50 protein-coding genes and 4 tRNA genes (1 of these 54 running past the window's edge) are annotated in these 57,671 nt (G+C 42.6%); 35 read left to right on the top strand and 19 right to left on the bottom strand.

What is annotated here, in order from left to right:
• From C5470_RS15425 to C5470_RS15405, 5 genes are all read right to left on the bottom strand, one after another.
• Window positions 1–583: the 5' portion of an IS5 family transposase gene (locus C5470_RS15425; protein ID WP_166290495.1), read on the bottom strand. It extends 179 nt beyond the left edge of the window; 583 of the gene's 762 nt are visible here — the first part of the coding sequence; its start codon is at window positions 581–583; its stop codon lies beyond the left edge, outside the window.
• A gap of 78 nt (window positions 584–661) precedes the next feature.
• A complete protein-coding gene (locus C5470_RS15420; RefSeq protein ID WP_242688035.1) occupies window positions 662–991 on the bottom strand; it encodes a MaoC/PaaZ C-terminal domain-containing protein in 330 nt (109 codons plus the stop codon).
• Window positions 972–1,145, bottom strand: a complete 174-nt coding sequence (locus C5470_RS15415; protein WP_166290411.1) for a hypothetical protein — start codon at window positions 1,143–1,145, stop codon at window positions 972–974. Before C5470_RS15415 ends, C5470_RS15420 begins: the two co-directional genes overlap by 20 nt.
• A gap of 118 nt (window positions 1,146–1,263) precedes the next feature.
• Window positions 1,264–1,503 carry a hypothetical protein gene (locus C5470_RS15410; protein WP_242688032.1) on the bottom strand — a complete coding sequence of 80 codons (240 nt, stop codon included), beginning with the start codon at window positions 1,501–1,503 and terminating at the stop codon, window positions 1,264–1,266.
• A gap of 8 nt (window positions 1,504–1,511) precedes the next feature.
• Window positions 1,512–2,438 carry a LuxE/PaaK family acyltransferase gene (locus tag C5470_RS15405; RefSeq protein WP_339916753.1) on the bottom strand — a complete coding sequence of 309 codons (927 nt, stop codon included), beginning with the start codon at window positions 2,436–2,438 and terminating at the stop codon, window positions 1,512–1,514.
• Between the two features lie 642 nt (window positions 2,439–3,080).
• Between C5470_RS15405 and C5470_RS15400 the strand changes: the two genes are divergently transcribed.
• On the top strand, window positions 3,081–4,166 hold the full coding sequence (locus C5470_RS15400) for a flavin-containing monooxygenase (protein ID WP_166290493.1): 1,086 nt from the start codon (window positions 3,081–3,083) through the stop codon (window positions 4,164–4,166).
• A 1,020-nt stretch (window positions 4,167–5,186) separates the two neighbouring features.
• On the opposite strand, the gene ilvY is transcribed toward C5470_RS15400, so the two are convergent.
• The gene (gene ilvY / locus C5470_RS15395; RefSeq protein WP_166290491.1) at window positions 5,187–6,068 is read right to left on the bottom strand and encodes an HTH-type transcriptional activator IlvY; all 882 of its coding nucleotides are present in this window, start codon (window positions 6,066–6,068) and stop codon (window positions 5,187–5,189) included.
• 190 nt (window positions 6,069–6,258) lie between these two features.
• Here ilvY and ilvC point away from each other — a divergent pair, with 190 nt between their 5' ends.
• The gene (gene ilvC, locus C5470_RS15390; protein WP_166290489.1) at window positions 6,259–7,737 is read left to right on the top strand and encodes a ketol-acid reductoisomerase; all 1,479 of its coding nucleotides are present in this window, start codon (window positions 6,259–6,261) and stop codon (window positions 7,735–7,737) included.
• A 221-nt stretch (window positions 7,738–7,958) separates the two neighbouring features.
• Entirely contained in the window at window positions 7,959–9,986 is a 2,028-nt protein-coding gene (gene rep / locus C5470_RS15385; protein WP_166290487.1) for a DNA helicase Rep, read from the top strand.
• Window positions 9,987–10,043: 57 nt separating this feature from the next.
• Here rep and gppA read toward each other — a convergent pair whose 3' ends face one another.
• On the bottom strand, window positions 10,044–11,540 hold the full coding sequence (gene gppA, locus C5470_RS15380; RefSeq protein WP_166290513.1) for a guanosine-5'-triphosphate,3'-diphosphate diphosphatase: 1,497 nt from the start codon (window positions 11,538–11,540) through the stop codon (window positions 10,044–10,046).
• Between the two features lie 8 nt (window positions 11,541–11,548).
• Window positions 11,549–12,835 carry an ATP-dependent RNA helicase RhlB gene (gene rhlB / locus C5470_RS15375; protein ID WP_166290485.1) on the bottom strand — a complete coding sequence of 429 codons (1,287 nt, stop codon included), beginning with the start codon at window positions 12,833–12,835 and terminating at the stop codon, window positions 11,549–11,551.
• A 118-nt stretch (window positions 12,836–12,953) separates the two neighbouring features.
• Between rhlB and trxA the strand changes: the two genes are divergently transcribed.
• From trxA to C5470_RS15275, 20 genes are all read left to right on the top strand, one after another.
• The gene (gene trxA / locus C5470_RS15370; RefSeq protein ID WP_166290483.1) at window positions 12,954–13,280 is read left to right on the top strand and encodes a thioredoxin TrxA; all 327 of its coding nucleotides are present in this window, start codon (window positions 12,954–12,956) and stop codon (window positions 13,278–13,280) included.
• A gap of 471 nt (window positions 13,281–13,751) precedes the next feature.
• Window positions 13,752–15,011 (top strand): transcription termination factor Rho, encoded by a 1,260-nt coding sequence (gene rho / locus C5470_RS15365; RefSeq protein WP_166290481.1) that lies wholly within the window; start codon window positions 13,752–13,754, stop codon window positions 15,009–15,011.
• Window positions 15,012–15,304: 293 nt separating this feature from the next.
• Window positions 15,305–16,390, top strand: a complete 1,086-nt coding sequence (wecA, locus tag C5470_RS15360; protein WP_166290479.1) for a UDP-N-acetylglucosamine--undecaprenyl-phosphate N-acetylglucosaminephosphotransferase — start codon at window positions 15,305–15,307, stop codon at window positions 16,388–16,390.
• Window positions 16,391–16,417: 27 nt separating this feature from the next.
• Complete coding sequence (gene wzzE, locus C5470_RS15355; protein WP_166290477.1) at window positions 16,418–17,473, top strand: ECA polysaccharide chain length modulation protein; 1,056 nt, start codon at window positions 16,418–16,420, stop codon at window positions 17,471–17,473.
• Between the two features lie 83 nt (window positions 17,474–17,556).
• Window positions 17,557–18,678, top strand: coding sequence for a non-hydrolyzing UDP-N-acetylglucosamine 2-epimerase (gene wecB, locus C5470_RS15350; RefSeq protein ID WP_166290475.1), 1,122 nt, complete (start codon window positions 17,557–17,559; stop codon window positions 18,676–18,678).
• Window positions 18,679–18,682: 4 nt separating this feature from the next.
• Window positions 18,683–19,945, top strand: a complete 1,263-nt coding sequence (wecC, locus tag C5470_RS15345) for a UDP-N-acetyl-D-mannosamine dehydrogenase (protein ID WP_166290473.1) — start codon at window positions 18,683–18,685, stop codon at window positions 19,943–19,945.
• Window positions 19,942–21,012 (top strand): dTDP-glucose 4,6-dehydratase, encoded by a 1,071-nt coding sequence (rffG, locus tag C5470_RS15340; protein WP_036844184.1) that lies wholly within the window; start codon window positions 19,942–19,944, stop codon window positions 21,010–21,012. The genes wecC and rffG overlap by 4 nt, the downstream gene beginning before the upstream one ends.
• A 17-nt stretch (window positions 21,013–21,029) precedes the next feature.
• A complete protein-coding gene (gene rfbA / locus C5470_RS15335; protein WP_036844183.1) occupies window positions 21,030–21,911 on the top strand; it encodes a glucose-1-phosphate thymidylyltransferase RfbA in 882 nt (293 codons plus the stop codon).
• Window positions 21,889–22,629, top strand: a complete 741-nt coding sequence (gene rffC, locus C5470_RS15330; RefSeq protein ID WP_166290471.1) for a dTDP-4-amino-4,6-dideoxy-D-galactose acyltransferase — start codon at window positions 21,889–21,891, stop codon at window positions 22,627–22,629. The genes rfbA and rffC overlap by 23 nt, the downstream gene beginning before the upstream one ends.
• Window positions 22,616–23,746, top strand: coding sequence for a dTDP-4-amino-4,6-dideoxygalactose transaminase (rffA, locus tag C5470_RS15325; protein WP_166290469.1), 1,131 nt, complete (start codon window positions 22,616–22,618; stop codon window positions 23,744–23,746). The genes rffC and rffA overlap by 14 nt, the downstream gene beginning before the upstream one ends.
• Window position 23,747: 1 nt before the next feature.
• The gene (wzxE, locus tag C5470_RS15320) at window positions 23,748–25,001 is read left to right on the top strand and encodes a lipid III flippase WzxE (protein WP_166290467.1); all 1,254 of its coding nucleotides are present in this window, start codon (window positions 23,748–23,750) and stop codon (window positions 24,999–25,001) included.
• Window positions 24,998–26,083 (top strand): TDP-N-acetylfucosamine:lipid II N-acetylfucosaminyltransferase, encoded by a 1,086-nt coding sequence (locus C5470_RS15315; protein ID WP_166290465.1) that lies wholly within the window; start codon window positions 24,998–25,000, stop codon window positions 26,081–26,083. Before wzxE ends, C5470_RS15315 begins: the two co-directional genes overlap by 4 nt.
• Window positions 26,080–27,459 carry an ECA oligosaccharide polymerase gene (gene wzyE / locus C5470_RS15310; RefSeq protein WP_166290463.1) on the top strand — a complete coding sequence of 460 codons (1,380 nt, stop codon included), beginning with the start codon at window positions 26,080–26,082 and terminating at the stop codon, window positions 27,457–27,459. Before C5470_RS15315 ends, wzyE begins: the two co-directional genes overlap by 4 nt.
• Window positions 27,450–28,187, top strand: coding sequence for a lipopolysaccharide N-acetylmannosaminouronosyltransferase (gene wecG / locus C5470_RS15305; protein ID WP_166290461.1), 738 nt, complete (start codon window positions 27,450–27,452; stop codon window positions 28,185–28,187). Before wzyE ends, wecG begins: the two co-directional genes overlap by 10 nt.
• A 243-nt stretch (window positions 28,188–28,430) precedes the next feature.
• The gene (thrP, locus tag C5470_RS15300) at window positions 28,431–29,807 is read left to right on the top strand and encodes a bifunctional threonine/serine APC transporter ThrP (RefSeq protein ID WP_166290459.1); all 1,377 of its coding nucleotides are present in this window, start codon (window positions 28,431–28,433) and stop codon (window positions 29,805–29,807) included.
• Window positions 29,808–29,954: 147 nt separating this feature from the next.
• A tRNA-Arg gene (locus C5470_RS15295) sits at window positions 29,955–30,031 on the top strand.
• Window positions 30,032–30,105: 74 nt separating this feature from the next.
• Window positions 30,106–30,181, top strand: a tRNA-His gene (locus tag C5470_RS15290).
• Between the two features lie 15 nt (window positions 30,182–30,196).
• Window positions 30,197–30,283: transfer RNA gene (locus C5470_RS15285), tRNA-Leu, on the top strand.
• A 17-nt stretch (window positions 30,284–30,300) separates the two neighbouring features.
• A tRNA-Pro gene (locus tag C5470_RS15280) sits at window positions 30,301–30,377 on the top strand.
• 762 nt (window positions 30,378–31,139) lie between these two features.
• A complete protein-coding gene (locus C5470_RS15275) occupies window positions 31,140–31,442 on the top strand; it encodes an NINE protein (protein ID WP_166290457.1) in 303 nt (100 codons plus the stop codon).
• 106 nt (window positions 31,443–31,548) lie between these two features.
• Here the strand turns inward: C5470_RS15275 and hemY are convergent, their stop codons facing one another.
• Genes hemY through hemC form a run of 4 tightly spaced genes read right to left on the bottom strand, consistent with a single transcriptional unit; the run spans window position 31,549 to window position 35,593 of the window.
• Window positions 31,549–32,757, bottom strand: a complete 1,209-nt coding sequence (gene hemY / locus C5470_RS15270; protein WP_166290455.1) for a protoheme IX biogenesis protein HemY — start codon at window positions 32,755–32,757, stop codon at window positions 31,549–31,551.
• A 3-nt stretch (window positions 32,758–32,760) separates the two neighbouring features.
• The gene (gene hemX / locus C5470_RS15265) at window positions 32,761–33,894 is read right to left on the bottom strand and encodes a uroporphyrinogen-III C-methyltransferase (protein ID WP_166290453.1); all 1,134 of its coding nucleotides are present in this window, start codon (window positions 33,892–33,894) and stop codon (window positions 32,761–32,763) included.
• 20 nt (window positions 33,895–33,914) lie between these two features.
• Entirely contained in the window at window positions 33,915–34,655 is a 741-nt protein-coding gene (hemD, locus tag C5470_RS15260; RefSeq protein ID WP_166290451.1) for a uroporphyrinogen-III synthase, read from the bottom strand.
• Window positions 34,652–35,593 carry a hydroxymethylbilane synthase gene (gene hemC / locus C5470_RS15255; protein ID WP_166290449.1) on the bottom strand — a complete coding sequence of 314 codons (942 nt, stop codon included), beginning with the start codon at window positions 35,591–35,593 and terminating at the stop codon, window positions 34,652–34,654. Before hemC ends, hemD begins: the two co-directional genes overlap by 4 nt.
• A gap of 594 nt (window positions 35,594–36,187) precedes the next feature.
• On the opposite strand from hemC, the gene C5470_RS15250 reads away from it, so the two are divergent.
• Window positions 36,188–38,764, top strand: coding sequence for a class I adenylate cyclase (locus tag C5470_RS15250; RefSeq protein ID WP_166290447.1), 2,577 nt, complete (start codon window positions 36,188–36,190; stop codon window positions 38,762–38,764).
• Between the two features lie 27 nt (window positions 38,765–38,791).
• Here the strand turns inward: C5470_RS15250 and cyaY are convergent, their stop codons facing one another.
• Window positions 38,792–39,112: an iron donor protein CyaY gene (cyaY, locus tag C5470_RS15245; RefSeq protein WP_166290445.1), complete on the bottom strand. Its 321-nt coding sequence runs from the start codon at window positions 39,110–39,112 to the stop codon at window positions 38,792–38,794.
• Window positions 39,113–39,190: 78 nt separating this feature from the next.
• Here cyaY and lptM point away from each other — a divergent pair, with 78 nt between their 5' ends.
• The 7 genes from lptM (at window position 39,191) to corA (ending at window position 45,885) form a co-directional block, all read left to right on the top strand.
• Window positions 39,191–39,376: an LPS translocon maturation chaperone LptM gene (gene lptM, locus C5470_RS15240; RefSeq protein ID WP_166290443.1), complete on the top strand. Its 186-nt coding sequence runs from the start codon at window positions 39,191–39,193 to the stop codon at window positions 39,374–39,376.
• 47 nt (window positions 39,377–39,423) lie between these two features.
• A complete protein-coding gene (gene dapF / locus C5470_RS15235) occupies window positions 39,424–40,248 on the top strand; it encodes a diaminopimelate epimerase (RefSeq protein ID WP_166290441.1) in 825 nt (274 codons plus the stop codon).
• A gap of 33 nt (window positions 40,249–40,281) precedes the next feature.
• Window positions 40,282–40,986, top strand: coding sequence for a DUF484 domain-containing protein (locus tag C5470_RS15230; RefSeq protein WP_166290439.1), 705 nt, complete (start codon window positions 40,282–40,284; stop codon window positions 40,984–40,986).
• Entirely contained in the window at window positions 40,983–41,894 is a 912-nt protein-coding gene (gene xerC / locus C5470_RS15225; RefSeq protein WP_166290437.1) for a tyrosine recombinase XerC, read from the top strand. Before C5470_RS15230 ends, xerC begins: the two co-directional genes overlap by 4 nt.
• Complete coding sequence (gene yigB, locus C5470_RS15220) at window positions 41,894–42,610, top strand: 5-amino-6-(5-phospho-D-ribitylamino)uracil phosphatase YigB (protein WP_166290435.1); 717 nt, start codon at window positions 41,894–41,896, stop codon at window positions 42,608–42,610. Before xerC ends, yigB begins: the two co-directional genes overlap by 1 nt.
• Window positions 42,611–42,676: 66 nt before the next feature.
• Window positions 42,677–44,839, top strand: a complete 2,163-nt coding sequence (uvrD, locus tag C5470_RS15215) for a DNA helicase II (protein WP_166290433.1) — start codon at window positions 42,677–42,679, stop codon at window positions 44,837–44,839.
• A 95-nt stretch (window positions 44,840–44,934) separates the two neighbouring features.
• The gene (corA, locus tag C5470_RS15210) at window positions 44,935–45,885 is read left to right on the top strand and encodes a magnesium/cobalt transporter CorA (protein WP_166290431.1); all 951 of its coding nucleotides are present in this window, start codon (window positions 44,935–44,937) and stop codon (window positions 45,883–45,885) included.
• Between the two features lie 276 nt (window positions 45,886–46,161).
• Here the strand turns inward: corA and C5470_RS15205 are convergent, their stop codons facing one another.
• The 3 genes from C5470_RS15205 to C5470_RS15195 all read right to left on the bottom strand — a co-directional run bounded on the left by C5470_RS15205 (window position 46,162) and on the right by C5470_RS15195 (window position 48,118).
• On the bottom strand, window positions 46,162–46,620 hold the full coding sequence (locus C5470_RS15205) for a GNAT family N-acetyltransferase (protein ID WP_036844161.1): 459 nt from the start codon (window positions 46,618–46,620) through the stop codon (window positions 46,162–46,164).
• A 17-nt stretch (window positions 46,621–46,637) separates the two neighbouring features.
• The gene (gene rarD, locus C5470_RS15200; RefSeq protein ID WP_166290429.1) at window positions 46,638–47,528 is read right to left on the bottom strand and encodes an EamA family transporter RarD; all 891 of its coding nucleotides are present in this window, start codon (window positions 47,526–47,528) and stop codon (window positions 46,638–46,640) included.
• A 119-nt stretch (window positions 47,529–47,647) separates the two neighbouring features.
• Window positions 47,648–48,118: a thioesterase family protein gene (locus C5470_RS15195; RefSeq protein WP_166290427.1), complete on the bottom strand. Its 471-nt coding sequence runs from the start codon at window positions 48,116–48,118 to the stop codon at window positions 47,648–47,650.
• A 296-nt stretch (window positions 48,119–48,414) separates the two neighbouring features.
• On the opposite strand from C5470_RS15195, the gene recQ reads away from it, so the two are divergent.
• The 4 genes from recQ (at window position 48,415) to C5470_RS15175 (ending at window position 52,971) form a co-directional block, all read left to right on the top strand.
• Window positions 48,415–50,241, top strand: a complete 1,827-nt coding sequence (gene recQ, locus C5470_RS15190) for an ATP-dependent DNA helicase RecQ (protein WP_166290425.1) — start codon at window positions 48,415–48,417, stop codon at window positions 50,239–50,241.
• A 14-nt stretch (window positions 50,242–50,255) separates the two neighbouring features.
• A complete protein-coding gene (gene pldB / locus C5470_RS15185; RefSeq protein ID WP_166290423.1) occupies window positions 50,256–51,254 on the top strand; it encodes a lysophospholipase L2 in 999 nt (332 codons plus the stop codon).
• 23 nt (window positions 51,255–51,277) lie between these two features.
• Window positions 51,278–52,078, top strand: coding sequence for a sugar/pyridoxal phosphate phosphatase YigL (gene yigL, locus C5470_RS15180; RefSeq protein WP_166290421.1), 801 nt, complete (start codon window positions 51,278–51,280; stop codon window positions 52,076–52,078).
• A gap of 446 nt (window positions 52,079–52,524) precedes the next feature.
• Window positions 52,525–52,971 (top strand): H-NS histone family protein, encoded by a 447-nt coding sequence (locus C5470_RS15175; RefSeq protein ID WP_166290419.1) that lies wholly within the window; start codon window positions 52,525–52,527, stop codon window positions 52,969–52,971.
• Between the two features lie 1,557 nt (window positions 52,972–54,528).
• Here C5470_RS15175 and C5470_RS15170 read toward each other — a convergent pair.
• From C5470_RS15170 to C5470_RS15160, 3 genes are all read right to left on the bottom strand, one after another.
• On the bottom strand, window positions 54,529–55,497 hold the full coding sequence (locus C5470_RS15170) for a hypothetical protein (RefSeq protein WP_166290417.1): 969 nt from the start codon (window positions 55,495–55,497) through the stop codon (window positions 54,529–54,531).
• Window positions 55,494–56,462 (bottom strand): hypothetical protein, encoded by a 969-nt coding sequence (locus tag C5470_RS15165; RefSeq protein ID WP_166290415.1) that lies wholly within the window; start codon window positions 56,460–56,462, stop codon window positions 55,494–55,496. The genes C5470_RS15170 and C5470_RS15165 overlap by 4 nt, the downstream gene beginning before the upstream one ends.
• Window positions 56,459–57,671, bottom strand: a 1,213-nt coding sequence (locus tag C5470_RS15160; protein ID WP_166290413.1) for a hypothetical protein, incomplete at its 5' end; no start/stop codon positions are given. The genes C5470_RS15165 and C5470_RS15160, both read right to left, overlap by 4 nt.

The raw sequence follows: 57,671 nt of genomic DNA, 5'->3' as shown, positions 1-57,671 counted from the left end.
TTCGATTATTTTTTCGGTAGGGAATAACCGCTATTGCCCCTTGTTGTTCGATATCATTTCTGAATGCCTGACTATCGTACCCCTTGTCAGCTATCACAAAATCCGAAGGCGGTGACTGCACCACCAAACTTTCCGCATGAACAATATCGTGAGCTTGCCCCCCGGACAATTCAAAATCAACCGGCAGTCCATAACTGTCTACGGCCAAATGGATTTTAGTTGAGCGTCCTCCCCGGCTTTTCCCAATTGCTTCATCTTTCTTTGATGCTGCGCCTGAACTGTGTTGATGAGCGCGGACAATACTGCTATCAATGAACAGCCATTCCGTATCAGAGTCTTTAGATAATCCATTGAATAATAAATCAAAAATACCTTTCTTTGACCATTCATTAAAACGCTTAAAGACCGTATTCCATTTCCCGTACTCAGAAGGCAGTTCGCGCCAAGGGCTCCCGGTTCTCATTCGAAAAAGGATACCTTCAAGAGCCAGGCTATGTTCTGGTTTATGATAGACGAGCCTACTTTGTAGCATGAATAGGGATAGCTTATCCCACACAGGATCTGATAACATTCGTCGTGGCATGATAGTTCTGGTTAAGGTTTTTTTGGCGAAAACAAGGATACCAAATTATCATGCCGTTCAAATTCCCTTCATCAAACGTCAACACGCCCTAAATAAACAGAAGAAAGATTGGTGGAAATCACGTTGTGCCATTCTTCTTCTTTCATGTTTATTAGTTTTGACGCAATAGCAGGCATCCAAAGGCACTGGATTTCGCAAATTAACGTGCCATTGTCTGCCCATTCCCTCGTTTGGTTGTGGCAAGTAATCGTATCCGCTTTTGAGAGGGAGCATTGCCAGCATACCGTGTACGGCAATACCGCCTAATCCCACTTCTTTTGCGATTTTTTCATCGAAATGGATAGAGTTATAATCTCCAGAGAATTTAGCCCATTGACTGAGATCTTTTTTACTGAATTGAACGTTCATCTGTCGGCTTTCCTGAAAATAAGTGCACAGTTTGTGCCACCGAATCCAGACTTACCAGGTGAATATCATCAAGCAGGGTGTCAAGGGTGATACCCCCTGGTTCGATATCAGTTAATTCAGTAATTTGAGATTGCAGTAATTCAAACAGTTTCATATTAATATCCCCTTAAAATCTAAAGAAATGTTGGCGGATCTTAAGTGCAGTAATATAGTATTAATGGTTAAGAAATAAGTTATTCCTGCTACACCGTCTTTTAAATACAGTTTTGTTGTTATTCCTGAGTGTTTAAAGGTTTCCTCGAAATTTTCAGCAAGTTATAAGTTTCTTGTTTAATCGCGCTGACCAGCATTTCAATATCATTTTGGCTTGTGGTATATCCAAAGCTGATACGTACTGCATTATCGATACGATCATTAGGTAGCCCCATCGCCGCCAGAACATGAGAACGTTGTGTTGATTTGTTATTGCTACAGGCTGATCCTAAAGATGATGTTGTTAAACATAATTCCACCTTGCTATTTATACTGCGGATGTAGCTGGGGCAGTTTCATCATCTGACATTTTTCTCTCAAGGTTGACTGCACAACAACCAAACTCTTTAGCGGCAGCAGTACGCATAACAAACTGAATCCGCTGAGAATTACGCCAGGATTTGTTAGAGTCGGTACGCAAGTAGACCAAATCTTCTGTCAGTAACATACCTGGGGTGGAAACAGAAAGTGGATCCAGGATCACTAATTGCCCTGTTTCACCATCAGGCAGTTCACGTGATAAATCATTAGGATCACGGACGGAGAAGTGAATATAAGGAGGAACATGCTTATGGTTATATTCATCTTCTATGGCGAGAACGTTTGCTTCAACCAGACCATACATATCACGTGTTCGGGATACTGGAATTCCCATCCATTCTTCGATATCTGCATTTAATTCGCCGCGGGAGATCATATCCCCGGAAAAACGTTTCCAGCCGCCCATCGTAATCACCATACTATCGCGATCTAAAGTGAGTTTGGTGTTATTCTCTTTTAAGAAAGTAATAAAACGATGGATCATGAATGGCGGGCCAATTAAATGCCGGGTGAATTTACCTTTCCACTGGATTAATTGATTCAGTGTGTCTTTTGGGGAAAAACGATCCTGATTAATCATATAGCGTCGGGTATCTAACAAACCTGTCAGGAAATTAAATATCTTAACCAGTGCCATTTCTGGAATATCTTCTGTTGAAGGACATAAGCATAGGCCTGCACCACCAGATAATTTGAACATGCTGCGATAATTAGAATAAACAGCCAATACTGTGTGATCCATCGTATCGTGGCAGCGACGATAAACGCTGGGAATTCCGTTCGTACCGATTGAACGCATTTCATGTTCGATTTCAGAGAGTGGTTTGCTTAATAAGCGATGACTTTCGGCTGATTTATAAGTTGCAACAGGTATCAGTGGGATGCGAACTAAATCATTATAACCCTGGATATCTTCTGGCTTAATACTTTTTTTTCACAAATATCTCTATAGTAAGGATTATTGTGATAATGAAAATGAAACGCATCCTTAAGCAGACAGGTTTTTAACTCTTGTTACTCTTCTTTGGACAGCTTATAGAGAAAGTCGACATCTGCCATTAACCATTTCAGCGGATTGCCTCCACGGGATTTTATACCATCATATATATTTTTGATATTTTCCATTTTTTCATCTCCGGTAGGGTAAAGAGTAGATAAACTCATCTTTGTTTATTATAAGTTATAGCAATAAAGCATAAGTTATGTAGGAAAAAAGGATAGTGATTAATAATTTCATTTTATTGAATAAATTCGCTATATTATTGCTCTGATTATTATATGAATTTGTAAATATTGTTAAAATTATGATAAAAATAGCTGATTTATTCAAAATGCTAACTTTAATGTGAATGTGACCAGTTAATTCAAGTAATTTTTTTCATTGTGTTTTATATTTTTGTGAAGTTCGTTGATTTTTGATCTATCGAATGTTTTTTTATAAATTTTTTCATTGTCCTAAGATTAATATAATGATAAAAATAAAATATAGATAATGCCGAATTAAAAACGAGTACGCATGATGAAAATGGATTGTTTAATTGTGGGTGCCGGTCAAGCCGGATTAAGTTTAGCTGCTATCCTCACTGCTAAGAATATAAATGTCTGCATATTAGAGCGAGAAACGCGTATTGGCGATGTGTGGCGCAGGCGTCCTGATAATATGCTGTTATTCACTTCACGTGGTATGACTCAGCTTCATGGCCTGCCATTTCCTGGAATTGAAGATGGCTATCCGGATAAGAATGAAGTTGCTGATTACCTTGAGCGTTATGCTTCACACCATAACCTGACGATACATACTCAAACTGAAGTGGTTGAAGTGAAGCATGATAAAAATGGCTATAGCGTTAAAACAAAAGACGGGAAAGTATTTAATGCACTTTGTCTGGTTAATGCAACAGGTGCTAATCAATTAGCTGATATTCCGGTACTTTCTGGGCAACTTTCTGCTGATATACAACAAATTGGTGCGGATAAGTATCAGGAACCTAAACAAATTAAAGCAGGCAGCAGAGTTGCTGTTGTTGGTGATGGTGCCAGTGGTCGCCAGATTGCCAAAGATTTAGCGGCGACTGCGAAGGTGACGTTATTTTGTGGTTCTTCCCGTCCTCTCTTACATAATAGAATAATGGGCAAAGATATCTTTTGGTGGTTAAGTAAAAGCGGTCTGTTGTTTGCCAATTATTACAGTTTGGTAGGGAAAATCATGCGGCGGCGTAATCCCATTCCTTGTGGAGAGCTAAAAAACCATCGGTTAGCCGCTTTTGGTATAAAAATAGCGAATAGATTAGTTGATATAAAAGATAATAATTTATGTGATTTGTCTGGCAATCAATATGAGGTCGATACTGTTATCTGGTGTTTGGGGTATAAAGATAATACGGTGTGGTTAACTCTTCCTGGTGCTGCAGATGCCAACGGATTCGTTTGTAAAAATGGGCATGAAGAAGGCGGGAAAACACCTTATCCTGGGTTATTTATTGTCGGGCGGAAATGGTTGAGTAGCCGTGGTTCTGAACTTATGTTGGGTGCTTATAAAGATACAAGCCGAGTAGCTAAATGGGTAGAAAATTATCTAAAAGACCATGTATCATTAAAGTGAATAATTAATACAGGATAGTGATATTCCACTCTGTATATTCTATTTGTTGTGGATTCATGAATTATTGGGTGGTATTGCTATGGTGTTATCCTGAATTCTGTATCATTACTAAAATCACATAATATTAGGGATAGAATGATACAGAATCGCTAACGTACTGGCTTTGATAATGACAACTATAAATAGGATTTATTTATTTTAGATGATTTATCAAAAATACTATTTATTCATGATTCAGATATTCTATTTTGCGAAATTTAAACCTGCTAACGCTAAGTCAATCCTCATGAGTGAATTATGTGGTGATACACTTAATTGTATACAAGGATGGTGGTGCCACTCTGTTTTCATATTATAAGAGAAAACGAGATCTTGTCGATGGAATTTATAGAATTTAATAAAATATGGCGCTTTGTCTATTTTATGTAACATAATATTGTCCTTTATTAAATCGTTTTGTGTGTTTGAATTAATTGTTTTATATAATTATGATAAATTAATAATATTATTTTTCAATTAAATTAAATCTTAAGTGATTATTATTGGTGACTATATCTTGGAAATATTATTAAATGCTTTCTATGAAATTTAGAATACCACCTGTAATATCCAGTAAGAAACTATTTCATTATTATAAGATATTGTTATGACATGGAAAAAGAATCACTTTCCACTGTGTTTTTAGACGATGGAATATTCAATGTTGTTGTTTTTACTAGTCAATTTTAACAATATCTGAATTTCTCAGAGTTAAATGGCTGTTATTCAATTGATATAATTAAAAGTATTTTCTTTAGTAACATAATTAATGACCAAAAATTTAATGAGGGATTAATCTTTTCATATAATTATTATTGATTACTTATAACTTATATTAAACATATTATCATGAAAACAATATGGTTATTTTTTTATGTTCTTTGTGAATTATGTCACATGAATCATAAGTATATTGGCATAACGCCAAAAGTGGGGGATATCAGACTTGTAATGGACAAAAACACCTGTTAATGCATTTCCTTATAACAACTCCCAAAATGCTTTAATCAAGGGTTCATTAAGTCGTTTTCTTTGTACACATATACCCAACTCGAACGGCTCTACTAGAGAAATATTGTCCAGTAACGATATGCGATTGCGTACAGGTTCGGGGCTGTTTTCAACAACTACGTTGGGAATTAATGCAACGCCACAACCTAATGCAACCATAGAAACAATGGCTTCGTGACCAGACACTGTAGCGTAAATCAATGGGTTGTTAATTTTATGGTGGCGAAACCAGAACTCAATGCGCTTACGTGAAGGGCCGTGCTCCGGCAAAATAAAGGGAATGTTATTCCAGTCGGGGCACTCTTGTGTGACGAGAGTCCGTACAGTACAGGGCAGGGAAGGCGCGATCAGTACCAACGGTACTTCACCGATTTTGGTGAAACTGACATTATCTGGCAGTTTTTCCGGCTTACCGGCGATTCCTAAATCGGCATCATTAGACTGTACTTTATTGACCGCATTTGCGGCATCACCGGTAGTGAGTTTGATTTCAACCAGAGGATGCTCTGCGCGGAAACGATCAAGGATCTGTGGTAAGTGACTGTAAGCCGCGGTCACTGAACAAAACAGACGTAATTCGCCACTTAGAGAAGGGCTTTGCTGATTCAATGAGTGCTGTAGTTGCTGATATTGCAATAGTGTCTGTTGGGAGAACTGCTTAAATTGCTCGCCGGCAAATGTCAGCTTTACGGTGCGATTATCCCGTAAGAATAATGGATGCCCCAATATATCTTCAATACGCTGGATTTGGCGGGATAGTGTAGATGGACTGACGTGCATTGCTTTTGCTGTGCGGCCAAAATGACAGCTTTCAGCCAGATGCAGAAACAGTTTGAGATCACGTATATCCATAGTCGATTCTCCTTTTCCTGTCCTATAATCAGTATTGCATAAAATGCAATGTAGTATTGTTAATATATCAATTTAAGCAATGCTTTTCATGTCATATATTGAAAATATGCAAACACCTCACAAGGTGGGGAAATCCAAAAAATAGTCGCAGCATTTGATTGCTGAACACAACATGATAACGGAGTCACTAATGGCTAATTATTTTAATACGCTGAATTTGCGTCAGCAGTTGGCACAGTTAGGTAAATGTCGTTTTATGGCGCGGGAAGAGTTTGTTGATGAGGCTGGATATTTAAAAGGCAAAAAAGTGGTCATCGTCGGTTGCGGTGCGCAGGGGCTGAATCAGGGCCTGAATATGCGTGATTCCGGTCTGGATATCGCTTATGCCCTGCGTAAAGAGGCAATTGAAGAAAAACGAGCTTCATGGCGTAAAGCAACTGAAAATGGTTTTCAAGTCGGTACTTATGAAGAGTTGATCCCGCAGGCTGATTTGGTTATCAACCTGACGCCAGATAAACAGCACTCTTCTGTTGTTCATGCAGTGCAACCTTTGATGAAAGCAGGTGCTGCACTGGGTTACTCTCATGGTTTTAATATTGTTGAAGTTGGTGAGCAAATCCGTAAAGACATCACTGTTGTGATGGCAGCGCCTAAGTGCCCTGGTACTGAAGTTCGTGAAGAATATAAACGTGGTTTTGGTGTTCCTACCTTGATCGCGGTTCACCCGGAAAACGATCCGAAAGGTGAAGGTATGGCGATCGCTAAGGCATGGGCAGCGGCAACAGGTGGTCATCGTGCAGGTGTTCTGGAGTCTTCTTTCGTTGCTGAGGTGAAATCTGACTTGATGGGTGAACAAACCATTCTGTGCGGTATGTTACAGGCTGGCTCATTGCTGTGTTATGACCAACTGGTGGCGGAAGGTGCTGAACCGGGTTATGCAGGAAAACTTATCCAGTTTGGTTGGGAAACCATCACAGAAGCACTGAAGCAAGGTGGTATTACTCTGATGATGGATCGTTTGTCTAATCCGGCAAAATTGCGTGCATATGCGCTGTCTGAGCAGTTGAAAAAGATCATGACGCCACTGTTCCAGAAACATATGGACGATATCATTTCTGGTGGATTCTCTTCTGGTATGATGGCTGACTGGGCTAATAATGATAAAAACTTGTTAGATTGGCGTGAGGAAACGGGTAATACTCAGTTTGAGAATTCACCTGAATATGATGGCAAAATCAGTGAACAGGAATACTTTGATCATGGCGTTTTGATGGTTGCTATGGTGAAAGCCGGGGTTGAACTGGCATTCGAAATTATGGTGAATACCGGCATTATTGCTGAATCTGCGTATTATGAATCTCTGCATGAATTGCCGCTGATTGCTAATACAATCTCTCGTAAGCGTCTGTATGAAATGAACGTGGTTATTTCTGATACCGCCGAATATGGTAACTATTTGTTCTCCCATGTTGCTGTTCCACTGTTGAAAGAGAAGTTTATAGGTTCACTACAGGCAGGTGATTTAGGTAAGTCTGTTGCGGACAGTGGTATTGATAACGCCCAGTTGCGTGATGTTAACGAGGCTATCCGTAACCATCCAATTGAAGTCGTTGGCCGTGTGTTACGTGGCTACATGACAGATATGAAACGTATTTCTGTTGGTGGTTAATATCAGATGGAGTTAAAGATAAAGGGGGAGAAATTTTCCCCTTTAAATTTAATGGGAAATAGTTGCTGAGATGCAATTTGTACCAAATGCTGAGTAACAAGTCTCTATTATCAACCTGTAGGGTTTCTTCTCCTTAATTGAAGAAAACGGCGTTCCGTATCCTTCTTTCTGTTACAATTCCATTCCCTGAAGCACTGTCCTGATATCATTCATTAAATACCATGCGATTAAATTCCAGCCAACAACAAGCAGTTGAATTTGTTACTGGTCCTTGTCTGGTCCTGGCGGGGGCGGGTTCCGGCAAAACCAGAGTGATCACCAATAAAATTGCTCACCTTATCCGTGTTTGTGGTTATCAGCCTCGTCATATCGCCGCGGTTACTTTTACTAATAAAGCCGCCCGGGAAATGAAAGAACGTGTAGCACAAACTCTGGGGCGCAAAGAGGCTAAGGGGTTGATGATTTCTACTTTCCATACGCTGGGATTGGAAATTATTAAGCGCGAGTACAAGGCGTTGGGAATGAAAAGCAATTTCTCATTGTTTGATGATCAGGACCAGATGGCTCTGCTGAAAGATTTGACGGCTGATTTACTGGAAGAAGATAAAGATTTACTGCAAAAATTGATCTCTTCCATTTCAAACTGGAAAAATGATCTGCTTTCTCCTCAACAAGCTACGGCATTGGCTCGTTCTGCTCAAGAGCATCAGTTTGCTGAATGTTATCGCCGTTATGATTTGCACCTAGCGAGCTGTAATGTACTGGATTTTGACGATCTGATTACCAAACCGACATTGCTGATGCAGCGTGATGAAGAGGTAAGGGAACGTTGGCAAAACCGTATCCGTTATTTGTTGGTAGATGAATATCAGGACACCAATACCAGTCAATATCAACTGGTTAAATTGCTGGTGGGACAAAGGGCCCGTTTTACGGTGGTGGGTGATGATGACCAGTCGATCTATTCGTGGCGCGGTGCAAGACCACAAAATCTGGTATTACTGAAAGAGGATTTCCCGAAGCTTAATGTGATCAAACTAGAGCAAAACTACCGTTCTTCCGGTTGCATTCTAAAAGCGGCTAATATTTTGATTACTAATAATCCTCATGTGTTTGAAAAGCGGCTTTTTTCTGAACTGGGTTATGGTAATCCGCTGAAAGTCATTATGGCTAATAATGAAGAACATGAAGCGGAAAAGGTGGTCGGAGAACTGATTGCACATCACTTTATCAATAAAACCCAATATCAAGACTACGCTATTCTTTATCGGGGCAATCATCAATCCCGAGTGTTTGAAAAAATGTTGATGCAAAACCGCATTCCTTACCGGATTTCTGGCGGTACTTCTTTCTTTGCCCGCCCTGAAATTAAGGATCTGCTGGCTTATCTGCGGGTGTTGACTAATCCTGAGGATGACAGTGCATTTCTGCGGATTGTTAATACGCCAAGACGTGAAATCGGTGCGGCTACAATTCAAAAACTGGGTGAGTGGGCGAATCAGCGTAATAAAAGCCTCTATCAGGCCAGTTTTGATCTTGGCTTGGAACAAAGCCTGACTGGTCGTGGGTTGGCGGCACTACAGCGTTTTACCCATTGGATGGATGAGATAGCCCGTCAGGTTGAGCAGGAACCTTTGCTGGCGGTGCGTGATTTGTTGCATGGTATGGATTATGAAAGCTGGCTGTACGAAACATCACCGAGCCCGAAAGCCGCTGAAATGCGGATGAAAAATATTAATCAGCTATTTACTTGGATGAGTGAAATGCTGGAGGGTGATGAATTGAACGAACCAATGACTTTATCTCAGGTAGTTACGCGTTTCACATTGCGGGATATGCTGGAGCGGGGAGAAGAGGGTGAAGAGTTTGATCAAGTACAATTGATGACTCTGCATGCCTCTAAAGGATTAGAGTTTCCCTATGTATTTTTGGTCGGTATGGAAGAAGGGCTATTACCTCATCAGAGCAGTATTGATGAAGAAAATATTGATGAAGAACGGCGACTGGCTTATGTGGGAATTACTCGCGCTCAACGGGAGTTATTTTTTACTTTATGTAAAGAGCGTCGCCAATATGGTGAATTAATCCGGCCTGAACCAAGCCGCTTTTTACATGAGCTGCCACAGGATGATTTACATTGGCCGCAAGATAAAAAAATAGTTACTGCTGAAGAGAGAATGCAAAAAGGGCAGTCGCGCATTGCGGATATCAAATCGCGTTTAGGCCTTGGGCAAAAAAATAAGCAGTAAATAGATTAAAGACTCCCTGTATCGGAGAGATACAGGGAAAATGGTTGAGTTTCGGTTTTAGCTAATCTGTTCTTCCAAAACAAGTGGCCATTGAACATGACTTTGCCACTGAATTTCCTGCTGTAAAGATTCCGCCCGCAGAGGGTGGTGCATTAGCCAGCCATGAGGCAGCGTTACCATCAGCGTTTCACCACTCACTTTTAAACCCAGAGCTGGGAGTGTGTTATCTCGGCGACGGCTGGTGAATATGATAGCTAACCGCAACAGGCGGCATAAACGTTGAACTTGTATCAAAGGCAAAGCGTTTTGTTGACTGAGGGAAATCAAATCAATCGTGCCACTTTGGTTCTTCAGCAGTGTGGCTAATAGTTTTTTCTGTGCGGGAGTATAGCCAGGGAGATCGAGGTAATTGATAAGATAAGCTGCGTGTGATGGGGCTTGATGGAAATCAACACTCAGCCCAATCTCATGTATTAGGCAAGCACTCTGTAATAATTCATGACATCGGCTATCCAGCTCCCAAGGTTTAGCAATTTGTTGTAAGAAGAGCTCAGCCAATTGTTTGACCCGTTGAGATTGTTCAGCATCCAACTGAAAACGTCGTTGTATATTACGTAGGGTTCTGGTGCGAATATCTTGTTCTATCGGCAAATCTAGCATGCCGTAGACAAGACCTTCTCGTAGAGCGCCGCCCGCAAGGATCATACTTTCAATATTTAATGCCTGAAAAATAGCTATCAAGATAGCAAGACCACTTGGGAAAACCAGAGCCCGCTCCAGTGTCAATCCTTCTATTTCCAGCTCTTCCAGCTTACCGCATTCAATTGCTTTATGTTTGAGTTCCTGGAGTTTCGGCAAAGTGATCAATTCATCCATGCCCTGAGCAATCATGATTTCTTGCAGAGCTTGAACTGTGCCGGAAGCTCCGACACAAATTTGCCAGCCTTGTTCGATAAGCTTTGGCGTAATAGCTTTCAGAGTTTCATGTGCGGCTGCTTCGGCTTTGGCAAAATTTTCTTCCATTATGCTACGGTCATGAAAATAGCATTCAAGCCAGGTAACACAGCCCATACTCAGGCTGGATAACTGGGTGGCTTTTGCTCCATTCCCAGTGACAAGTTCTGTACTTGCCCCGCCAATATCCACGACTAAACGTTTTTCAGGGCCACCAGTCGTGTGGGCAACACCTTGATAAATAAGCCGAGCTTCATCTTCGCCGCTGATTACTGTAACTGGACAACCAAGGATTTCTGATGCTTTTTTCACAAATTCACCTGAATTTTCGGCGATACGCAAAGTTGCTGTAGCAACAACGCGGATTTGTGATGGCGGTATATCCTGTAAGCGTTCAGAGAAAACCCTGAGACATTGCCAGCCTCTCTCCATTGCCTGCAGAGAGAGGCGGTTATTTTTATCCAGTCCCGTGGCCAGTCTTACTTTACGTTTGATTCGTGCCAGTATCTGGATACTGCCGGATATTTCACGTACAACCAGCATATGGAAACTGTTTGAACCCAAGTCGATAGCCGCATAAAGCGAAGAAGAACTCAGCATCATTTAATTCAGCCTGAACGTTTACGGTTATTACGCGGTGTATTATTGCGATGTGATAAATTATTACGGCGCTGGTGGTTCCCTGAACGCGAACGGTGGCGGCGTTTAGGAACTGGTAAGTCTTTCAGCAATGCATGACTGTTATATTTGCTGACAGGAATATGATGCTGAATATAATCTTCAATCGCTGGCAGGTTCAGAGCATATTCTTCACAGGCCAGGCTGATTGAGTGACCACTTTCACCTGCACGACCAGTACGGCCAATGCGGTGAACATAATCTTCGCAGTCATCTGGTAAGTCATAGTTAAAAACATGAGTTACGGAAGGAATATGTAATCCGCGGGCTGCGACATCAGTTGCAACTAAAATATCAATGTTGCCGTTGCTGAATTCTTCCAGAATGCGTAATCGTTTTTTCTGTGCCACATCACCGGTTAGCAGACCAACTCGATGCCCGTCAGCAGCCAGATGAGCCCAAATATCTTCACAACGATGTTTTGTGTTGGCGAAAATAATGCAGCGATCAGGCCACTCTTCTTCTAATAACGTTTGAAGCAGACGCATCTTCTCTTCATTAGAGGGATAAAACAGCTCTTCGCGGATGCGGTGCCCTGTTTTTTGTAACGGTTCCACCTCTACATATTCTGCATGATTCATTTGTTCAAATGCCAGTTCCCGAACCCGGTAAGAGAGCGTGGCAGAAAACAGCAGGTTCATGCGCTCATTTACAGGAGGCATCCGGCGGAATAACCAGCGAATATCTTTGATAAAACCCAGATCGTACATACGATCAGCTTCATCAAGAACGACAACTTGAATTGCATTCAGGTTGATATGCTCTTGTTTGGCATAGTCAATCAAACGTCCGGTTGTGCCGATAAGAATGTCAACGCCGGATTCCAGCACTTTCAGCTGCTTGTCGTAACCATCACCGCCATAGGCAAGGCCCATCTTTAATCCCGTTGCTTGTGCCAGATCTTCTGCATCAGAGTAAATCTGTACAGCCAATTCGCGAGTAGGAGCCATAATCAGCGCTCTTGGCTGATTGGTCTGACGCTCCTTCGCCGCGGGATGAGTCAGTAAATAATGAAAAGCAGACGCCAAAAATGCTAACGTCTTCCCAGTACCGGTTTGCGCTTGCCCCGCGACATCACGACCTTCGACAGTGAAAGGCAATGTCAGTGCCTGTATCGGCGTACAATTAGAAAAACCCTTGTTATCAAGAGCTTCGATGACCTTGGGGTGCAAGGCGAAGTCGGAAAACTTCTTTTCTGTCAAGTGTGTTTTACTCATAGTGTGGTAGAATATCAGTTAACCATTGTTTTACGAAAGTGTATCCACTGAAATAAAGGCAAGCTTATGCCAGTAATGTTACACTAGCATGGTAAAAAATTATTCTTTGGAGTAAAAAATGAGCGATAAAATTATTCATTTGAGTGATGCCAGCTTTGATACTGATGTGCTTAAAGCAGCTGGTCCGGTTCTTGTCGATTTTTGGGCTGCATGGTGTGGACCATGTAAAATGATTGCACCTATCTTAGATGAAATCGCCCCAGAATATTCAGGTAAACTGACGATTGCTAAACTGAACATTGATGACAATCCGGCAACTGCTCCTAAGTTTGGTATTCGTGGTATTCCTACGCTGTTACTGTTTAAAGATGGTCAGGTTGCTGCTACCAAAGTGGGAGCACTGTCAAAAACTCAATTGAAAGAATTTTTGGATGCCAATCTCTGATTGAAGTGTGATCACATTAATACCGGACGTTTAGCGTATATTACTATTTATTTCATTGACCGCTAGACGTCCGTAAAGAAGCGTGATAAGTTAGCGCCACTGCTTGTATCACATACATCTGTTAGAAGTATGTTGCATACTGAACAATCTGTAGTGTCTGATAAGTCTGTTATCTCTGGATAGTCTAAAGTATCCAATGGGTTATACGGGAATAATCTGGCGTATAGCTCGTTACGTTGAGATAGTTTTTATAGAAATCAGTAATGTTTCAACATTATCTCAACAGCGTTTTTGACAGCCTGTCAGTCTTATTTGAGCTCAATCTTAGTACTTCAAATTACTGCCTTTTATATGAATAATGTATTAAAGGTCTTATTTGTTTTTTGTACAAAATAAACAGGCACCGATGACGCTGCCATATTATTCACGTTCATAGTTCGAGATATACCCCGAGTTTAAGAACCCACCATTATGAATCTTACCGAATTAAAGAATACGCCGGTATCTGAACTGATTACACTCGGCGAAAAGATGGGGCTGGAAAATCTGGCCCGTATGCGTAAACAAGATATTATCTTCTCTATCCTTAAGCAGCATGCTAAAAGTGGAGAAGATATCTTCGGTGACGGTGTGCTGGAGATATTGCAGGATGGATTTGGATTTCTCCGTTCAGCAGACAGCTCCTACCTTGCCGGCCCCGATGATATCTACGTTTCTCCCAGCCAAATCCGCCGTTTTAACCTCCGTACCGGTGACACAATTTCAGGTAAAATCCGCCCGCCTAAAGAAGGTGAACGCTATTTTGCACTGTTGAAAGTTAACGAAGTTAACTTTGATAAACCAGAAAATGCCCGCAGCAAAATTCTTTTTGAAAACTTAACTCCTTTGCATGCTAATAATCGCCTGCGTATGGAGCGTGGTAATGGTTCCACTGAGGATCTGACTGCCCGTGTTCTGGATCTGGCTGCACCGATTGGCCGTGGACAACGTGGTCTTATCGTCGCTCCACCAAAAGCGGGTAAGACCATGTTGCTGCAAAATATTGCTGCTAACATTGCTCACAATCATCCAGATTGTGTATTGATGGTACTTTTGATTGATGAACGTCCAGAAGAAGTAACCGAAATGCAACGTCTGGTGAAAGGTGAAGTTATTGCTTCTACTTTTGATGAACCCGCTTCCCGTCACGTTCAGGTGGCAGAAATGGTCATTGAGAAAGCAAAACGCCTGGTTGAACATAAAAAAGACGTTATTATCCTGCTTGATTCTATTACCCGCTTGGCTCGTGCTTATAACACTGTTGTCCCTGCATCTGGTAAGGTACTGACCGGTGGTGTAGATGCTAATGCGTTACATCGTCCAAAACGTTTCTTCGGTGCTGCACGTAATGTGGAAGAGGGTGGAAGCCTGACCATTATTGCGACTGCGTTGGTGGATACGGGCTCTAAGATGGATGAAGTGATTTACGAAGAGTTCAAAGGCACTGGTAACATGGAACTGCTCCTCTCCCGTAAAATTGCTGAAAAACGTGTCTTCCCAGCTATCGATTACAACCGTTCCGGTACACGTAAAGAAAATCTACTCACTACGACTGAAGAGCTACAGAAGATGTGGATTCTTCGCAAAATTATTCACCCGATGGGAGAAATTGATGCGATGGAATTCCTTATCAATAAGTTGGCTATGAGCAAAACAAACGACGATTTCTTTGACATGATGAAACGTTCGTAGTTTCTAACTCACTTTACGATGATTTTAATAAGCGCCACGATTTCGTGGCGTTTTTTGCATCCATGATTATGGTGTTGTAAATATGGTATGTATTTTGCATGAGTTTCATATGCTGCTATTTTTCAATAAGTGTTACAGATATGATGTAAAGGTTATTAATTTTTCTACAGTAAAAAGAAGAATATCCTCACGAAATGGAGAATTCATGAGGTTGGTTCCTGGCCAGAAAAACCATGTGCTTGTGGACAATAAATAACCAGGATATATTTGTTTTTCACGGAGAGTTTTTTATCGTGAATATTCACAGTATGAGTATCGAAATTTTTTTCGTCTTTTTATTTTCTTTCGCGTCTTTGTTTATGGCGCGTATCGTAGGAAAGAAAATTGGCCTTGTTGATAAACCTAACTATCGTAAACATCATCAGGGATTAGTGCCTCTGGTTGGTGGGATTACCATATTTGTTGGGATCTGTTTTGCTTTTGTTACAACAAACGAGTTCATACCTCATAAATGGCCATATTTAATTTGTGCTACTTTACTGGTATTTATTGGTGCATTGGATGACCGTTTTGACATCAGCGTTAAGATCCGGGCAACTATCCAAGCTCTGGTTGGTATTGCGATGATGTATTTTGCCGGCTTGAAATTAAATAGTCTTGGTTATGCTTTTGGCCCTTGGGACATGACACTCGGGCCGTTCAGTTATGTTGTGACCTTATTTGCTGTCTGGGCTGCCATCAATGCATTCAATATGGTTGATGGAATAGATGGATTGTTGGGTGGGTTATCCTGCGTCTCTTTCGGTGCCTTGGGGATCTTACTATATCAAAGTGGTAATACCGCACTGGCATTATGGTGTTTTGCGTTTATTGCTGCCATTCTCCCTTATATCATTTTTAATCTTGGTTTATTAAGCCAACGTTTCAAAGTGTTTATGGGGGATGCAGGCAGTACGTTGATTGGTTTTACAATTATCTGGTTGCTTATTGAATCTACTCAGGGGAATGAGCATCCGGTTAATCCAGTGACTGCGTTATGGATTATTGCCATTCCATTAATGGATATGGTTGCCATTATGTACCGTCGGTTACGTAAAGGGATGAGTCCATTTTCTCCTGACAGACAACATATCCATCATCTGATTATGCGGGCTGGATTCTCATCACGTCAGGCATTTATTTTGATTACCGTTGCCGCAGCTTTATTCGCTGCTATTGGAATTACTGGGGAATGGTTGGAGTTTGTGCCTGAATGGGTAATGTTGGCACTTTTTTTGCTTGCATTTATGTTGTATGGCTATTGCATCAAGCACGCATGGCGGGTGGCTCGTTTCATCAAAAGACAAAAACGTCGTATGCGCCGTTCAGTTAACCATTAAACATCTATCTAACAGAGGTTTTGTGCAGTGATAAAATCAGAAACGAAATCTATTCAGGGTGAACAAGTTCTGGAGCATGAGCTGGATATCAGAGCCTTATGCAGTGCTCTATGGCGCGGGAAGATATGGATTATCGTACTGGCAGTTATTTTCGCTGCTATAGCTCTTGGTGTGACATATCTGATGCAACAAAAATGGAGTGCAATGGCAACCACTGACTTGCCTACCACTAGTCATTTGGGTAGCTATTATTCTCAGCAGCAGTTTTTGCGTAATCTGGATACTCACATTAACATTTCACCGGAAACCCAGTTACCGTCCATTCCTGAAGAAGCTTATAAGGAATTCGTTACTCAGGTCGTGGCATATGATACTCGCCGTGAATTCTGGTTAAAGTCTGATTATTACAAGCAGCATCAGGAAGGCAATGCCAGAGTTGATGCGGCCTTATTAGATGAATTAGTCAACAATATCCAGTTCATTCCTCATGATGATAAGAAAGTGTTGAATGACAGTATTAAACTGACAGCAGAGTCTTCTGCACAAGCAAATCAACTCCTGCGCCAGTACATTGTTTTTGCTAACAGTCGCGCCAGTACTCATTTGAATGATGAAGTAAAAGGTGCGTGGGCTACCCGTACCCAGTCTATGACAGCATTGGTTAAGCGCCAGGAAATGGTTGCTAAAGCGGTTTATAACCGCGAAATGAATGTGTTACAGCAATCGCTGAAGGTTGCAGAAAAACAAGGAATTCGGCGTAATCAAACTGATACTCCGATGGATCAATTGCCTGACTCAAAAATGTTTATGTTAGGTGCGCCGTTGTTACAGGCTCAGCTTGAAACTCTGGAAGCGACAGGTCCCGACTATGATGTGGATTATGACCAGAATATTGCAATGTTAGCGACGTTAAATGTTGGTCCGACATTACAGGATCAATTTCAGACTTACCGCTATTTGAGAACACCAGAGGAACCCGTTACCAGAGACAGTCCTCGCAGAGTGTTTTTGATAATCATGTGGGGCGCAGTTGGTGCCTTGGTTGGTGCTGGCGTGGCATTAATACGACGTTCACGTAAATAATCAAATAATTATATGAATAACTGCTTCTCAGAGATATTTTTTGCAGGAAAGTCTGCAAGTTACTGACTAATAAGAGAGTCATTGTGAAAGTGTTGACTGTGTTTGGTACCCGGCCGGAAGCTATCAAGATGGCTCCGCTGGTACATGCATTGGCAAGGGATGAAGCCTTTGAAGCAAAAGTATGTGTCACCGCCCAACATCGGGAAATGTTGGATCAGGTGTTACATCTTTTTGAGATCACTCCCGATTTTGATCTCAATATTATGAAATCAGGGCAAGATTTAACGGATATTACATGCCGTATTCTGGAAGGATTGAAGCCCGTTTTGACAGAATTTAAGCCTGATGTTGTATTAGTTCACGGAGATACCACAACAACTATGGCGACCAGTTTGGCTGCGTTCTACCAGCGTATCCCTGTTGGTCATATTGAAGCCGGACTAAGAACCGGTGATCTCTATTCCCCTTGGCCGGAAGAGGCAAACCGTAAGATTGCCGGGCATCTGGCAATGTATCATTTTGCTCCGACGGAAAACTCCCGCAAGAATTTACAGAAAGAATCAATTGCAGATAATCGGGTTTTTGTCACGGGTAATACGGTGATCGATGCGTTGTTGTGGGTACGTGATCGAATAATGAATGATGAAGCTATGCGGAATAAGCTGGAGAAACATTACCCGTTTATTGATACTAATAAAAAAATGATCTTGGTAACGGGTCATCGTCGTGAAAGTTTTGGTGGCGGATTTGTGCGAATTTGTGAAGCATTGGCACAAATAGCCCGCGTCCATCCAGAAGTGCAGGTAGTTTATCCGGTTCATCTGAACCCGAATGTCAGTGAGCCGGTAAAGCGTATCTTGCATGATATTGATAACATCATTCTCATCGAACCACAGGACTATTTACCATTCGTCTATTTGATGAACCATGCCTATATGATCCTGACGGATTCCGGTGGTATTCAAGAAGAAGCACCTTCTTTAGGAAAACCTGTACTGGTGATGCGTAATACTACTGAACGGCCAGAAGCGGTGGATGCGGGAACGGTACGTCTGGTAGGGACAGAAACAAGAACAATTGTGGAGGAGGTGACTCGATTGTTGACAGACGATACTGCCTATCAGCAAATGAGCCGCGCTCATAATCCTTACGGGGATGGCGATGCCTGTCAACGTATTCTCGACGTTTTGAAGAAAATCAGGTGACACTATGAGTTTTGAAACTATATCAGTTATCGGTCTTGGTTATATTGGTTTGCCAACTGCGGCAGCGTTTGCATTGCACAATAAGAAAGTCATTGGGGTAGATGTTAACCAGCATGCGGTAGAAACGATTAACCGTGGCGCAATTCATATTGTAGAACCGGATCTGGATAAAGTGGTGAAAATTGCTGTGGAAGGTGGCTACCTGAAAGCAGTGGTTTCTCCGTTACCCGCAGATGCTTTTCTGATAGCTGTTCCAACTCCTTTTAAAGGTGATCATGAGCCGGATATGACATATGTCCGTTCTGCCGCTGAATCCGTGGCGCGGGTTCTGAAAAAAGGCGATCTGGTTATTCTGGAATCTACCTCGCCAGTGGGTGCGACAGAGCAGATGGCAGAATGGTTAGCGGCAGAGCGCCCTGATCTGACTTTCCCACAACAGGTGGGAGATGAATCTGATATTGATATTGCTTACTGTCCTGAACGTGTATTACCGGGACAGGTTATGGTCGAGCTGATTAAGAATGACCGCGTTATTGGCGGTATGACGTCAAAATCTTCGGCCAGAGCCAGTGAACTGTATAGAATCTTCCTTGAAGGTGAATGTGTTATCACTAACTCAAGAACAGCAGAAATGTGTAAGCTGACAGAAAACAGTTTCCGGGATGTGAACATTGCATTCGCCAACGAACTTTCTCTGATTTGTGCTGAACAAGGCATCAATGTGTGGGAACTTATCAGTCTGGCAAACCGTCATCCCCGTGTAAATATTCTTCAGCCCGGTCCTGGAGTGGGGGGGCATTGTATTGCTGTTGACCCGTGGTTCATTGTTTCCCAAAACCCGGAACAATCACGTCTTATCCATACAGCACGTCTGGTGAATGATGGCAAGCCACTGTGGGTTGTGGATCAAGTAAAAGCAGCTGTTGCGGATTGTCTGGCTGAAAGTGGAAGGCGTGCAAGCGAAGTGAAAATCGCCTGTTTTGGCCTGGCATTTAAGCCAAATATTGATGACTTACGTGAGAGTCCAGCGGTATATATCACTCGTATGATTGCTCAATGGCATGCAGGTGAGACATTGGCTGTAGAGCCTAATGTCCATGAATTACCTGCTTCCTTGAAAGGAATGACTCAATTGATTAACCTGGAAAAAGCGTTGGAAGAAGCTGATATCTTGTTGATGCTGGTGGATCATAATCAGTTTAAAGCTGTAAATGGTTGTGAAATTAAACAGAAATGGATTGTGGATACAAAAGGAGTCTGGCGTTGAGACGTATTCTAATCACAGGTGGAGCAGGTTTTATTGGCTCCGCTGTTGTGCGGCATATTATTGATAATACAGAAGACAGCGTGGTTGTAGTTGATAGCCTGACTTATGCTGGTAATCTGGAGTCTCTTGACTCTGTTACGGATAGCACACGTTATGCGTTTGAACAGATTGATATCTGTCAGCGTGAAGCACTGGATCGGGTTTTGGAGCAGTATCAGCCGGATTGTGTGATGCATCTTGCGGCAGAAAGCCATGTAGATCGCTCTATTGATGGCCCTGCGGCATTTGTCGAAACTAACATTGTTGGTACCTATACTTTGTTGGAAGCTGCTCGGGCTTTTTGGCAGAAACTGAGTAAAGAGAAACAAGCTGCCTTTCGTTTCCATCATATTTCAACGGATGAAGTGTATGGAGATTTGCATGGTGAGGATGGTTTCTTTACTGAAACAACACCTTATGCGCCAAGCAGTCCATATTCAGCGTCCAAGGCATCCAGTGACCATTTGGTAAGAGCATGGCACCGTACTTATGGTTTACCGACAATTATCACCAATTGTTCAAATAACTATGGCCCTTACCATTTCCCGGAAAAATTGATCCCATTAATAATTTTGAATGCATTAGCAGGCAAATCTTTGCCGGTATACGGCGAAGGGAAGCAAATCCGTGATTGGTTGTACGTGGAAGATCACGCCAGAGCGCTTTATTTGGTTGTAACAGAAGCTGAACCGGGTAAAACCTATAATATTGGCGGTCATAACGAACGCAAAAATATTGATGTGGTTTGTGCCATTTGTGAGCTTCTGGAAGAATTTCGTCCTGAGAAGCCAGCAGGTACTGCTTATTATCGTGACTTGATTACTCATGTCGCAGATCGTCCTGGCCATGATATGCGTTATGCCATTGATGCTGCGAAAATTGAGCATGAGCTGGGTTGGAAACCACAGGAAACCTTCGAATCCGGGATTCGCAAAACAGTTCAATGGTATTTGGAAAATGAAAATTGGTGGCGTAGGGTTCAGGATGGCTCTTATGCTGGTGAGCGTCTTGGGTTAGGTGAAAACTGAGCTATTCTGGAGGTAACATGAAAGGCATTATTCTGGCAGGGGGCTCGGGTACCCGGTTGCATCCGATAACACGAGGTGTTTCCAAACAACTACTGCCAATTTATGATAAGCCGATGATTTACTATCCTTTGTCAGTACTGATGCTGGCAGGGATACGTGATGTTCTGATTATCTCCACACCAGAAGATTTACCTTCTTTCCGCCGGCTGTTTGGCAATGGTGACGAATTTGGTATTCGCTTGAGTTATAAAGAACAGCCATCACCAGATGGTTTAGCTCAGGCTTTTTTGATTGGTGAAGAGTTCATTAACGGGGAGCCCAGTTGCTTGGTATTGGGAGATAATATCTACTTCGGGCAAGCGTTTAGCCCAAAACTGAAAAAAGTTGTTTCCCGTGGAAAAGGGGCGACTATTTTTGGTTATCAGGTGATGGATCCTGAACGATTTGGTGTGGTGGAGTTTGATGACGAGTTCCACGTTCTTTCCATAGAGGAAAAGCCAGAAAATCCAAAATCAAACTGGGCGGTAACGGGTCTCTATTTCTATGATAATCAGGTCGTGGATTTTGCCAGGCAGGTAAAACCTTCTGCACGGGGTGAGTTGGAAATTACCAGCATTAACCAGATGTATTTGGAACGTGGTGAGTTGAATGTTGAACTGTTAGGGCGTGGTTTTGCCTGGCTGGATACGGGTACTCATGACAGCTTGATTGAAGCTAGCACTTTTGTGCAGACTGTTGAGAAACGTCAGGGTTTTAAAATTGCTTGTCTTGAAGAAATTGCTTGGCGTAATGGCTGGTTGGATGATGAGCAGTTAAGAAAGACAGCAAAATCCTTATCAAAAACTGGCTACGGTCAATATCTGCTGGATCTACTTCATGTCCGTTCGCGCCAGTATTGAACCATTAGAGTGGGATAGTCATTACTTCGGGTTGTCCACTGCTCGTCTTGATTTCACACCTGATGCCAGGTTGTTAACTTTACCTCAATTAGAACAGTACGCTTTGGTGCAGGCCAAAGTGCCCGCACAACGATTAGATCTCATTGATGGGTTATCCGCGTTGGGTTTTTCGCTGGTGGAGGGGGAAGTCGATCTTTCCTTAAGGATTGGCATAGAAAATGCTTATATTACTTGCAGTAACAACTCTTCTGAGAATGTGCTGATCCCGGCGAAACAGCGGGATATCCCTATGCTGAAAGAGGTAGCTGCCAAAATATTTTCTTTAAGCCGTTTCCGTGTCCCGTGGTATCAGCCGCAGGATAGTGGCCGTTTCTATGCTACCTGGGTTGAGAAAGCGGTATTAGGGACATTTGATCATCAATGTTTACTGATAAACGGAGATAACGGGCAACCCGCAGGGTTTGTTACTTTGCGGGATTTAGGGAATAGTGAGGCTCGTATGGGGTTGCTGGCCGTATTTCCAGGAAATACCGGCCGTGGGATTGGTGCAAAATTAATGTCGGTGGCGCAACAGTGGTGTCAACACCATCAAATACAGCAATTAAGAATTGCGACACAAACCAGCAACATCGCTGCTTTGCGCCTTTATACACGCAGTGGTGCACTTGTTGAAAGCACTGCTTATTGGTTATATAGGGGACGAAATGATTCCATTTAACAGACCACCAGTAGTCGGCACTGAATTAGATTACATGAAACAGGCAATGGAGAGCGGTAAGCTTTGTGGGGACGGTGGTTTTACCAAACGTTGTGAAGAGTGGATGGAACAACATTTCGGCTGCCCGAAAGTTTTGCTGACGCCATCTTGCACAGCTTCTCTGGAAATGGCGGCTATTTTGCTGAATATCCAGCCCGGTGATGAAGTAATCATGCCGAGCTTCACTTTCGTTTCCAGTTCTAACGCGTTTGTACTGCGTGGGGCAACCGTTGTTTTCGTGGATATCCGTCCAGATACCATGAATATTGATGAAACCAAAATCGAAGCGGCGATTACAGATAAAACACGAGTGATTGTTCCGGTTCATTACGCAGGTGTGGCTTGTGAAATGGATACCATCATGGCGCTGGCAGAGAAATATAATCTGTTTGTCGTGGAAGATGCAGCCCAGGGGGTAATGTCTGCTTATAAGGGGCGCGCATTGGGAACTATCGGGCACATTGGTTGCTACAGTTTCCATGAAACCAAAAACTACTCTTCTGGTGGTGAAGGCGGTGCAGCACTTATCAATGATGAATCCCTGATCTCGCGTGCTGAAATCGTCCGTGAAAAAGGAACGAATCGTAGCCAGTTTTTCCGTGGTCAAGTTGATAAATACACTTGGCGCGATATTGGTTCCAGTTATTTGATGTCAGATCTTCAAGCTGCTTATTTGTGGGCACAACTCGAAGAAGCTAAGAAAATCAATGAACGTCGTCTTGCTTTGTGGGATACCTATTATCAGGCATTAAAACCGCTGGCTGATGCCGGTTACCTGACATTACCTGTAGTACCGGAAGGATTGGAACATAATGCTCATATGTTCTATATCAAACTGAAAGATGTTGAAGAGCGTTCTGCTCTCAATAGCTATATGAAAGATGCTGGCGTACTGACGGTATTTCATTATGTTTCTCTGCATACCAGCCCTGGCGGTGAAAAATTTGGCCGTTTCCACGGAAAAGATCGCTTCACAACCAGTGAAAGTGATCGCTTAGTACGCTTGCCAATGTTCTACAATATAACAGATGCTGAACAGCAGGTTGTTATCGAACATATCAGAGAATACTTCGCCTGATATGTCATTAGCTAAAGCGTCAATATGGACTGCTGGCTCTACACTGATAAAAATTGGTGTGGGGCTTTTAATCGTTAAATTACTGGCCGTTGCTTTTGGCCCCAGCGGGGTTGGGCAGGCGGGTAATTTCCGTCAGCTTATTACTGTTCTTGGGGTGTTGGCTGGTGCCGGTATTTTTAATGGTGTGACTAAATATGTTGCGGAGTATCAGCAGCAGCCGGAAAGGTTGCGTGCGGTATTGGGGACTTCTTCTGCCATTATTCTCGGGTTTTCCACTCTATTGGCCGTAATTTTTCTGTTGCTTAGCGGGCCGATTAGTATTGGGTTATTTGGTCATAGGGATTATGAGCCAGTTGTGCAAGCGATCGCATTTATTCAAATGGGAATTGCCTGTGCCAACTATTTTCTGGCTATTTTGAAAGGATACCGGGATGCTCAGGGGAATGCGCTGGCGATTATTCTTGGTAGTTTAATTGGAGTGATTGCTTATTATCTCTGTTTCACCCTTGGTGGGTATGAAGGTGCTTTAGCTGGTTTGGCCTTAGTGCCGGCGCTGATAATATTTCCAGCGGGATTGATGCTTTCGCGTGGCAAAGAAATTTCATTCTCACATTTTAAGCCCATGTGGGATAAGGTACTGGCTAGCGAGCTCGGCAAATTTACCCTTATGGCTTTGTTGACTTCTATTACCTTACCGGTTGCTTACATTATGATGCGAAACTTGCTGGCAGCGCAGTATAGTTGGGATGATGTGGGTATTTGGCAAGGTGTAAGCAGTATTTCCGATGCTTATCTGCAATTTATCACCGCTTCTTTCAGTGTTTATTTGTTGCCAACGCTTTCACGATTGCAGGGTAAGGGTGAAATATCAAATGAGATAGTTAAGGCGCTGAAATTTGTTTTGCCTGCTGTGGCTTTTGCAAGTTTTACCGTATGGTTGTTGCGCGATTTTGCCATTTGGTTGCTGTTTTCTGACAAATTTACTGCTATGCGTGATTTGTTTGCTTGGCAATTGATTGGTGATGTATTGAAAGTGGGCGCTTACGTTTTTGGTTATCTGGTTATTGCCAAGGCCGCATTGCGTTTTTATGTGCTGACTGAGGTCAGCCAGTTTTTGTTGCTCACTGGTTTTGCCCATTGGCTGATTCCTGTCAATGGAGCGTTAGGAGCAGCGCAAGCCTATATGGCAACTTATATTGTTTATTTCACCCTTTGTTGTGGTGCATTTCTTATTTATCGCAGGCAAGCAGCATGACAGCTCTAATTCACGTTCTGGGATCTGATATCCCCCATCATAATAGAACGGTATTGCGCTTTTTTAATGACGTTTTAGCGCAAGAAATTGGTTTTTCAGCCAAACCAAAGTTTATGGTAGTGGCTAGGGATCGAGCTTCATTGGGTGATTGCCTGGCATTGGATATGACATTTTTCGACAGTAAAAAATCTCTATCTCAAGCTGTTATTGCTAAAGCGCAGTCAGACAGGGATTGCCGATTTTTTTTTCATGGACAATTTAATGCGGGTTTGTGGTTAGCGTTGTTATCAGGAAAAATTAAACGCAATCAATTCTGGTGGCATGTTTGGGGCGCTGACCTTTATGAAGACTCTTGTCAGTTAAAATTCCGTCTGTTTTATTTCCTGCGTCGTCTGGCGCAGCGTCGGGTGGGGCATATATTTGCGGTTCGTGGTGATCTCTATTTTTGTTCTCAACATCATCCGAAAGTACCAACGTCATTGCTCTATTTCCCAACCAGAATGGATCCAGCCTTGACGATTGCAGGAAAAGCTCTTTCTGATGATGACAAGATGACAATTTTATTGGGGAACTCCGGTGATCGATCAAACCGCCATATTGCTGCACTGAAAGCTATTCATAAGCAGTTTGGTGATAAGGTACAAATAGTCATCCCAATGGGTTATCCGGAAAATAATCAGGCTTATATTGAGCAGGTTGAACAGTTTGCTTTATCGTTGTTCCGGCCGGAAAATTTAAGAATTCTTAAGCATAATATGGCGTTTGATGATTATTTGGCATTGTTGCGTCGTTGTGATTTAGGGTATTTCATTTTTAACCGCCAGCAGGGAATCGGAACAATTTGTCTGTTGATACAATTTGGTGTGCCGTTTGTGCTTAGTCGTCAGAATCTTTTTTGGCAGGATTTAATAGAACAGCAGGTTCCGGTATTTTTCTCCGATGATTCTTTAGATAACCAACTGATTGCAGAAGCACAACGGCAGATGCTTTCTCTGGACAGGAACGCGATAGCTTTCTTTAGTCCGAACTTTATTGATGGATGGCGGCAAGCATTGGTAAAAGTGGTAGGAGAGCAGCAATGACTTTAACGCAATTTGGCGGATTATTTGTTGTTTATCTGATATCACTGGTTTTTATCCTGACGCTGACTTATCAGGAATTCCGGCGTGTACGTTTTAATTTTAATGTGTTCTTCTCATTGCTTTATTTGCTGACATTTTATTTTGGTTTTCCTCTGACATGCTTGCTGGTTTTTCAATTCGATGTTGAAGTGGTGCCTGTAGACTCCTTATTACACGCTTTGCTGGCTTCAACTTGTTTTTATGGAATTTATTACGTCAGTTATAAAACCCGGTTAAGAAAGTCCTCTATGCAGCTTAAAACACCCGTATTCACCATGAACCGGGTAGAAACTAACTTTACATGGTTATTGCTGGCATTGGTTGCGGTTGTGACAGTTGGGCTGTTCTTTATGCAAAACGGTTTTCTATTGTTTAAATTACAGTCGTACAGTCAGATTTTTTCCAGTCAGGTTTCTGGCGTTGCTCTGAAGCGGTTCTTTTACTTCTTTATTCCCGCCATGTTAGTGGTTTATTTCCTGAAACCGACACAATTACGCTGGCTGTTTTTCCTGATGAGCACGGTTGCTTTTGGGATTCTGACTTATGTCATTGTTGGGGGAACAAGGGCAAATATTATTATTGCATTTGCGTTATTTCTGTTTATCGGCATTGTTCGTGGCTGGATAACCTTGTGGATGCTGATAACTGCGGGAGCAATGGGAATTGTTGGCATGTTCTGGTTGGCACTCAAACGTTATAGCCTGGATGTCAATGGAGCAGAAGCGTTTTATACCTTTCTCTACCTCACTAGGGATACTTTCTCGCCGTGGGAAAATCTTGCGTTACTGCTGAATAACTATGCCAAAATCGATTTTCAGGGGCTGGCACCGATTATCCGTGATTTCTATGTTTTTATTCCAAGCTGGCTCTGGCCTGGGCGCCCTGATGCGGTGTTGAATTCAGCGAATTACTTCACCTGGGAGGTGCTGGATAACCACTCTGGTCTGGCAATCTCCCCGACTTTGATAGGTTCTCTGGTAGTTATGGGCGGGGTACTGTTTGTTCCGGTTGGTGCAATTGTTGTTGGGTTGATAATTAAGTGGTTTGACTGGATTTATGAGTTAGGGAAACAGGAGACTAATCGTTATAAGGCCGCTATTTTGCAGGCATTCTGCTTTGGCGCGATCTTCAACATGATAGTACTGGCTCGTGAAGGATTGGATTCATTTGTTTCCCGGGTAGTATTTTTCTGTATTATTTTTGGCTTATGTCTGGTGGTTGCTAAATTGTTGTATTGGCTACTTGAGAGTGCAGGGCTTATTAGAAAATACCTGACTGGCAACCTGGCTGTATCGCAAAAACGTCCGTTGCAATGTGAGGAAAGAAAATGGGGCTAAACGATATTCCCAAGTATAGTATCCGCGGTCTGAATATTTGGGGCTTCCGCGATATGGCACACTTTCTTGACCATATTTTTCAACGTGGGCAGGTAAAAACCGGTACTCTGGTTGCGGTTAATGCGGAAAAAGTTCTGACAGCAGAGCAAGATAAAGCGTTGAGTACATTACTGGGCGAAGCAGAGTATCTGTATGCCGATGGTATCAGCATTGTACGTGCTATCCGCCGTAAGTACCCTGATGCTGAAGTTTCCCGCATAGCCGGTGCTGATCTGTGGGAAGCCATCATGGAGCGTGCTGGTAAAGAAGGTACCCCCGTTTTTCTGGTTGGAGGTAAACCAGAGATATTAGAACAGACGGAAAACAAACTGCGGACTCAGTGGAACGTCAATATCGTTGGCAGTCAGAATGGTTATTTCACGCCAGAAGAGCGTAATGTTGTTTTTGAGCGGATTCATGTTAGCGGAGCAGCAATTGTGACAGTTGCGATGGGGTCGCCTAAGCAAGAAATTTTCATGCGTGACTGCCGTAAAATTCATTGCGATGCGCTTTATATGGGGGTTGGTGGTACTTATGACGTATTCATCGGTCACGTAAAACGGGCGCCAAAAGTATGGCAGAACCTCGGGCTGGAATGGTTTTATCGTTTGTTATTACAGCCGAGCCGTATCCGTCGTCAGTTTAAGCTATTGAAGTTTCTGGGATATTACTACAGCAATCGTCTGTAAATATGTAGCCTGCCTGTCATATAACAATTTGCGGCAGGCTGTCAAAAAATTCATTTCACAGCGTCTATATAACCGTTTGATCCTGCCAGGCTTTTGTCATCTGTACTAATTATTAGGTAATTTTTTATTTCACTGAGTGGAAAAACGTGTTTTGATCCTTGCCATTTTTACGGCTGGTCAAAACCGGTCTTGTATATTTTGAACTATTGCACATTAAAACACATAACAATGGACAGGGAATTTATGGCAGATCAACAACAGGGCCTACAACGAGGTTTAGAAGCCCGTCATATTGAGCTAATCGCATTAGGTGGAACTATTGGTGTCGGTCTGTTTATGGGCTCAGCCAGCACGTTGAAATGGGCTGGCCCTTCTGTTTTGCTGGCTTATATTATTGCCGGAATTTTTGTTTTCTTCATTATGCGATCCATGGGTGAAATGCTGTTTCTTGAGCCTGTCACGGGTTCTTTCGCTTCTTTTGGTCATAAATATCTCAGCCCGTATTGGGGATGCCTGACCGCTTGGGGTTATTGGTTTATGTGGGTGGCAGTAGGGATATCAGAAATAACAGCTATCGGAGTTTATGCCGAGTTCTGGTTTCCTGAGCTTCCTCAATGGGTATCAGCATTGATTGCGGTGGTATTAGTTGCTTTGGCGAACCTTGCGGCGGTACGTCTTTATGGTGAACTGGAATTTTGGTTTGCTATGATTAAAGTGACCACAATTATCGTCATGATCCTGATTGGCCTGGGACTGATATTTTTTGGTATTGGTAATCAATGGCAACCTATTGGATTGGATAATCTGACTGCTCATGGCGGTTTCTTTGCCGGTGGTTGGAAAGGGTTTCTGTTTGCGCTTTGTATTGTTGTTGCATCTTATCAGGGTGTGGAACTGGTAGGCATCACTGCGGGTGAAGCTAAAAATCCACAGGTTACGTTGAAAAAAGCGATTAACAATATTCTCTGGCGTATCCTGATTTTCTATGTGGGTGCGATCTTTATTGTCATTACCTTGTTTCCGTGGATAGAAGTTGGTTCACAAGGCAGTCCGTTTGTGATGACCTTTACCAAAGTGGGTATCACCTCAGCGGCAGCTGTGATTAACTTTGTTGTCTTGACCGCTGCGCTTTCTGGTTGTAACAGTGGTATGTACAGTGGTGGACGGATGCTCTATGCGCTGGCACAAAACCGCCAATTACCTTCATCGCTGACAAAACTGTCAAAGAATGGTGTGCCGGTAATCTGCGTTGCCATTACAATTCTGTGCTTGCTGATAGGCTCCAGTTTGAATTACCTGATCCCAAATCCACAGGCAGTTTTTGTTTATGTTTACAGCGCCAGTGTACTGCCGGGAATGGTTCCGTGGTTTGTTATTCTGGTGAGCCAGTTACGTTTTCGTCAGTACCATCAAGAGACACAGATGCAACATAGCTTTAAATCTATCCTGTTCCCCTATGTGAATTATCTGACACTGGCATTTTTATGCTGTGTATTGGTAGGTATGGCAATTAACCCGGATACTCGTTTCTCATTGCTGGTAGGTGGAGGTTTTCTGCTGATAGTGTCGCTGATTTATTGGATAGTAAGGTTTTTTTGCAGCAGAAAACCAACAGTCTGATTTACTGTCATAGCTGTCGCGGGTAGGGCGTGATAGCTGGCTTTATCAACGAAGTGAGCAAGGTGTAATCAAACGCATCATTTCTTAAAAAAAGCGCTGGACAGTATATCATTAAATCCGTACTATCCCCATCCGCAACGGCGTTAAGCGCCCGTAGCTCAGCTGGATAGAGCGCTGCCCTCCGGAGGCAGAGGTCTCAGGTTCGAATCCTGTCGGGCGCGCCATTAATTTGCGTGCAAGAGCTGCGGTGTATTTCCGCTGTTTGTAAGTTGTATCTAGTAGTAAAATAGCTGTTATGGTGGCTATAGCTCAGTTGGTAGAGCCCTGGATTGTGATTCCAGTTGTCGTGGGTTCGAGTCCCATTAGCCACCCCATCTTTTTTGTGACACGCGAGGGTGGCGGAATTGGTAGACGCGCTAGCTTCAGGTGTTAGTGTCCTTACGGACGTGGGGGTTCAAGTCCCCCCCTTCGCACCATAAAAAAGAGAAGATTTCGGCGAGTAGCGCAGCTTGGTAGCGCAACTGGTTTGGGACCAGTGGGTCGGAGGTTCGAATCCTCTCTCGCCGACCAAATTTTGAAGAACCCTGCAATGCAGGGTTTTTTGCTTTTCTCCTACCTATTTTTTGTTTTCTTCTGTCCATTACTCGTAGTGTATGCTTTATTCGATTTAAGTTCAGTGAATTGTTTGCCCGATATTAGCTACTTGTTTTATATAATAATTTTTTATCTTGTTGTATTTTGACGACGATTGGCATATTAGCTGTCTCAAATAAGAGACTTATAATACATTGAATTAAAATGAAAAATAATAAATGTGTTATACGTTGTCTCAAATAAGAGACAGTCAATGAAGTGGATTTTGTGATGATTTGCTTTCTCGTTGTAATAAATAGAGAAATAACCGATGAGGCGAAGCGACTTATCATCCGGATAAAAGTTGGCATGTTAAATGCATTACTACAAACGTAGATGCTCATCCTATTTCTTATGACAGCATATGCTTCATAAACCTAGGGATGATGCAGAGCCGATTATCGGTGCCTATTGTCCATGTCACAGATGAGTAAGATATAGCCATCTTTTCATCACCGATCGGACTTAACGTTGAGTGAGGCACTATCCGTCTGTAGACCTGATTGTATTTGTACACCTATCTGTATTTCCAAGGTAGGTGTTTTTTTTGCCCATCGTTAGGAATATCTGATAGATTTATATACTGTTTAGATATTAATATTTAATATAAGAAAAACGGGAAATACGACTATTGGTTTCTGCTATGCAACTGACTTAGTTACAGTTACTTCTTCCTAACCTATTTTAAAGGAAATATAAATGTCAAAAATGATCGGATGCTTTGGTTGTGGTCAGATGTTGCATGAATCTGCACAATCATGCCCACATTGTGGTGCGGTAATAAAAGCATATTCTTCTGGCAGTAAAAGCAGAATTGTTGCTGCGTTACTGGCATTTTTTCTTGGCGGTTTTGGTGCTCATAAATTTTATCTGGGTAAAATCGGTATGGGGATTTTATATCTGTTATTTTGCTGGACGTTTATCCCTTCGTTTATCTCATTCATTGAATTTATTATTTATCTTTGCACTTCTGATGAAGATTTTTCCAGAAAATATGGCTAAAAAAATGCCCTCGTATGGAGGGCATTTTTAATCAATGATATGAATAAATTGTAAAGGAATAGTGATGGATAGATCATGAAACTATGGTATCAGATGTTCGTTGACACTATTGGCTATTAGCCACATCACTCTCGCGCTTTAAAGTTAGCACTAATCCCTCACGGCGCACCTGTGCCGCTTCATCCGGTTTGCGTAACTTATCCAGTGCATCTGCTAACCAGGCATAATCATGGGCATCCGGTCGTTGCTCTAATGCGGCTTTAAAATCTCGTGTTGCTTTTTCCCATTCTCCATGACGCAAAGCAACCTGTCCAAGAGTACTGTTTAGCAGAGGGGTTGCGCCATGTTGCTTTAATTGATGATCCAGCGCCTTTTGTACCGGCTTTGAATCTTCATTTTTTAACCGTGGAATCAACAACAATAAACGTTCATCGTATTGACGTTTTAAACTTTCCAGGATAATTTTTTGTGCAGTTTCATGATCATCACATTCAATCAAATGCTCAGATATTGCAACCTGCAAAGCCACATCATGGCGAATTTTACGGCTTTGATCATGCCACCAGCGTTTTAAGCCTTCGCTGCCCTGTTCTGCCATATGCTGATCCATCAAACCGATATAGGCTTGTTGACGCAGCTTGTGCATTTGTGATTCATCATGCAGATGGATTTTCTCCATTGTTGGCAGTATATCAATCAGTGACTGGTAAGCTCCGGATCTTGTATAAGCTTGTTCTGCCAGGCGCAAAACTTCTGGATGGCGTGAAGATTGATTCAGAAGTTTGTCTATACCGTGGCGAGCAGCATGAATTTCACCTTGTGCCAGTTGAATACGTACACGGGTAATATCCACAGGTAACTGATTATTGTCTGCGACTTCTGCCGCACGTTCCAGATACTGATTGGTACGGAATTCATCTCCACGTTGTTGGGCTGCTTCGGCTGCTAGCAAATAGTTGACTACAGGTTGTTCTGCATGATCAGCATTACGGGTCAGTAATTGCTCAACTTGTTTAAAATCACCTTCGGCCAGTTTGATTAGCGCTTCTTTTGTCTGAGCATGAGCTCGGCTGCGTTTACGTCCGAGGAACCAACCACGGGTACGGGAACTGGTACGCATGACTCTGCGGTAGCACCAGCCAAGGAAGCAGAGCACCATTTGTAACAGAACAAATATAATGAACAGGCCGGTAACACTGGTTTCAATATTGTAGTTGTCAGTCTGAATCAGAACATATCCTTGATGACCCGCAATGATTGGGCCAAGCACAATACCAACAATCAGTACAACAAACAGTAACAAAACTTTCAGCATAACTTAGCCTTCTTGGTGGGTTTCAGAGGACTGGGACAGCAAGTTGCGAACCCGGGTTTGCATCAGTTTTTCCAGTAACGGCTGACTTGAAAGATGATCGGGTACCGTCATGGAAACAGGTTGCTGACTGAGTGAATCAATTTCTTCCAGGAATGCTTTGGTATTTGGATCGTTGATATCAAAGTAAGCTCTGACCCAGGTTGAAACCGTTTCCAGTGATTGTTTAAAAACTTCACCCTGATGACGCGGGATTGCTTGAGCTGCAATCAATAGACGGGCACGGATATTCTCCCGTAGATAGATATCCTGATTTGGCGCCAGTAATGGTTCTGCTGTGGTATCGCGGCGACGGATAGTAATAAAATTATCCATAAAGCTGTTCCAGCTTTTATTCAGATTCTGACGCCATTCAGATAATGAACCGGTTAATTCATCATTGTCTTTATTCATAGGTGAATCATCAATTGTGTTGTCAGCCAGACGCAGGTTATCTACTTGGTTAGAAAGTTGGTTAACCCGAAGGATGGCGCCATCAAAATCAATCTGGTTGATAGCCGATAGTGCGCTGATGTCCTGTGTAATTGCACGACGGATTTCAATCAGACTTGGATCATTCATCTCAGCGAGACTGGCATCTGCATTTTTCAGGAGGGCTGCGGCGGTGACGACATCTTGATCATTCCATAATTTTCGTCCAGCCATTTTGACCAAAAAGTCAGCTTGCGCCAGTAGCCAGCTTTTTACGTCAGAACTGGATAACGAAGAGATTCTGGCTTGTAACTCTTGCAGGCGATTTCCCAGTTGATCATTTTGTGCAGCTTGTACGGCAAGGTGGTTTAAAGCTTGCGATTGTTCTTTGAATAGAATTTCAATACGTTGTTTATCTTGTGATTGCTGTTGTTTCAATGATTCCAATTGTTGGCGTAGTTCATGGTTTTCCGCGCTGAGTAAATGGCTTTGTTGTTGTCCGTAGTAATAAAGACCGCCACCGATTGCCAGAATAATTGCAATAGTAATGATACTTCTCAGAGTGCCAGAACGTTCTTGCTTTTGAGGCGCTGTTTCGGGCTGTTGCGAGTTTTCAACCGTATTTATTGTTTTTTCAACCGTCTCGGCGGACTGTTTTTGTTCCGTCATAGTGGGCATCCCATGTCAGTTTATTCTAGTGCCTGAATTAAGGCATCGTTGTCTGCACTTTTTGCAACTTTAACATCTTGCCAGCCCAGGCTCTGGGCGATGTGTGCAAGACGCTCGCTTACCACAACAAGGCGGCAATTTAATAACCACCTATTCCGATCACTTTCGGGTATTAAGTTATATAACAGTTGCAGTATTTCGCCACTGGTTACAATTAAAGTCTGTACTCCATATTTTTGCCAATGGGCACTGAATTTTGCTGCCGGATAGTCTATTGGTTGGCGAAGATAACATTCACAATAACTAACTGAGGCCCCTCTTTCTGTCAACGTGCGGGCAATAACCTCACGTCCGCCATTTCCTCTGAGCAGCAAAGCCTGTTTATTTTCAACCTGATGTAATGATGGTAGTTCCAGCAGGATTTCGCTGGTTTCACCCTCTAATGACCAGATAATATTTATATCCGTCAATTGATGAAAAGCCAGTGCGGTTGATCTGCCAATAGCATAATAAATCAGCTTGTCAGGCCATGACAGATTAATTTTATTTAACTGTGAATTTGCATAATGAACTGCATTTTTTGATAACAGAAATACCATATCACCGGCATTCAGCTGATTGAGCTTCTCAGCTAACAGTGGCAGCTCTGAACCTGGGTGAATATTGATTAAAGGTGCGCTAAAAACAGTTTTTCCCACTGCCTGTAACTTTCTGACTAATTCCTCTCCGGCAGGAGAAGGCCGTGTCACCAGAATGCTCATGTGGGGGGATTTCCTTGATAAACGTCGGTCAGAATTGCCCTCGCTCCCCGTTCCAGCAACTCTTCTGCCAGTTCAATCCCTGACTGGCTGGCATCTTTGGGTAATGTTGTTCTCTCACCACGAATAATAACGCTGCCATCCGGTGCTCCAACCAATGCCCGTAGCCAGATTTTTCCATCCTGCCAGATGGCATAGCTGCCTATTGGTACTTGGCAGCCTCCTTCCAGGCGGGTATTCATCGCCCGTTCGGCAAGAACACAGATTTCTGTATCATAATGATTTAATGGTGCTAACAGAGCTTGTGTTTGCTGGTCTTCAAGTCGGCATTCAATCCCCACGGCTCCTTGACCCGCGGCAGGTAATGATTGTTCTACAAACAATGGCGTACGGATACGTTCATGCAGCTTTAACCTTTTCAATCCTGCAACAGCGAGAATGATGGCATCGTAATGACCATTATCCAGCTTATTCAGGCGGGTGCCGACATTACCCCGAAGGTCACGGATAACCAGGTCGGGACGTAATTCACGCAGTTGACACTGACGGCGTAAACTTGATGTGCCAACAATGCTGCCTGTTGGCAATTCATCAAGAGAGTTATATTTGACAGAAACAAAAGCATCGCGCGGATCATCACGTTCACAAATAGTGACCAAGCCCAGTCCTTCAGGAAAAGAGATCGGTACATCTTTCATTGAATGAACTGCGATATCGGCCCGGCCTTCAAGCAAAGCCCGTTCTAATTCTTTGACAAATAGCCCCTTGCCGCCCACTTTTGCCAGAGGAGTGTCCAGAATAATATCACCTTGGGTTACCATCGGAACCAGTTGAACTTCCAAATCTGGGTGATGTTGTTGTAGTTTTTGCTGAACATAAAGTGCCTGCCACATAGCCAGAGGGCTTTGACGGGTTGCGATACGGATGTTTTTTGTTGACATAGCTGTTTGTATTTCTCAGGCTTTTCAGCCGTCATATAAATGAAAAACTAGCCCTCGTTTTAACACTTCAGCAGTTTTTTTTCCAGTTAAGGGCTGGGAAGAGAATGAGCAGATTAAGTTAAACGCATGAAATAAATTTTAATTTTTTAAATTATTTTATATCGCTATAAGTAAATTAGTTTAAATATGAATTAGCTTTTCCAGTAGATTATTTCTGTGATTAGAGAATCTTGAATGAAAAGAATGACTAATTAAAATATAGCTAATGGGTAACTTTTATAAGGCTGCTGATAAAAAAGCATTGGATACATTACTTGAAAAATGGGCAGAGAAAATTTCCTTCATAAAAGAAAGTATAAAAAGTATGGTTTTTTAGATTATTTGTATATATAACAATATGTTATTTGGTTTTTTGTCTGGTGTCGCATTGCAATTCAATTGCTTTACTGACTTTACGGTTTATCTACAAGATGTTAAATTGATCACGTTTCCGGTAATAAATTGGTAAAAATCATTCTAAATAATTCCATTAAGTTATAACAGCCGGAAGCGGGGGATTTATCTGGGCACTGGAACTCAATCGGGCGAGACGTCTTGTACCTTTATATCGAAACACTGAAGCAGAGACTGGATGCGATAAACCAACTCAGGTTAGAACGCGCCTCCACCGCCATGAGTGCGGAATTTAAACAGGTATACAGTTTACTGCCAGTATTATTGCATTATCATCATCCGATGATGCCAGGTTACATTAATGATAATGTTCCCTACGGCGTATGTTTTTTCGTGCATGATGAATCACAAAAATCCTATCTTAATGATTTAGAAAGTAAATTAGAACACTCCATAGAACAGCCTGCTAATGGTCAGCTTCCTATTACGGGTATTTACTCAATGGGGAGTACTTCGTCAATTGGGCAAAGTAGTTGTTCTGATTTGGATATTTGGGTATGTCATCAGTCATGGCTTGATAATGATGAGCGCCTCTTGTTACAACGTAAATGTACGCTTATTGAACAATGGGCGGCAGCGCTTGGTATCGAAGTCAATTTTTTTCTTATTGATGAGAACCGCTTTCGCCATAATGCCAGTGGTCGTCTTGGCGGTGAAGATTGCGGTTCTACTCAGCATATTCTGTTACTTGATGAATTTTACCGTACTGCTGTGCGTATGGCAGGTAAGCGTTTGTTATGGGAAATGGTGCCTGTAGAAGAAGAGCGCCATTATGACGAATATGTTTTATCTCTTTATGCGCAAGGTGTTTTGACGCCAAATGAGTGGCTTGATCTCGGTGGATTAGGTGAACTCTCTGCTGAAGAGTACTTTGGCGCCAGCTTATGGCAACTCTACAAAAGTATCGACTCTCCTTATAAAGCTGTATTGAAAAGCTTGCTGCTGGAGGCATATTCCTGGGAATATCCCAATGGCAAGTTACTGGCAACGGAGATGAAACAGCGTTTACATGCGGGTGAAATAGTTTCCTTTGGCCTTGATGCATACAGCATGATGCTTGAGCGTGTTACTCGCTATCTGATAGAAATTAATGATACGACTCGCTTAGATTTAATACGTCGATGCTTCTATTTAAAAGTTTGTGAAAAGCTCTCTCTAAACCAGGATGATGAAGGTTGTACCGGTTGGAGACGCCAGGTTTTGACTCAGTTGGTATATGAGTGGAAGTGGGATACAGCGCGGTTGGAAATTCTGGATAACCGCAACGCATGGAAAATTGAACAGGTTCGTGATGCTCATAATGAACTGCTTGATACCATGATGCAGAGTTACCGTAACCTTATCCGTTTTGCCCGCCGTAATAATCTGAGTGTCAGTGCCAGCCCACAGGATATTGGCGTACTGACTCGTAAACTCTATGCTGCATTTGAAGCGTTGCCGGGTAAGGTGACACTGGTTAATCCACAGATTTCACCGGACCTGTCAGAGAAACATTTAACATTTATTTATGTTCCTCAAGGACGTGCAAATCGCAGTGGCTGGTATCTTTACAATCAGGCACCGATCATTGAATCAATTATTGGGCGTCAGCCTCTGGAATATAATCGTTACCTCAATAAACTGGTGTCGTGGACCTATTTTAACGGCTTGCTGACAGAAAAATCCTGTATTCATATTCATCACGGTGAAGCTCAGTGTGATGAACTGAAGTTGCATGAATTGATCAATGATATTTCCGCTCATTTTCCTATCCGTTTGCCAGCACCGACGCCAAAAGCGCTCTATAGTCCGTGTGAAATCCGTCACTTAGCGATTATTGTTAATCTGGAGAAAGATCCGACGGCTGCGTTCTCTAATCAGGTTGTGCATTTTGATTTCCGTAAGCTTGACGTATTCAGCTTTGGTGAATCGCAACAGTGTCTGGTGGGAAGTATCGACTTACTTTACCGCAACTCATGGAATGAAGTGAGAACATTGCATTTTAGTGGCGAGCAGTCTGTTTTGGAAGCATTGAAAACCATATTGGGTAAAATGCATCAAGATGCTGCACCGCCGGCGGCTGTTGAAGTGTTCTGTTATTGTGAACATTTACGCGGGCTTATCCGAACCCGGATCCAGCAACTGGTATCTGAATGTATTGAGTTACGTTTATCCAGCAATCGTCAGGATCCGGGCCGTTTTAAAGCACTGCGTATTGCGGGCCAGACTTGGGGGCTTTTCTTTGAACGTCTGAACGTCTCTGTGCAAAAATTGGAGAATGCTGTGGAATTCTATGGGGCAATTTCTAATAACAAACTGCATGGGTTGCCGGTAAAAATTAATACCAAAGAGACACATTTGCCTGCTGTGGTTGATGGTTTTGCCAGCGAGGGTATTATTCAATTTTTCTTCGAAAATACTCAAGATAATAAAAGTTTTAATATTTATATCCTGGATGAAACCAACCGGGTGGAAATTTATTCTCATTGTGAGGGAAGTAAGGAAGAATTGGTACGCGACGTCAGTCGGTTTTATTCTTCATCGCATGATCGGTTTACTTACGGATCAAGTTTTATCAACTTTAACCTACCGCAGTTTTATCAGATTGTTCAAATGAAAGACCAGATTCAGGTGATTCCATTCAGTGGATCCTCTTTTTCACATTTGTGTGTGACTAATGATGGGGAAACCGGTGGAGAAGAACAGCCGGAACTTTATCGTTCAGTGTCGCATTACTGATTTACCCCGCACTGCGGGGTAGTTCAATCATTGAAAATTGAACAGTTCACTACTTTGTTCTGTGATGGATTGCGCTAACATGGTCAGGAAATTGCCGCCGCTACGGTCACAAATCCAATGACCCTCTTTATAATCAAAATGATAACCACCGTTTTTGGTTGCCAGCCAGATTTGATGGAAAGGTTCCTGACGATTGATAATAATTTTGCTGTCATTATCAAAGCTCAGGGTCATGACACCGCCATTGGTTTCACAGTCGATATCAGCATTGCCATCATAATTATCCAGTTGCTCTTCGATATAAAGCATCAGTTGATCAGCTAACTGATGAAATTCACTGTCGTTCATTTTCATTTCCTATTTGCTTTTCGGGGCCTAACTGCGATTATAGAGAATATTGACGTATGAATTACAGGCATTAATGCGATGAAGAAAAAATTACGCGGGTTTCTGGCAATCATAACTTTATCTGTACTTTCCGGCTGTGGACTAAAAGGCCCGCTCTATTTTCCTCCAGAACAACCATCGGCAGAGAAGACTAAGACCGCAGCTCAGGCTCCCGTGAAGACTGTGCAGCAAGGGCAGAAAGTGGATAGTACCACTCAGAAATAGGCGGGATAAGCGAGTAGTTAGTACTGCGGCTTACGGTGGAGCATTATATGCAGTTCTCCAAAATGCATGGTCTTGGTAATGACTTTATGGTCGTTGATGCTGTGACCCAAAATGTTTATTTCTCACCAGAACTGATCTGCCGTTTGGCCGACAGGCATACTGGTGTGGGTTTCGATCAGTTGTTAGTTGTTGAAGCACCTTATGATCCGGATCTGGATTTTCACTATCGCATTTTTAATGCTGATGGTAGCGAAGTGGCGCAGTGTGGCAATGGGGCGCGTTGTTTTGCCCGTTTTGTCCGCCTTAAGGGGTTGATTAATAAGCGTGATATTAAAGTCAGTACGCAATCGGGACGTATGGTATTGAGTATCACCAATGATGATCAGGTTTGCGTTAATATGGGGGAACCTGAATTTGAGCCACATCATGTGCCATTTCGCGCGTTAAAGGCAGAAAAAACCTATATTTTAAGAGTGGTAGAAAAAACGGTTCTTTGTGGCGTGGTTTCTATGGGGAATCCTCATTGTGTGATTCAGGTAGCCGATGTGGAAACTGCCGAAGTGGGAATTCTGGGGCCAGCTTTGGAAAGCTACGAAAGATTTCCTGAACGGGCTAACATAGGTTTCATGCAAATTTTAAACCGTGGTCATATTCGCTTACGGGTTTATGAACGTGGTGTTGGGGAAACTCAGGCTTGTGGCAGTGGTGCTTGTGCAGCGGTAGCCGTCGGCATTCAGCAGCAATTGCTCGATAGTCATGTTCAGGTAGACTTGCCGGGAGGTTCATTGTTTATCTGTTGGGAAGGGCCGGGGCACCCTCTCCATATGACTGGGCCGGCGACACATGTTTATGATGGCACAATTCATCTGTAATCGATTTTGTTTTGAACTGCGGGGCATCGGAAGATGGAAAAAAAAGAAGAGCAGTTAAACATCGGTGGTACACTCGATGACCAAACTGTTGTGGATTATTTGTTGGAAAACCCTAATTTCTTTATCCGCAATGCAAATGTCGTTGAACAGATGCGGGTTCCTCACCCGATAAGAGAGACGGTTTCTCTGGTTGAATGGTATATGAGTCGCCAGAGAACACGTATTGCTTATCTGGAAGAAAATATAACCCTGCTAATGGAGCAGGCTAGAGTAAATGAGCAACTGTTCGAGCAGTTGCTTAAACTACTTGTTGATTTAGCGGCGGCAGAGAGTTTGCAAGATATGCTTAGTCGGTTGAATTCATGGGCTAAGAGTCTGGGGTTAAATGGCGCCAATATCCGTCTTTTTAGTGATAAATGGCATATTGGCGCACCGCTTAATGCGCCTGATTTAGCGCTTTCTCGCAATGCTTTTGAACCAATTCGTATTCATCGTTTTGGTAATAATAACCACTATCTCGGGATGTTGAACGGGCCGGAAATTTTATTGTTGTTACCACAGGTTCGTCATGTCGGTTCGGTTGCTGTATCTCTACTGGGAACTCGGGGAGAACTGGGTATGGTGATATTTAACAGTCGAAATTATCAGCATTATCAAGACGGCATGGGAACTGACATGCTTGATAATCTGGCTAAATTACTGCCGGATATACTGTCTCGTTGGATTAAACGGATATGATGCAGGGAATTGATCTGTTACTGGAGCCGGTTGAGGCATTTTTGAGGTATCTCAGGGTAGAGCGCCGGCTAAGTCCGGTGACTATCACTAATTACCGACGCCAGCTTTCCACATTGGCTGGGATGGCTTTAGAAATAGGTATCAGGCAATGGAACGATCTTGATCCTGCGAAAATCAGAATGTTAGTAACACGTAGTCGTCGTGCTGGCTTACAATCGGCTAACTTGGCTTTACGCTTATCTTCTCTGCGCAGTTTTTTGGATTGGCAGGTTACTCAGGGCGAGATTTCCGTTAATCCGGCAAAGACCATCAGCACACCGGGGACTAAGCGACATTTACCGAAAAATATTGATGTGGATGAAGTGGATCAACTGCTGAACATCAATTTCAATGATCCATTATCAGTGCGTGACCGGACGATGCTGGAAGTGATGTATGGCGCTGGATTGCGTTTGTCAGAGCTGGTGGGTCTTGATTGCCAGCATCTGGATTTTGAAAGTGGGGAAGTATGGGTTTCAGGTAAAGGCAGTAAAGAGCGGAAGGTCCCTTTGGGACGGATCGCTGTTGAATGGCTTAATCGCTGGCTGGAGATGCGGGAACTGTTTGAACCGGAGGATAATGCGGTTTTTATTTCAAACAGCGGACGGCGGATATCAACCCGTAATGTACAGAAGCGATTTGCGCAGTGGGGAATTCGTCAAGGGATGAGCAGCCATATTCATCCTCATAAATTGCGCCACTCCTTTGCCACTCATATTCTGGAATCCAGTGGTGATTTGCGCGCAGTTCAGGAACTGCTTGGTCACGCCAGCTTATCCAGCACACAAATCTATACCCATCTGGATTTCCAGCATTTGACAAAAGTATATGATGTGGCCCATCCCAGAGCCAAACGGGGGAAATCGTAATGCGTTTTTACCGGCCTCTTGCGTCAGTCTCAGCAATGACATTTGATCTGGATGATACCCTTTATGACAATCGTCCAGTGCTAGATAAGACGGAACAAGAGGTGCTGAATTTTATACGGCAATATGATCCTAAGTTCAGTCACCTTGATCGTCAGGATCTGTATGCTTTCCGTGAAGTGATATTTGAGCAAGATCCTGAAATCTGCCATGACATGACCTTGTGGCGTTGGCAGTCTGCAAAGCTGATGTTTTGCCATTACGGTTTTAGCCGTGAAGATGCTTGCCGGGGCGCGGATGATATCATGGCCCATTTCTCCCACTGGCGCAGCCGGATTGATGTGCCGGAATCAACACATAAAACCCTTGCTGCGCTTGCTGAACAGATGCCATTGGTTGCCATTACTAACGGTAATGCAGAACCTGCGGCCTGTGGTCTTGCGCCTTATTTTAAATTTGTGCTGAAAGCCGGCCCTGATGGGCGCGCAAAACCTCATAGTGATATGTACCGTCTGGCAGCAGAACGCCTGGGTTTACCACTTGGGAAAATTTTGCATATTGGTGATGACCTGAATACTGATGTGGAAGGGGCACTTCGTAGTGGTATGCAGGCTTGCTGGATTAATACAGAAAATAAAAAACTATTGCAGACGATTGAGAGCCGCCTGCTGCCGCACATTGAGATTTACGATTTGGCTTCTTTGACAGCATTGATATAATCATGAAATTATTCTGTATAAAAACACAGCAGGCTGTGGTCGCTGTTTAATCAACTGATGGTAACTATGGACATCTCCTATCTGCTCGAAAGTCTGAATGACAAACAACGTGAAGCCGTAGCTGCTCCGCGGACCAACATGTTGGTACTGGCCGGGGCGGGGAGTGGTAAAACCCGGGTTCTGGTACACCGAATTGCCTGGTTGTTGTCGGTGGAGAATGCCTCGCCATTTTCCATCATGGCTGTGACCTTTACCAATAAGGCGGCTGCGGAAATGCGCCACCGGATTGAAAACTTGATCGGTACCAGCCAGGGAGGAATGTGGATTGGTACGTTTCACGGTCTGGCTCATCGTTTGTTACGGGCGCATCATTTGGATGCCAATTTGCCGCAGGATTTTCAGATTCTTGACAGCGAAGATCAGCATCGTTTGCTCAAACGCATTATCAAGGCGATGAATCTGGATGATAAACAATGGCCGGCTCGTCAGGGTATGTGGTACATCAACGGTAAAAAAGATGAAGGGTTGCGGCCACAGCATATTGAAAGTTATGGCAACCCTGTTGAGGCGACATGGCAGAAAATTTATCAGGCTTACCAGGAAGCGTGTGATCGTGCGGGATTAGTAGACTTTGCAGAGCTTCTGCTGCGGGCTCATGAACTGTGGCTGAATAAACCGCAGATCCTGCAACACTACCGTGGTCGTTTTACAAATATTCTGGTGGACGAGTTTCAAGACACCAACAGCATTCAATATGCTTGGATCCATCTGTTGGCGGGGGAAACGGGCAAAGTGATGATTGTCGGGGATGATGATCAATCTATTTATGGCTGGCGTGGGGCGCAGGTTGAGAATATTCAGCGTTTCCTGAAAGACTTCTCCGGCGCAGAAACTATCCGTTTGGAGCAAAATTACCGTTCCACCAGTAATATTCTGAAAGTTGCTAATACATTGATTGCCAATAATAGTGATCGCTTGGGCAAGAATCTGTGGACTGACGGTGTAGAAGGTGAACCGATTTCCCTGTATTGTGCATTTAATGAGCTTGATGAAGCCCGTTATGTGGTTAGCCGGATTAAAAGCTGGCTTGAAAATGGCGGCGCACTGAAAAACTGCGCCATACTTTACCGCAGCAATGCCCAATCCCGCGTATTGGAAGAAGCGTTGCTACAGGCATCAATGCCGTATCGTATTTATGGTGGTCAGCGGTTCTTTGAACGCCAGGAAATTAAAGATGCGTTAGCTTACCTGCGCCTGATTGCTAACCGCAATGATGATGCGGCGTTTGAACGGGTGGTGAATACGCCTACCCGTGGCATCGGTGACAGAACGTTGGATATAGTGCGCCAGGCTGCTCGTGAACGGCAGGAAACGTTGTGGGAGTGCTGTCAAATATTGCTTCAGGAGAAAGTGCTGGCTGGTCGGGCAGCGTCTTCCTTACAGCGCTTTATTGAACTGATAGAAGCATTATCGACAGAAACCAGCGATATGCCGTTACATGTGCAGACTGACAGAATTATCCGTGATTCTGGCCTGAGAGCGATGTACCAGCAGGAAAAAGGTGAAAAAGCACAAGCACGTATTGAAAACCTTGAGGAACTCGTCACGGCAACCCGCCAGTTCAGTTATCAGGATGAAGACGAAGATCTGATGCCATTACAGGCATTTCTTTCTCATGCAGCGCTGGAATCAGGAGAAGGTCAGGCTGACGCTTATCAGGATTCGGTGCAACTGATGACATTGCATTCAGCCAAAGGGCTGGAATTCCCACAGGTATTTATTGTTGGAATGGAAGAAGGCATGTTCCCAAGCCAGATGTCGATTGAAGAAGGCGGGCGTTTGGAGGAAGAACGTCGGCTGGCTTATGTGGGCCTGACACGTGCAATGGAAAAGCTGACAATCACTTATGCAGAAAGTCGCCGTTTATATGGTAAAGAAGTTTATCATCGGCCATCTCGCTTTATTGGTGAGCTGCCGCCAGAATGTATTGAAGAAGTTCGGTTACGTGCGACAGTATCTCGTCCAGTCAACCATCGTCGGTTAGGTACGCCAATCAGCTCCAATGATAGTGGTTATGCTCTTGGGCAACGTGTTCGTCATCCTAAATTTGGTGAAGGAACCATTGTCAATATGGAGGGGAGTGGTGAACATAGCCGGCTGCAAATCGCGTTTCATGGGGAAGGGATTAAGTGGCTGGTTGCTGCTTATGCCAGACTTGAAACGGTCTGAAAATAATATCCAGGTTGAATGTTGACAGGCTTTTTCCTCTAAGCGTAACATTCGCGCCTTACGATCACGTAGGGAGTAAAGGAGACTTATGATACATGCTGAGCGCATTTAAGTTAGAGAATAATCGCCTGCTCCGCCTTGAGTTTGAAGAGGGAGAAAAGTTATCTGATTCCTTGTGGGTAGATTTGGTCGAACCGGAAGAGCAAGATCGGCTTCAAGTTCAAAATGAATTAGGCCAAATTTTGGCGACCCGACCGGAGCTGGATGACATTGAGGCGTCAGCGCGTTTCTTTGAAGATGAAGACGGGATACATGTCCATTCGTTCTTCTACTTTGAAGATGCGGAAGACCATGCTGGCAACGCAACAGTTGCATTTACTATTCGTGATGGTCGTCTCTATACATTGCGAGAGCGTGAACTCCCTGCATTCCGATTGTACCGTATGCGGGCCCGTAATCAGACACTGATTGACGGCAATGCCTATGAAGTACTGATGGATCTGTTTGAAACCAAAATCGAACAGTTGGCTGATGTTATCGAAAATATTTACAGCGTTCTGGAATCCTTGAGCCGGGTCATTATGGAAGGGAAGCAGGGAGATGAATTTGATATCGCCCTGTCCAGCCTTGCTGAACAGGAAGACATTGGCTGGAAAGTGCGTTTGTGTCTTATGGATACTCAGCGTGCGCTCAACTTTCTGGTGCGGCGAGCCCGTCTGCCGGGCGACCAGCTTGAGCAGGCCCGTGAAATTCTGCGGGATATCGAATCCCTGTTGCCACACAATGAATCCCTGTTTCAGAAAGTTAACTTCCTGATGCAGGCAGCAATGGGCTTTATCAATATCGAACAGAGCCGGATCATCAAAATCTTCTCGGTGGTATCTGTGGTATTCCTGCCCCCAACGCTGGTGGCTTCCAGTTATGGTATGAACTTTGAGTTTATGCCGGAGCTTCATTGGCCGTTCGGTTATCCGGGCGCGATCGGGCTGATGATCGCTGCTGGTCTTGCGCCGTATCTTTACTTTAAGCGGAAGAATTGGTTGTAGATAGATAAGCCACAGTAGAAATAAAGGCGTTGGCAGATAATACCAACGCCTATTTTAATGACAAAAATATTCGTTGAGATTATTAAATACTTAATCCGAAGTCAGTTAAGACAATGGAAAAAAGAGACAACTATTTTAGTTCTGGTTTTTTTAGTCGGCCAATAAATCAAATGAAAAGCTTGATAATGCTCAATTTGGTTAACCAAATTATTAACTTAATTTTTCCCATGCTTGGCAATTTCCCTTATATAAATAACGATTTCTCCTCTAGATAACTTATTTCTCCAGAGACGTACTTATCATAAGAATCGCTGTTCCAAATTGAGTACGTTCTTCCCCTAAACGTTCAAAGCCAAGAGCACTATAAAACCCTGCAGCTTGAGGATTAGCCAGCACCCATAATAATATTCCTCCTTTAGTATGAACGTTATTCAGTGCTGTTGTCACCAACTGTCTGCCAATACCTTGATGCCAGACAGTGGGTTCAACAAATAATCCATCAAGTTCTGCCTCTCCATCAGAATGTGGTAATACAACACTGAATCCCAAAATGACGCCAGCTTGTTCTGCAATATAAACATACCCTGCTTCAATATGTTCTATAGGGAGCGCTATCATGTGGGGATTGGCTAATAATAATTCTCGATCTTCTTCCCACATGAGAGATGCTCGTAACTGGAGTGCTTCAAGGGCAGCTCGTTCTGCGATTTTGGCCAGTCTGATGGTTATTTCCATGTAATAAAGTGATTCTGCTATGTTTTCAACCTGCGCTGTGTATAAAGCGCATCCAGCGTAAACAGCACTAATGCTGCCCAGATAAAGCCAAAAGTAATCAGGCGGTCCGTACCTATTTGCTCGTCATAGACCAGTATTGCCAGTAAAAACATCAACGTTGGGCCGACATACTGGAAGAAACCCAGCGTAGATAGACGCAAATGGGCAGCGGCTTCGGTGTATAGCAGTAATGGAACCGTGGTGATAATGCCTGCGGCAATCAGCAGTAAATTCAGTGTCGTTGAGTTGGCACTTAAGTCGCTGGTTGGGGTGTTGGCAAAACCAAACAGGTAAATAGATGCAACGGGTAGTAACCACAGTGTTTCAATCGTCATACCCGTTTTAGCATCAACATTCATCTTCTTACGAAGCAGGGCATACAGAGCGAAAGTGACGGCCAGACTTAACCCAATAACAGGTACGGAGCCAAATTGCCATAACTGGATTAATACGCCAGTGAAGGCCAGAGCAACGGCAGCCCATTGCATCCGACGGAAACGTTCACTTAGAAACAGCATACCAAACAAAACGTTAACCAGTGGGCTAATGAAATAACCCAGGCTGGCTTCCAGCATATGACCGTGGTTCACTGCCCAGATATAAATCAGCCAGTTACAGGCAACAATGGTCGCCGTCACTGCCAATAGCAGTACTTTTTTAGGTTGACGAAAAACATTGGATACCTGTGACCAGTGACGGGTTACTGTTAGCAGCAGCAACATAAAGAAAAATGACCAGATAATACGATGCGTCAAGATTTCGTCGGCAGGTACTTGCTGAATGTATTTAAAATAAACTGGGGCAATTCCCCAAATAAAGCAGGCACCGAAGGCGTACAAAACGCCTTTGGTAGTTTGTGGCTTATTCATGTTGTCCTAATGTTAATAAAAAGTAAAAAGTGATGTAATGGATTTCTGCCCGTTAACATGAAAATAATATGTCACCGGGCTGAATATTACGCAAGGGATTAATATATAAAATGGTATGACTAACCGACCAGATAAGTCGCCGTTACACTGGCGATATGTGCTCTCTGCTCGTTATGCAGTTCAGCTCTGGCGACAGAAACTTTATTTCCATTGCGGATGATACTGCTGGTGGCCGTAAACACTTCACCACGGCCAGGGCGTAGATAATCCACCCGCAAATCAATGGTCCCCATTGTTGATAATCGCTTTTCTAACTCTTCTCGTGGAATTGGTGTTATACGGGTTAAGGCATTACCGACACAGACCAATCCGGCACAGACATCCAGCACTGATGCAATCACACCGCCATGTAAAATCTTCTGTGCGGTATTCCCTACCAGCTTACTCTGATTATGGAACTGTATTTCTGCGTAATCCTGTTCAAACCGGAGCAGCTCAAGCCCTAATATCTGGTTAAAAGGCATATGGTAAATAAAAAAATTACCAATTAGCTGGCGGGCTTCCTCTAGGGTTACTTGCGTTGTAGACATTTAATTTATCTCCAAATAAAGGTACGTGTTATTAATACCACTTTATATAGTTAATAAATTGTTAATGTTATGCTTTTATTGCCAACCTTACCAGTTTGCGAGGCGTCTCGAGAAACAATCTGAGCAAAATTAAAGTTCGTGTGTAAAATAATCTGTGTTGCTTTTTTGACGCTTTATAAATGACAACGGTGTTTGTTATGTATCGGGCTTGTTGTTGAAGTAATTATTGCGAGAGTAAGATAACATAATGCGCAGATGCTTAAGCGTCTGTGATTTTTTAATGGTTGAGGAAAAGCGTGTCTACCGCAGAAGTCATCAATACGATATCACTGGCAGAGCAAGTATTGCGGGAAACCTTTGGTTATCTGCAATTTCGGCCTGGTCAGCAACAAGTCATCAATACCATTCTTGAGGGGCGTGATTGTCTGGTCATTATGCCGACGGGTGGTGGCAAATCACTGTGTTACCAAATCCCGGCGCTGGTGCAGGAAGGATTAACCTTGGTCGTTTCTCCCTTGATCTCTTTAATGAAAGATCAGGTGGATCAACTGCGGGCGAATGGTGTCGCAGCTGATTGCCTGAATTCAACTCAGGCCCGTGAACAGCAGATGGATGTGATCCGGCGTTGTCGTCAGGGCGTGATCAAATTGCTGTATATCGCTCCAGAACGCTTAATGATGGATAACTTCCTTGAACAGCTTTTGGAATGGCAACCTGCTATGCTGGCTGTGGATGAAGCTCATTGTATTTCACAATGGGGCCATGATTTCCGGCCTGAATACCGGGCGCTGGGACAACTCAGACAACGCTTTCCAACATTACCTTTCATTGCGTTGACGGCGACCGCTGATGAAACAACCCGCAATGATATTGCCCGACTATTGAATCTCAATAATCCGCTTATTCATATCAGCAGTTTTGATCGCCCCAATATTCGTTATACCTTGATAGAAAAATACAAACCATTAGATCAATTATGGTTATTTATCCGCGGTCAGAAAGGTAAAAGCGGCATTGTTTACTGCAACAGTCGCAATCGAGTTGAGGAGATATCAGAACGTTTACAAAAACGTGGTTTAAGTGTAGCGCCATACCATGCTGGGTTAGATAACAGCCAACGTGCCCGGGTACAGGATGCGTTTCAGCGTGATGATTTGCAGGTTGTGGTGGCGACCGTGGCATTTGGTATGGGTATCAATAAACCCAATGTTCGGTTCGTGGTTCATTTTAATATTCCACGTAATATCGAATCCTATTATCAGGAAACAGGGCGTGCCGGGCGTGATGGTTTACCTGCGGAAGCGGTGTTGTTCTATGATCCGGCTGACATGGTATGGCTTCGCCGTTGTTTGGAAGAGAAAACGGCTGACACACAGCAGGATATTGAACGGCACAAGCTTAATGCGATGGGGGCCTTTGCCGAAGCGCAAACTTGCCGCCGTTTGGTGTTATTGAACTATTTTGGCGAAAGCCAACAAACCGCTTGCGGTAACTGTGACATCTGCCTTGATCCACCGAAAAATTATGATGGTTTGGTGGATGCGCAAAAAGCGCTTTCTTGTGTTTACCGGGTTGGTCAGCGTTTTGGTATCGGTTATATTGTTGAAGTGCTCAGAGGCGCGAATAATCAGCGTATCCGCGATTTAAAGCATGATCGTTTACCGGTTTACGGCATTGGTAAAGAGCAAAGCCAGGAGCACTGGGTCAGCGTGTTGAGGCAGCTTATTCACTTAGGCTTTATCAGTCAAAACATTGCCAATTATTCTGCATTACAATTAACAGAAGCTGCGCGGCCAGTATTGCGTGGTGAAGTTCCGCTGAAACTGGCTGTTCCACGGATACAGAGCCTGAAAGGGCGCAGCCAGCAGAGTAAATCATATAGTGGCAATTATGATCGCAAATTATTTGCCAAGCTGCGTAAATTACGGAAGTCTATTGCTGACGAAGATAATATCCCGCCTTTTGTTGTATTTAACGATGTCACGCTGATTGAAATGTCAGAGCAATGCCCGGTTACGGCTGAAGAAATGTTATTAATCAACGGGGTTGGACAACGAAAACTAGAACGTTTTGGTAGCGTTTTTATGGCTTTGATCTGTAAACATCTGGAGGAGTGTGAATAGCTTGGAGATGATTTATGAAGCCCGAAATGTTGAAAGAGAGCTGGCTTAATCGTGAGATACAGTTTTCTGCTTTTGCCAACGGGCCTCTGTTAGATTTCTGGCAAGCCAGGGAAGAGCATGAGTTTATCGGTGTTGATAATGTACTGATACGCTATGTCCGTTTTTGTGCAACAACCCGGAATCATAGAGCAGTCGTTATCTTGCCGGGCCGTAGTGAAAGTTATGTCAAATACCCGGAGGTGGCATTTGACTTTTATCACCTTGGTTACGACGTTTTTATCATTGACCATCGTGGACAGGGGCGATCAGGCAGGATGCTTGAAGATCCACAGAAAGGGCATGTAGAAAAATTTGATGACTATATTGATGACGTTGAAACGTTCATAGAAAGAGAAATTCTCCCTCGTTATTATTCTCACTGTTATGCGTTGGCTCATTCAATGGGCGCGGCAATATTAGGGGGATTCTTATTACGTCACAGTCAGATTTTTGATGCAGCGGCCCTTTGTGCTCCTATGTTTGGTATTAACTTACCAATGCCTCATTGGTTGGCTACTTTGCTGGTGAACCGGGCAGAAAGGCGACCGGCTAGACGAAATAACTACGCAATACTGACTGGAAAATGGCGACCGTTGCCCTATTTGATAAATCTTCTGACACACAGTTATGAACGTTATAGTCGCTATCTCCGTTATTACGCGGATTACCCGGAATTACGCATAGGCGGGCCGACATATCATTGGATGCGGGAAAGTATGCGGATCGGCAATATATTGATAGAAAAAGCAGGAAAAATTGAGACGCCACTGATGGTCTTAAAAGCCAGTGAAGATAAAGTCGTTAATAATCAGCAGCTACGGGCTTTTTGTGAATCACATCGGAAAGAGAGAGCTTTCATTGAAGGGCAGTCACCTTTGATTATTCAGGGGGCACATCATGAGATCCTATTTGAAAAAGATAAATTACGCAGCCAGGCACTCAATGCTATTTGTGACTTTTTTGACCAGAATTGATTCAATTAATAGGAACGATAACTATGTATCACATTGTTGCTTCAGATTTAGACGGTACTTTGCTGTCTCCTGATCACAAATTAACGTCTTACACCAAGGAAACCCTTAACTTACTCACAAACAAAGGCATTCATTTTATTTTTGCTACCGGCCGTCATCATGTGGATGTTTCCCAAATTCGCGATGGGCTTGGTATTGATGCCTATATGATCACCTCCAATGGGGCCAGGGTACATAATACCGCGGGTGAACTGGTTTTCAGCCATAACGTTGATCCTGATATTGTGAATGACTTGTGTCTGATGGAGTTTGATAACCCTGATATTCTGACCAATTATTACCGTCATGATGACTGGTATATGAATCGTGAAAGTCCTGAGCAGGAAGAATTTTTTCAGGAGTCAATATTTCATTATCGGCTTTTTGAGCGTGATAATTTTAAGACTGATGGTGTATGTAAAGTTTATTTTACCTGTGAAGATCATGATCTATTGCTCATATTGGAGGAATCTATCAACGCACGTTGGGGTGACAGGGTGAATGTCAGTTTCTCGTTACGTAATTGCCTGGAGGTCATGGCTGGTGGCGTTTCCAAAGGTCATGCCCTTGAACAGGTAGCTAAATCTATGGGCTATAAACTCAGTGATTGCATCGCTTTTGGTGATGGAATGAACGACCTGGAAATGCTGACGATGGCTGGTAAGGGCTGCATTATGCAGGATGCTCACCAACGTTTGAAAGATATCCTGCCAAATATGGACGTCATTGGTTCAAATGCTGATGATGCTGTTCCCTGCTATTTATGCAAAATGTATCAGGTTTAATTGCTCAGTCATAATTGAGCGCTATTGGTGCTCAGATTACTGACGAAGTGCTGATTATTTATCTGGCGCTTTATGTTAATCAAGTTCCGTTCGCCAAACGGAGCTTGCCGTCATGTTAAGAATATTCCTCCACGAAAACTTTTCTTGTTGAAAGGGCTTGCTTGAAGATCTTGTTTTTCACAATTATCTGATTCGTAAAATCGATACTGCCGTTGATTTCGGATTTATCCGTAGGGCTATTGCTTTGAGACAAAATCAGTATGGTTTTAAAATCTGAAAAAAGGGCAAGGGTATTACGAAGAAACAGATAAAAACTTTAATTATTAAAGGTAAAACAGAAATGATTAAGGATTTTTTTAAGTAGGTAAAAAAATCGGTGATATACTGACATTGAAAGAGAAAACATCAGGAAAAACGGATTTTAAATATATTAACAAGGTGACAAAATGACAGAGTTAACCAAAGAACAAGAATATGAGATTGTATCAAAATATTTAACAGGATTAACCACATTAAGAAAATTTGCTCAAACAAAAGATTTCGATTGGCTGAAAGAAGTTTACCAAAAACTAGAGATAATCGTTGACGAAAGCCGGGAATCCTCCAGATTAGCCAGATTAGAAATAGAAGAAAAAGAACAAAAACGTTTAGAAGTATTAAGAATTATTGAAGAAATGGGCTTTGATATTAATACCATTAACATACCTATTACCCTATCTGGTTTTAAACCTAAAAAATCAAATACAGGAAAAGGAAAACCGAGAAAACCTAAGTATCAGTTTAATGAAAATGGAGAGGTTAAATACTGGTCAGGAAACGGAAAAAGACCATTAGGTTTACAAAAACTGCTCAATGAAGGCCATTCATTAGATGAGTTTTTAATTAAAAAATAATAAAATCCTCGGAATGATAATTACTATACTCGCTGAGCCTGTATTTTAACATTTTTCGCTTTCTATTTTTGCTTGCATTTCCCTTTTGGGGAGATTGCAAGCTTCTTTTTATCGGTAATTAACTCAGTTATCTATCAGCCAAGGGTGAAAAAAATAGATCCTCGATTAATGCCAGATTTTTAAGAGATACAGGGTGACTAAAAGCGGGTTATTCCCTGCTATTTTTAATTCATTTATCAGAGATTATATACTCGGTTTATTTTGCATTTACCTAATTTGCTATGATTATTTAAGAGAGTGAATGAAGAAATATTAAAAATTTTGTATAAATGGTGGATTTAAATAAATACGACTTTTCAGAAAGAGAATTAATTGCATTTAATAAAAAATCATTAACCATTAATAGAAAATTGAGAATAAACCAGTATGCAAAATAATAGTATTTTACTAGGCTGGCATTTAAGCGGTTTCTCGTCATTATTGTATGAAGAAAACTATAAAAACAAAAAGGGGTGTTTTTATCTCATCAGATCATTTACTTGCTGATTTATGAAGACAAAATAAAGGGTGGTAACTTATTAAGATTACCGGTAAAACAACATCAGTAAAGATAAAAAGTGAGTATGATTGACGTTGATTAAACGTAAAACACGATATCCCCATGATGATTAAAATCAGGTGTTAAAAGTAGTAAAAAACCGTTAAAACTCTATACTGATTAAAATTATATAAAATAATAACATTTAAAGCTTTCCCATCATATATTTACCTAACCTGTTATAATCATTTAAAAGCACGAATGCAGAGATATTAAAACTTTTATATAAATAGTGGATTTAACTCAATAAATTTAAGTTTTCAAAAAGAGAGTTAATTGCATTTAATTGAAAACCATTAATAGTGAGTTGAGAAAAATCAGCATGTAAAAAATATTATCTGATCAAATGGGTATTTAAGCGATTTCTCGTTGTTATTTTATGAAGAAAACCTTAAAAATAATGCAATAAAAAAATGGATAAAACGGTTAATTTAGCAGGATTTAAGCCCTGAAAAAGGAAGTGATTATCTGAAAAAAACAGAAAATGGTGGCTTATTAAAATTGTTTAAGATTACGGGTAAAACAGCATCAGTAAAGATAAAAGGTGAGTATGATTAACGTTGGTTAAACATAGAACATGATATCCGATGATGATTAAACTTAATAAAAAGCAGGCATTAAAATCGGTAAAAACAACGTTGAAAACTTTATACTGATTAAAACCGTAAGTTAAAACAATGACTTTTAATAACAGTTTAAAGCCCGTCTGTCATAAAACACAGGGCGAACGAATTGTTGGGTTATCCGGTTGATGGCTTTCTGAGGAAGTTGATGGGCATAATTTACTTGACCGGGAGGAGCGCGGACGGTTGCCGGAAATGTCCTATGCCCAGTAAAATATTATCGACTCCGCGGATGAAGCATCTAGCTTTCCTGAATGGTCTACGTATCAATTCTGATGTCAGCTAAATCCAGTGCATTGATATCTTTCTCAATGATGGTCTTGATGTCGGCAAACTTCATTCGGAAAGATCTTCATCAGGGGGACCTAGGCGATCTAGTTCTGCCAAAATCAACGGAATCTGATCCTCTAAATCAGCGGGTCTTTTATCTTTACTCCACCAGATAAGGGGCCCACGGCGTTTATAATCCACCTTACTGACCGCTTCTTTGCCGTTTAATAAGAATTTCACCATAAAGGCGACTGCCAGTGCTTTATCATTGCCACTGCTTAAGAAAGCAAAGGAATAACTACTGACGTTAGGGATAAAACCACGCCCGATAAGTTGATTGTTCTCGTCCAGGCCGTAGACTTTGAGGAACAGAATATTAGTTTTTTCCAACATGCCTAATTGTGGATAACGGGCAGCATAGGCTTTACCTTTATACCAGGTGTAAAAGATCTGCCGTTCACGATCGATAATTAATGGTGCTTGTCTCTGCCAGAAAAAGATACAATAAACAAAAGGTGGAATAATCAGTAGGTAAAGCAGTAAAAATGTCATATCGGTTATTAAAATATCATTGCTATATTCATAAAAATTATAGCGATAGTGCAGGTATTTTTTTAGAGAAATTTCTTTATCATTACCGATATAACGGGCACCTTTCATATAATCCGGCAAATCATTGCGTAGATAAAATTTTTCACCACATTCTTTTTTGACTATATTAACCCAACGGTGAATGTATGCTTCACCACTTCTTCTCTCTCCGATAAACGCGTTAATATTTAGGATAAGACTACTGATAATTCCTAATGTAACCGGGATCAAGGCAATACTCCGGGCGCGGCGTTGAGTATTATGAATATGACATTCCTTATTATCAAGGTAGTCTAGTATTTCCACATGTTTGATAGTTTCTTCATCCTTAATATCCGGTGGTGCGGCCAGAAGTTCTTTTTCCCAGCAAGCCAGCCGTTTGGCTGGCAGTGGATGAATAGTGGGAAACCATTTTTTGAGTAGATTTTTTAATGTTGCGTTCATTCGGAAAGATCTTCATCAGGGGGACCTAAGCGATCCAATTCTGCCAAAATCAACGGAATTTGTGTGTCTAAATCAGCGGGTCTTTTATCTTTGTTCCACCAAATAAGCGGTCCACGGCGTTTATAATCCACTTTACTGACTGCTTCTTTGCCGTTTAATAAGAATTTCACCATAAAGGCGACTGCCAGCGCTTTATCATTGCCACTGCTTAAGAAAGCAAAGGAATAACTACTGACGTTAGGGATAAAGCCACGTCCAATAAGCTGATTGTTTTCGTCCAAGCCATAGACTTTGAGGAACAGAATATTAGTTTTTTCGGCCATGCCTACTTGTGGATAACGAGCAGCATAGGCTTTACCTTTATACCAGGTGTAAAAAATCTGTCGTTCACGATCGATAATTAATGGTGCCTGACGGTGTGAAAAAAATACGGCCCATACGAAAGGTGGAATAATCAGCAGATAGAGCAACAGGAAACCTATGTCGACTTTAAAAAAATAGTCACTGTATAGATAATAGTTATAGCGGTAATATAAATATTTTCTTAGGGAAATTTCTTTATCGTTACCAATATAACGGGCATTTTCCATATAATCAGGTAGGTCATTACGTAGATAAAATTCTTCACCATATTCCTCTTTTACTAAATTGACCCATTGATGAATACCTCTCTCATCATTTTTACGGTCTTCGATAAATCCGTTAATATTTAGAATAAGACTACTAATAATCCCCAGTGTAACCGGGATCAAGGTAATACTCCGGCCACGGCGTTGGGTATTACGAATATGACATTCCTTATTATCAAGGTAGTCTAGTATTTCCACGTGTTTAATGGTTTCTTCATCTTTAATATCTGGTGGTGCCGCCAGAAGTTCTTTTTCCCAACTGGCCAGCCGTTTGGCTGGCAGTGGATGAATAGTAGGAAACCATTTTTTGAGTAAGTTTTTTAGGCGTTGCTTCATAGTGTGCGTTCTCCATCAAAACTACCCTTAATAGTATTTTCCTCTGTAGGTTTTTCTCCCCATAAATAGCGCAAAGGAGCGATAACATTGTCTGACTGCTGGTAATACCAATATAGCTTGCTGCGATAAGGGTTTACTTCGCGTCCTTCTGTCGTGACTATTTCCAATGTGGCTGTGTTGCCATTCAGAGTTAGCTTCGCCTGTTCTCGTGCGGCCTTGAATGTGGCATCGCGAAAAGTGTCCCGTGTATACTGGCGACGATTAATGGTAATAGTGATAATTTGTGCACCGAGATAGTATATTTCATTTTCTTTAACGAAAAGCCCATATATTTCCGAAACTCCCATTTGGAAGGCAGGTAAGGTAAAGTGGTAGGTCGTTTTTCTGTATTCCCTATGTATTTTCAATTGTGGCTGAATAAAGAGATTTAAAAACTCCTGGTTTTCGATAATAAAATGATTTTGGGTATCATTGTTCATTCTTCTTGCTGTTTTAAGTTGTTCTGATATTTCAGGTCTTCCTTTTTCTCCCCAAAAATCATATTTTTTCCCTGACCCCCAAAAACAGTTATTCAGCGTTTTCTCCAAATCTGACCAGGCACTGCTAGCCTGTACAATACTGCCTCCGATAAGCAAACTGGCCCCTACGATTATCGCAGTGAGTACGCCCCCAGTCAGGAAGGTGCCTGCGGCAGCCCCGATCCAGACCGCTGTGGTCAAAATAATATAACCTGTTCCTATTGCTACCTGACTATAACCTTCTACACTATTACCCACTTTGAATGCATTACTGGCATCATAGAAGGAGACCAACGCCCCTAAATAACCTGCGACACTGCCGGCAACCCGGGAGAATTGATTGACTACAGCCACATTGACAGAAGGCACTTTTATGTTGCTCATCAGTGCCCTGACTATCGGGGAATTCACTTTACTTGCCAGCGTCGAACCGAGGGAGGCCAAATCGGCACTCATACCAATCACCGCGGTACTAAAGCGCAGCAGGCTCATATAGGACGGTCCGGGCTGTAACGGGTTATTGCGGGCATATTCTGTCTGCATAGCCACATCCGCTAGGGTGAGAGCATTTAGAAACAGGCTGGTGCCGGTCAGTGAGGAGTCAAACAGTAAACCAATGGACGGTTTACCGGCACCGTCTAAGGTAAAAAGCTGAACCGGCGAGTCTGCAAGGGTCTTAACGGCGGGCAGG

It is taken from the genome of Photorhabdus stackebrandtii (assembly GCF_011189495.1).
In the GTDB taxonomy this organism is placed as follows: domain Bacteria; phylum Pseudomonadota; class Gammaproteobacteria; order Enterobacterales; family Enterobacteriaceae; genus Photorhabdus; species Photorhabdus khanii.
The sequence above is the reverse complement of the archived record's forward strand: the minus strand, read 5'-3'. Positions and strand labels throughout refer to the sequence as shown.

What these genes read in the sequence shown, in the direction of transcription:
- C5470_RS15420 (WP_242688035.1), bottom strand. Translation starts at nt 991, where the DNA reads ATGAACGTTCAATTCAGTAAAAAAGATCTCAGTCAATGGGCTAAATTC.
- C5470_RS15415 (WP_166290411.1), bottom strand. Translation starts at nt 1,145, where the DNA reads ATGAAACTGTTTGAATTACTGCAATCTCAAATTACTGAATTAACTGAT.
- C5470_RS15400 (WP_166290493.1), top strand. Translation starts at nt 3,081, where the DNA reads ATGATGAAAATGGATTGTTTAATTGTGGGTGCCGGTCAAGCCGGATTA.
- ilvY (WP_166290491.1), bottom strand. Translation starts at nt 6,068, where the DNA reads ATGGATATACGTGATCTCAAACTGTTTCTGCATCTGGCTGAAAGCTGT.
- ilvC (WP_166290489.1), top strand. Translation starts at nt 6,259, where the DNA reads ATGGCTAATTATTTTAATACGCTGAATTTGCGTCAGCAGTTGGCACAG.
- rep (WP_166290487.1), top strand. Translation starts at nt 7,959, where the DNA reads ATGCGATTAAATTCCAGCCAACAACAAGCAGTTGAATTTGTTACTGGT.
- gppA (WP_166290513.1), bottom strand. Translation starts at nt 11,540, where the DNA reads ATGCTGAGTTCTTCTTCGCTTTATGCGGCTATCGACTTGGGTTCAAAC.
- rhlB (WP_166290485.1), bottom strand. Translation starts at nt 12,835, where the DNA reads ATGAGTAAAACACACTTGACAGAAAAGAAGTTTTCCGACTTCGCCTTG.
- trxA (WP_166290483.1), top strand. Translation starts at nt 12,954, where the DNA reads ATGAGCGATAAAATTATTCATTTGAGTGATGCCAGCTTTGATACTGAT.
- rho (WP_166290481.1), top strand. Translation starts at nt 13,752, where the DNA reads ATGAATCTTACCGAATTAAAGAATACGCCGGTATCTGAACTGATTACA.
- wecC (WP_166290473.1), top strand. Translation starts at nt 18,683, where the DNA reads ATGAGTTTTGAAACTATATCAGTTATCGGTCTTGGTTATATTGGTTTG.
- rfbA (WP_036844183.1), top strand. Translation starts at nt 21,030, where the DNA reads ATGAAAGGCATTATTCTGGCAGGGGGCTCGGGTACCCGGTTGCATCCG.
- rffC (WP_166290471.1), top strand. Translation starts at nt 21,889, where the DNA reads ATGTCCGTTCGCGCCAGTATTGAACCATTAGAGTGGGATAGTCATTAC.
- rffA (WP_166290469.1), top strand. Translation starts at nt 22,616, where the DNA reads ATGATTCCATTTAACAGACCACCAGTAGTCGGCACTGAATTAGATTAC.
- wzxE (WP_166290467.1), top strand. Translation starts at nt 23,748, where the DNA reads ATGTCATTAGCTAAAGCGTCAATATGGACTGCTGGCTCTACACTGATA.
- C5470_RS15315 (WP_166290465.1), top strand. Translation starts at nt 24,998, where the DNA reads ATGACAGCTCTAATTCACGTTCTGGGATCTGATATCCCCCATCATAAT.
- wzyE (WP_166290463.1), top strand. Translation starts at nt 26,080, where the DNA reads ATGACTTTAACGCAATTTGGCGGATTATTTGTTGTTTATCTGATATCA.
- wecG (WP_166290461.1), top strand. Translation starts at nt 27,450, where the DNA reads ATGGGGCTAAACGATATTCCCAAGTATAGTATCCGCGGTCTGAATATT.
- thrP (WP_166290459.1), top strand. Translation starts at nt 28,431, where the DNA reads ATGGCAGATCAACAACAGGGCCTACAACGAGGTTTAGAAGCCCGTCAT.
- C5470_RS15275 (WP_166290457.1), top strand. Translation starts at nt 31,140, where the DNA reads ATGTCAAAAATGATCGGATGCTTTGGTTGTGGTCAGATGTTGCATGAA.
- hemY (WP_166290455.1), bottom strand. Translation starts at nt 32,757, where the DNA reads ATGCTGAAAGTTTTGTTACTGTTTGTTGTACTGATTGTTGGTATTGTG.
- hemX (WP_166290453.1), bottom strand. Translation starts at nt 33,894, where the DNA reads ATGACGGAACAAAAACAGTCCGCCGAGACGGTTGAAAAAACAATAAAT.
- hemD (WP_166290451.1), bottom strand. Translation starts at nt 34,655, where the DNA reads ATGAGCATTCTGGTGACACGGCCTTCTCCTGCCGGAGAGGAATTAGTC.
- hemC (WP_166290449.1), bottom strand. Translation starts at nt 35,593, where the DNA reads ATGTCAACAAAAAACATCCGTATCGCAACCCGTCAAAGCCCTCTGGCT.
- cyaY (WP_166290445.1), bottom strand. Translation starts at nt 39,112, where the DNA reads ATGAACGACAGTGAATTTCATCAGTTAGCTGATCAACTGATGCTTTAT.
- lptM (WP_166290443.1), top strand. Translation starts at nt 39,191, where the DNA reads ATGAAGAAAAAATTACGCGGGTTTCTGGCAATCATAACTTTATCTGTA.
- dapF (WP_166290441.1), top strand. Translation starts at nt 39,424, where the DNA reads ATGCAGTTCTCCAAAATGCATGGTCTTGGTAATGACTTTATGGTCGTT.
- C5470_RS15230 (WP_166290439.1), top strand. Translation starts at nt 40,282, where the DNA reads ATGGAAAAAAAAGAAGAGCAGTTAAACATCGGTGGTACACTCGATGAC.
- xerC (WP_166290437.1), top strand. Translation starts at nt 40,983, where the DNA reads ATGATGCAGGGAATTGATCTGTTACTGGAGCCGGTTGAGGCATTTTTG.
- yigB (WP_166290435.1), top strand. Translation starts at nt 41,894, where the DNA reads ATGCGTTTTTACCGGCCTCTTGCGTCAGTCTCAGCAATGACATTTGAT.
- uvrD (WP_166290433.1), top strand. Translation starts at nt 42,677, where the DNA reads ATGGACATCTCCTATCTGCTCGAAAGTCTGAATGACAAACAACGTGAA.
- corA (WP_166290431.1), top strand. Translation starts at nt 44,935, where the DNA reads ATGCTGAGCGCATTTAAGTTAGAGAATAATCGCCTGCTCCGCCTTGAG.
- C5470_RS15205 (WP_036844161.1), bottom strand. Translation starts at nt 46,620, where the DNA reads ATGGAAATAACCATCAGACTGGCCAAAATCGCAGAACGAGCTGCCCTT.
- rarD (WP_166290429.1), bottom strand. Translation starts at nt 47,528, where the DNA reads ATGAATAAGCCACAAACTACCAAAGGCGTTTTGTACGCCTTCGGTGCC.
- C5470_RS15195 (WP_166290427.1), bottom strand. Translation starts at nt 48,118, where the DNA reads ATGTCTACAACGCAAGTAACCCTAGAGGAAGCCCGCCAGCTAATTGGT.
- pldB (WP_166290423.1), top strand. Translation starts at nt 50,256, where the DNA reads ATGAAGCCCGAAATGTTGAAAGAGAGCTGGCTTAATCGTGAGATACAG.
- yigL (WP_166290421.1), top strand. Translation starts at nt 51,278, where the DNA reads ATGTATCACATTGTTGCTTCAGATTTAGACGGTACTTTGCTGTCTCCT.
- C5470_RS15175 (WP_166290419.1), top strand. Translation starts at nt 52,525, where the DNA reads ATGACAGAGTTAACCAAAGAACAAGAATATGAGATTGTATCAAAATAT.
- C5470_RS15170 (WP_166290417.1), bottom strand. Translation starts at nt 55,497, where the DNA reads ATGAACGCAACATTAAAAAATCTACTCAAAAAATGGTTTCCCACTATT.
- C5470_RS15165 (WP_166290415.1), bottom strand. Translation starts at nt 56,462, where the DNA reads ATGAAGCAACGCCTAAAAAACTTACTCAAAAAATGGTTTCCTACTATT.